This window comes from Streptomyces albipurpureus (genome assembly GCF_023701525.1).
Lineage (GTDB): Bacteria > Actinomycetota > Actinomycetes > Streptomycetales > Streptomycetaceae > Streptomyces > Streptomyces albipurpureus.
In genome coordinates this window covers 178,558-219,852 of the sequence record NZ_JAMQAW010000024.1, presented here as the reverse complement: position 1 = coordinate 219,852, position 41,295 = coordinate 178,558, and the positions used below count along the sequence as shown (strand labels likewise).

Below are 41,295 nucleotides of genomic sequence, written 5' to 3'. Positions count from 1 at the left end.
CGTTGCGCGGATGGGGCAGCGGATGGGGGCAGTGGCTGGCGGGGCCGAGCGTCGGGGTTGACGGGTGCGTGGGGTGTGCCGTCCGTCCGACCGACCGACCGGGAACCCCGTGTCGGGCGGAGGGAAGCGGGCTGGCGCCGTGGGGTCGGGGACCGTGACGTCCGGGGCCGGGCACCAGCGCAGGCAGGCGCTCAGTAGGCGCCTGCGGCCTGGGCGACGGCGGCCGCCGCCAGGCCGCGGACAAGGGGGTGCGGGCGGGTGCCATCGCCGGCGAGTTCCGGCTGGAAGAGGGTGGCGAGGAAGAACGGGTGCTCGGGCAGTTCGGCGATCCGCACCTCGCCGTCGGTGTCGGTGCCGGTGAAGCGCAGCCCGTGGCCGCGCAGCAGTTCAACATGGTGGGGGTTGGCGCCGAAGTCGCACTGGTAGCGCTCGGTGGACCGCTCGGCGCCGATGAGGGCTTCGGCGAGGGAGCCCGCGGTCAGCTCGATCGTGCCCTGGTGACCGACCAGGGAGCATGCGAGCGGCACCACCACGGCGTCGGCCGCCAACGTGCCGGGCGCGTTCTCCGCGTGACCGGCCGCTGCCAGCCCAGCCACGTTGCGGGCGTATTCGAGCAGGACATGTTGGAAGCCGGCGCAGGTGCCGAGCAGGGGGATGCGGTCCTCGCGGGCGGTGCGGATGGCCGCGAGCGCGCCGGCCTCGCTGCGGTAGGGACTGCCGGGCAGCACCCAGATCGCGTCGAACCCCACCAGGGTGGTGCGGTCCGCGACATCCTGGGTGGGGATCCAGTAGGCGTCCAGGTCCAGGCCGTCACGCTCACGCAGCCCGTCGAGTAGACCCGGGATGCGGGCGTGGGAGCGAACCTGGGGCGAGCGGTCGCCGACCAGGGCGACGCGGGCGGTGTGTGTCATGCGGCCATCCTGAGCCGCCCACCTGTATCACGTCCAACGATGATTCACGCATCCAGCATCAGAGATACTGATACCCATGGATCCGCAGCAGTTGCGTACGTTCGTCACCGTGGTCGACCACCGCTCCTTCTCCGCCGCCGCCCAGGCCCTCGGATACACCCAGTCCGCGATCTCACAGCACATCGCCGCGCTCGAAGCCGATCTGGCGGCGCCGCTGCTCTTCCGCCGCCCGGTAGCGCCGACCGAGGCCGGTGAGCGACTGCTGGAGCACGCCCGGCCGCTGCTTCTGCGCCTGGACGCGGCGCGGGCCGACATCGCGCGCCTGCGGCAAGAGCGCCCGGGGCGACTCGCGTTGGCCTGCACGCCGGGCGCGCTGACGCCCGCCACCGCGCTCGCGCTGGTACGCGCCCGCACCGCGACCCCGCGACTCGTGGCCTCAGTGCGGATGTGCGGCCGCGCCGAGGCCGTCCAGGCGGTACTGACCGGCACGGCGGACCTGGCTCTGGTCGACGGCGCGGTGGCACCCAGCGATCCGCTGCCGCTGCCCGACGCCGCCCCGCTGCCCGCCTTTCCCGTCAGCGAGGAACCTCTCGCGGTACTGCTGCCCGCCACCCATCCGCTCGCCGGCCGTCCGGCGCTGCGACTCGCCGACCTCGCCGCCGCCCGCTGGATCGACGCACCCGACGCCGCCGTGCCCCTGGCCCAACTCCGCGCCGCCGCCCAGTCCGACGGCTTCGGCCATCAACTCACCTACACCGGAACCGACATCCGCGGACTGTCCGTCCTGGTGGCCGCCGGAGCCGGCCTCACCACTGCCGCCCTGCCCGCGGCCAAAGACCTCCCCGGCATCGCGGCCATACCCATCACCGAGCCCCGCATCGTGCACCGCACCGAGCTCCTCCACCCCCGCACACCCACCTCCCCCACCGCCGAACTCCTCGACGCCCTGCGCCCAAAGCAGTCTCACTGAAGCCGGCACTCACCGGGTGCGACCTGCCCGTACAGAAGACCGCGGGCGAGGAGTCACACAGCTGAGCTGGGCATCGTGGCTGGTGAGCGAGTTGATCGCCGCTTGGCGACGCTCTCTGTGGATGTCGTTCCAGAGCGGGTGCATAGGATCGCCGGTATGACACTGCGACCGGTCCAGGTGAACATCAAGGCACTTGACGCCTCGGCGGTCGGCCGGTTCTGGGCGGCGGCGCTCGGCTGGAGTGTTTCCAGCGAGGGGCCGGTGACCACCTACGTCGCACCCGTCGGCGACTTCGTCTGGCCGGACCCGGTCGCCGTCTGCATCGATGTCGTGACCGTCCCGGAACCCAAGACAACAACAAAGAACCGAGTGCACCTCGATCTCGCCACCACCTCTGCGGCCCATCAGGCGGAGTTGGTCGCGCGCCTGAGGGCCCTCGGCGCGACGCCCGCCGACGTGGGCCAGGGCGATGTGCCGTGGACCGTACTGGCCGACCCGGAGGGCAACGAGTTCTGCGTGCTGGAGCCTCGGGATGTCTACCGGGACACCGGGCCGATCGCCCGGGTGGTGGTCGACTGTACGGATCCGCGGGCCATGGCCCGGTTCTGGGGTGAGGCGATGGACTGGACCCTGCACGAGGTGGCAGACGGCCATGCGGTGTTGCGCTCCGCCAAGGGTGTCGGCCAGTATTTCGAGTTCCTCCGCACGCCCGGCGTGAAGACCGTGCCAGACCGCGTCCATCTCGATCTGCTGCCGTATCCAGGTGACGACAGAGCAGCGGAGGTGGCCCGGCTGCGGGCCCTCGGCGCCGCCGACCTCGACCTCGGCCAGGGCGACGTCCCGTGGACGTGCCTGGTCGACCCGGAGGGGCATGAGTTCTGTGTCCTCGCCCTGTCCTGACGCCCTGTCCTGACGCTCGGCCTTGCCGTCACCCCCGTACGGGTACGCCCTGTCTGCCCACACACCGTGCTCCCCGGGCGAGTGGGACTCGCGGCGTCCCGGTCGATTCGGGCGACGAGAGCCCGCGTGCGGGGGGCGCGATCGGCTCGCCCGCCCATCACCACCCCCGACTCGCCAACTCACACGCCCAGTCACCCGGCTGTGACCGGGCTTCATCCGGCGGGTGAGGCTCACGGTGGCGGGGCCGAGTGCCACGGTCCCGGCGGACCTCGCCCCTGGACGCCGGCCATGGGTGTTTCACGCGCTCTGTCGGGAGATCCATGAGGTACGGCCGTCGACTCCCGTAGAGCTCCGCCCCCGTGGCGGTGACCGCGCACCGGGGAGCAGCCGGCCTGAGACGATCAGCTTGGCCGAATGAACGAACGTGGGGAAGTGGGGAACATGCTGGTTCCGGTCTTGCTCGGCGTCTTGGCGCTCGTTGCCGGCGGGTGCGTTTGTGTGGTGTGGGCTGAGCGTGGCGGGCCCCGCTGGGTCCGTGCCGTGGCGACCGTGACGCTCGCCGCGAGCGAGGTGCTGGGCCTTTCCGGGAGGAGTCGGCGTCGGGGTCTGAACGGGGACTCCAACAACGACTAGGACGTACGACGCGCACAGAACACGGCACCGGAGCACGATCCAGCGGCCCCGACGTCGGCCCCGCCGCTCCCAGCGCTGACTCGCCGGTTGAAGCGCCCAGTCACTGCCGGGCGAGAGCCCTGCACAGAAGCGTCAGCCTCGGCAGGCGTCCCGCTTTCAGGGGCAGCGGCAGAGCCCTGGTCGACCTGCCGTTTCAAACGGCGGCCGGGCGCCTCTGGGGGCCGAGATCGAGGAGGGGCGCAAGTGGACAGCAGTGGTCAGGCGACTGACCATCGAGGTCGGTGCGTCAAAGCCGGCGGCCTCGTCCAGGAGCTGCCAGTGGTGCACGCCGAGGTGTTGGACGTCCTGATCGCGGGCGCCGGCCCGTGCGGGCTCACGGCGGCCGTGGAGCCGCGGCGACGTGGGGTGTCCTGCCGGATCCTCGACAGGCTTCCGGCCCGAGCGCCGTTCGCGAAAACCGTGGGCAGCCAACCCCCGACGCTGGAGATACGGGACCGGATGGGCCTGGTCGGTGCCGTGCTGGACGCGGCCGTTCCGCTGCGCGGGCAGGCTGTATGCCAACGGCAAGCAGCAGGCCAGGATCGGTCTGGCGCTGCCGCCCGAGGTGCCATGCGGGTTCGCAGCCCTTCCGCAGTACGAGACCGAGCGCGTCATCGACAGACGTCGAACCGCGGGGCTGGGAGGGGTCAGGAACGCGGCCCGTCGGACTGATCGGCTCGCTCGGCGTTCTTCTCCTTGATGCGAACCGCTTCCTTGCGGACCTCGGCCTGGGTGGCGCGTTCCTTCCGCAGCCAGTCGGGGCTGTCCGTCTTCAGCGCTTCGATCTGGTCCGTGGTGAGGGCGTCGGTGACTCCACCCCGGGCGAGGCCCGCGATGGAGATGCCCAACTTCGCCGCGACCACGGGCCGGGGGTGCGGGCCGTTGCGTCGCAGTTCCAGCAGCCACTCGGGCGGATCGGTCTGGAGTGCGCTCAGCTCGGTGCGCGAGACAACACCCTCTTGGAACTCGGCGGGGGTGGCCTGGAGGTACACACCCAGTTTCTTTGCCGCGGTTGCGGGCTTCATCGTCTGGGTGTTCTGGTGCGACGTCATGGTGTCAAGAGTATCGAGCGTGTGCGCTACCGCTGACCACGACCGGTAACCTGGCGGAGTGACAGGCTCGGAAACACCCCCTTCGTTCCGGCTCGCCTATGTCCCAGGCGTGACGCCGACCAAGTGGGTGCGGATCTGGAACGAGCGACTGCCCGGAGTCCCGCTGACGCTCATCGCGGTCTCCCCTGGCGACGCGGCGGACGCTTTGCGCGACGGCGACGCCGACGCGGGCTTCGTACGGCTGCCGATCGACCGGAGTGACCTCAGCGCGATCCCCCTCTACACCGAGACGACGGTGGTCGTGGTCCCGAAGGACCACCTGGTGGCGGCGGTCGACGAGGTGTCGGCCGAGGATCTCGCCGATGACATCGTGCTGCACCCCCTTGACGACACCCTGACCTGGGAGCAGCTACCGGGACAGCCGGCCAAGGAGCGTCCCGAGACGACGGCGGACGCCGTGGAACTGGTTGCGGCCGGGGTGGGACTGCTCATCGTCCCGCAGTCACTCGCCCGCCTGCACCACCGCAAGGACCTCACCTATCGGCCCGTGTCCAACGCACCGGAGTCGCGGGTGGCGCTGTCGTGGCCGGAGGAGAAGACCACCGAGCTGGTGGAGCAGTTCATCGGCATCGTCCGCGGCCGGACCGTGAACAGCTCCCGTGGCCGCCCCACCCCGCCCGAGCCGAAGGGGAAGCGCCCCGACAAGGGGGGCGCGGCGCGAAAGCCCCCGGCGGGCAAGTCGGCGGGCAAGAATCCACGGACCGGTGCCGGCGGCCCCAAGGGCGCCAAGCGCGGCAAGCCTCGCCGTCGGCCGTAGCACCGGCGGCCGAGGGACGACGTTCCTGGACCGGAACCACGGATCGGCTGCTTCCACGGTGCGGTAGGGGGTCGGGTCGCCCGGTAGGCACGACATCCACCTCGTACCGACGGGCTCACCGCTGGGTCGTCAAGCGCCGCGGGCCGAGCGGATGGGGTCAGCGCCGATGTCCGCGCAGCAGGTTCCAGACGTCCTGGTGGACGGGGCCCACCCGGCGTCGAAACGCCGAGGTGTGGATCCGGCGCTGTTCGGCCGCCTGGATATGACTCGTACGGCCCTTTCGGTCGTCCACGCTCCCCGGCGGGAGGGTGATCACATGCCGAGCCGCCGGATGGAGCTTGCTGGTGATCTTGGCGACCACGGCGACATCCCCTCGGACGGAGAGCACCAGGCACGGCCGGTCCTTGGCCCCGGAGCCGTCCGCGAAGGGGACCATGGCCCACCAGATCTCGCCCGGCCACGGCAGAGTGGGCGCCAGTCCCGGCGGGCGGGTCGGAACGGCGTCGGCGGTGTCGCGCCGTCCGGGGCTGAGTCCTGGCTGGGGAGCGGTTCCCCCGCCCCCGTCCCGCCACTGACGCCACATCTTGCGGGCCGTGTACCACCCGGCCGCGAACACCAGGATCACCGCGATCCCCGAGGTGTACATCCCTATGTCGGTCATCGGCTTGGCCCCCGCCCCGGTAGTACCGAGGGCCGACCGTACCGGTATGAGACACCCGCACCGGCCGATTCATCCGAAGTCGCCGGTCAAAGCGTCAGCGGGTCCAAACGTCGGTGGGGTGTCACTGGCGCTGCCGGGCCACCGCGGTGGGCGTCTGAGGCGCTGGCGGCCTGGTGAGGACCACCGAGCAGCCCTCAGACCAGCTCTTTTGCCTCGTCGAGCGACAAAACGGCGCCCACGGTGAATTCATGGAGATCGCCGAAGACCTCGATCCGGATGGACTGGTCGATGCCACCCACCTTGAGGGGGTCAAAGCCCGCCGCCTGGATCAGGTCCGCCACCGCCTGGCCTGCCGCGTCGTCGTCGGTGGCGTAGAACGCGACCCCGCGGTGGGGGGTGCGTCGGGCCGCCGAGCTGAGGGAATCGGCGGAGAGGGTGCCGAAGGCCTTGACCAGTCGGGCGCCGGAGGGCGCTTGTGCGGCCAGTGTCCGGCCGGCCGACTCGGTTTCCGGGAGGGTTTTGGAGAATCCGCCCTGCCCGTCGGGGGCGATGGGGTTGGACGGATCGACGATGATCTTCCCATTGAGCCGGTCACCGTACTTCGCCAGCAGTTCCTTGATGGTGTCGAACCAGACGGCGAGCACCAGGACGTCCGCCGCGTCCACGGCCTCGTCCACCGTCACCGCGGTGGCCCGGTCGCCCAGCCGGTCCGCCAGTTCACGGGCGCTGTCGACACTGCGGCTGGCGACCAGGATGCTCTGGTCGCCAGCCACCAGGTTGGCGGCGAGCCGTGAACCGATGTTGCCCGTGCCCACAATCGCTGTCGTCATGGGTCTGCTCCTCCTCAGGGGTACGTGCTACGCCTGGGCAAGTAGAACGCCACCGGACCGGGAGGGCGCGGCGGAGCTGGCATCCAGGTGACCCCCACGGCCGGAACAGCGGAAATGGGGGTGTGCACCGTGGTGCGCACCCCCATTTCGCTAGCCGGTTCAGCCGAGCGTGGCCAGCGCCTGGTTGAGCGTCTTCGAGGGACGCATCACGGCGGTCGCCTTGGTCGCATCGGGCCGGTAGTAGCCACCGATGTCCACGGGCGAGCCCTGGACGGCGATCAGCTCATCGACGATGGTCTGCTCCTGCTCGGCCAGCGTCTTGGCGAGCGCGCTGAACGCCTGCGCGAGCTCGACGTCGTCCGTCTGCTTGGCCAGCTCCTGGGCCCAGTAGAGCGCCAGGTAGAAGTGGCTGCCACGGTTGTCGATGCCACCGAGGCGACGGCTGGGCGACTTGTCCTCGTTGAGGAAGGTGCCCGTGGCCCGGTCCAGGGTGTCGGCGAGCACCTGGGCGCGCGCGTTGTCCGTGGTCTGGGCGAGGTGCTCGAAGCTGACGGCGAGGGCGAGGAACTCACCCAGGCTGTCCCAGCGGAGGTAGTTCTCCTTGACGAGCTGCTGGACGTGCTTGGGCGCGGAGCCGCCGGCGCCGGTCTCGAACAGTCCGCCGCCGTTCATCAGCGGGACCACGGAGAGCATCTTGGCGCTGGTGCCCAGCTCCAGGATCGGGAACAGGTCGGTGAGGTAGTCACGCAGCACATTGCCGGTGACGGAGATCGTGTCCTCACCGCGGCGGATGCGCTCCAGCGAGAACGCGATCGCCTCGACCGGCGCCAGGATCTGGATGTCCAGGCCGTCGGTGTCGTGGTCGGGGAGGTACGCCTTGACCTTGGCGATCAGGTTGGCGTCATGGGCACGGCCCTCGTCCAGCCAGAACACCGCCGGGTTACCGGTCGCGCGGGCGCGGGTGACGGCGAGCTTGACCCAGTCCTGGATCGGGAGGTCCTTGGTCTGGCACATGCGCCAGATGTCGCCGGCGCTGACCGCGTGCTCCAGCACCACCGCGCCGGAAGCGTCCACCACCCGGACCGTGCCCGTGGTGGGGATCTCAAAGGTCTTGTCGTGGCTGCCGTACTCCTCGGCCTTCTGCGCCATCAGGCCGACGTTCGGCACCGAGCCCATGGTCGAGGGGTCGTAGGCGCCGTTCGCGCGACAGTCGTCGACGACGACCTGGTAGATGCCCGCGTAGCTGCTGTCGGGGATGACGGCGAGGGTGTCGGCTTCCTGGCCGTCGGGGCCCCACATATGTCCTGAGGTACGGATCATGGCGGGCATGGAGGCGTCGACGATGACATCACTGGGCACATGGAGATTGGTGATGCCGCGATCGGAGTCGACCATCGCCAGTGCGGGTCCGTCGGCCAGCTCGGCCTCGAAGGACGCCTTGATCGCGGCGCCGTCGGCGAGCGCGTCCAGGCCGTTGAAGATGCCGCCCAGTCCGTCGTTCGGGCTCAGGCCCGCCGCGGCGAACGCCTCACCGTACTCGGCGAACGTCTTCGGGAAGAAGGCCCGCACCACATGGCCGAAGATGATCGGGTCGGAGACCTTCATCATCGTGGCCTTGAGGTGTACCGAGAACAGCACGCCCTCGGCCTTGGCCCGCGCGAGCTGGGCGATGAGGAACTCACGCAGGACCGCGACCCGCAGGACCGAGGCGTCCACGACCTCGTCCGCGAGAACCGGTACCGACTCACGCAGCACGGTGGTGGTGCCGTCGTCGCCGACCAGCTCGATACGGAGCGTGTCGTCCGCGGGGATGACCGCGGACTTCTCAGTGGAGCGGAAGTCGTCGGCGGTCATATGCGCGACATTGGTCTTGGACTCGGCCGACCAGGCGCCCATCCGGTGGGGGTGCGCCTTGGCGTAGTTCTTGACCGAGGCGGGGGCACGGCGGTCGGAGTTGCCCTCGCGGAGCACCGGGTTGACGGCACTGCCCTTGACCTTGTCGTACCGGGCGCGGACGTCGCGGTCCTCGTCGGTCTTGGGGTCGTCCGGGTAGTCCGGGAGGTTGTATCCCTGCTGCTGGAGCTCCGCGACCGCGGCCTTCAGCTGGGGGATCGAGGCCGAGATGTTCGGCAGCTTGATGATGTTGGCCCCGGGGGTCTTGGCCAGCTCACCCAGCTCAGCGAGTGCGTCGTCGATGCGCTGGCTCTCCTCAAGCCGCTCCGGGAAGCTGGCGATGATCCGCCCTGCGAGGGAGATGTCACGGCTCTCGACCCTGACCCCGGCCGTGGAGGCGTATGCCTCGACCACGGGCAGGAACGAATGCGTGGCCAGGGCTGGGGCCTCGTCGGTGTGCGTATAGATGATGGTCGAGTCAGTCACCGGGTGCTCCGCTCCACGTCTGCAACATTGCTCGACATCAAGATATCTCGTGTTCGACCCGGCTTCGAAAGGGCCCTGCCTCCTGGTGGCCTGACTCTTGCCACCTGCGATGACTTCACCGCCGATTCCCCCGGGTGCGGCGCGGGCGTCGAACCCCCGTCACCGGCTCTGGCCATCGGGCACTTCACCGGGACCTCAAAGGCCCCACAGCCCACCCGGTCGGTCGCCCCCGCCCTATGCCTCCACCGTGACCGAGACCGGTGCCCGCTCCGTGCTGAAGTGGACCGCGGGCCAGTAGCCGTCCAGGAAGAGATCCTCGCTCACCTCTTCGTAGTGGACCGCGAACTCTCCCGAACCCAGCACCACCAGCGTGGTGGGCCGCATGTCCCGGAGGAAACCCAACCTCTCGTCCTCGGATCCATCGCCCTCGGCACCCCAGTTCCAGAGGAACGCGGTGGCATCGGCACGGATCCGGTCGAAGGTCGACAGCAGCTCTCCGGCCTGGGGCAGCAGCGCGGTGATCACCGCCGCTTCGCGGGTGTCAAAGCTCACCGAGATGTGTTGGTCCGCGGCCCGAACGGTGACGTATCCCCGGTCGAGGAGCTCGTCGTACGCCGACTCATCCATCGTGTCGTGCGTCGTGTGGTGCATCGCGTTGTCCCCGCCGCTCATCTTGTCCCCGCCGATCATCGGTGTCATCACGACCCTGCCGGGCCTGATCTGCCGGGCGTCGAAGATCTCTCCGCTCGCCCGGTCACATTCTTCCGCTGCCATCCGTCAGTGAGGTGCCAGCGGATGGCGACCGTCCATCCGCTGAGGTCAGCCACCGAGATGGAGAAGATGATGACGCAGGCACGTATGAAGAACCCGGCCCAGGTCCTCCCCGATGCCCTGACCGGCATCCTTCAGGTGATCGGGGCGGCCAAGGAGGGTGGTGTCCCGGGTACCACGCTCGATCTCGTCCATCAGCGCGCCAGTCAGATCAACGGGTGCAGTTACTGCGTGGTCGGCGGAGTGGCCAGTGCCAGGAAGAACGGTGAGACCGATGAGCGGCTCCACGCGGTGGCCGCCTGGCGCGAGGCGCCCTACTTCACCGATGCCGAGCGGGCGGCGCTCGCCCTGGCCGAGTCGATGACCCGGCTGAGCGACCAGTCGGACCCGGTGCCCGACCGTGTCTGGGACGCAGCCGCCGATCACTTCGGGGAGAAGCAGCTCGCCGCCATCGTTCTGGTGATCAGCCTGACGAACTTCTTCAATCGGATCAATGTCACCACCCGGCAGCCGGCCGGTCCCACCTGGTAGCGACCGGAGGTTCAGGCACGGGCGGCAGCGGCTAGGCCCCGGTCGCTGCGTGCCCGCGCGCCCTGTGCCGCGCGGTATCCGCCTCACCGCCGTCCGTACGCGGCCAAGCCGCGGCGCAGAGTGCGGCCACCAGCTGCACGGCGGCGGCGGTGAGCAGCGCGCCGGTCAGGGACCACCGCGCGGCCAATGGTCCGGCCGCCCCCGCGCCGACGGCGAAGCCGGTCAGTTTGAGGCTCGCTCCGGTGGTGAAGATCTGGCCCCGCAGCCGCTCGGGGGACTCCCGGTGCCGTATCGCGAACAACGCGGTGAGCTGCGGGCCTTCAGCGGTTCCGACCAACGCGACCGCCGCGATCAGCAGGAGGGGCAGCTCGGTCGCCGCCAGCGAGAGCGCCACGGCGAGGATGAGCGGGCTCCAACCGATGAGGGTGTCAGGGCGCCATCGGTGCGGGCGGCGCGCGAGGAGTGCATTGGCGGCGAGGGCCGCCGCGGCGATCCCGGAGAGCAGCAGGGCCCCCTGGCCCGCGCCGCCGAACACCCGCTCACCCAGCAGCGGGGCGCAGGCCACGAGCATTCCCTCTCCCGCGCAGGAGACCACCGTGACCACGGTCGCCCGGGCCAGTGATCGGCTGCGGACGATCACCCGAAGGCCCGCGATCAGTTCGGTGCGGACCGAAGTGATCACCCGCTCCGGGCCGCGGGCCTGCGGCTGATCAAGGCGGTGGGGCTCGGCGGGCGGTAGTCGCAGGGCCGCGGGCAGTGCCAGGCAGATCAGTACGGCCGCGAGGACGACTCCGGTACCGGCCCCGGCCAGTTGGGCCACCGTCCCGGCGAGGGCGGGCCCGATCAGTCCTGCCGCGTTGAACGTCATCGCGTCCAGGGCGTTCGCCCGGGGGAGCTCGCCGGGCGGAACGATCCGGGGCAACTGGGAGGTCCAGCCGCCGGCGAGGACCGGCCCCAGCAGTCCCGCGCCGACCGCCAGCAGGACGGTGACCGGGAGCGGCAGCCGATCGAGCCCCGCCAGGATGGTGAGCAGGGCGAGGGAGTAGCCGCCGAGCGCGGCTGCCAGCAGCCTGCCGGGCCGGGCAGACCGATCGAGCAGTACGCCGAGAATCGGCCCGCCCACCGCCGCCGACACGGTGATGCCCGCGAGCAGCGCGGAGGCGGAGGCGGCCGACCCGGTGACGGCGAGTCCGGCGAGCAGCAGGGCCGGGCCGGACATCTCATCACCGGCGCGGGCGACCGCCGCCCCCGCGAGCCGACCCCACAGTTCACCAGGCTTCTTCATTCACCGCACGCTACTGAGGTAACTCAAATGTTCGCCAGATGCGTTACATTGCGGCGATGGAGTCCAGAAACAGCGAATGGTCCGCCCGGCACTCCGTGGCTACCGTCGCTCGCCGGACCGCGGCCCTGGTCAATGCGCTGACCAGCGGGGACAGCAGGGACTCGACCATCGATCGAGCAGCGGTGATCGCCGTACTGCGCGGTTACGGCGAGTACGGCGGCGATGGGGAAGACGAGAACGTCGTGCCGGAGGGAGCGGAAGGACCGGAAGCGGGCGCTGGCCGGGGGAAGGCCAGCCTCCCTCGCGCGGACCCACCGGCCACAGCGGCCACATCTTCCGCGCCCTCCGTACCGAGCGCGCCCTCGGCGGAGGACATCGCCCAGATGCGCACCGCGGCCGTCCAACTGCGCGCCGTTTTCGCGGCCGAGCAGGTGGATCAGGCCGCGGAGTGCCTCAATCGACTGCTCGCTGGGACCACCGGCCCGCTACGGCTCACCTCCCACCGCGGCGCTTCCCCCTGGCATCCGCATCTGGACCGCGATGACGACGGACCCTGGGGTGAGTGGCTTCTCGCCTCCTCGGCTCTGGCGCTCACGGTTCTCGTCTGGGATCGTCAGCGGCCACCCGGTGGCATCTGCGCCTCCCCCACCTGCCGCGATGTCTTTCTGGCACAGGGCAGTGGCCCCGTGCGCCGGTACTGCTCGCGCCGCTGTGCGACCCGGGAGCGGGTGGCAGCACATCGACGTATGAAGAAGGAGCCCCCGCCATCTCGGTGAACCGGCCAAGCCGACTCGGCTGACCCGATGGATCCCTTCGACCGGATCCATCGAGTCGGCCGAGGTCAGCGGCGCTCAGGCAGCGGTCTGGAGGCACAACTTCCAGTAGCCTGCGCTGCCGGTGAGGACCAGGGTGGACAGCGGGCGCACATCCACGTTCCAGTACGAGGACGGCGGCGCGTTGAGCACGTACACCAGCGCCGCCCGGACCACCGATGACTCGGCGACGGCCACCACGGAACCGCCGTCCTGAGCCGGGCGGGTGTCGAGCCAGGTGCCTATCCTCCCGATGAAAGCCAGCAACGACTCACCGCCGTGCGGAGCCGAACGCGGGTCCGCGAGCCAGATGTCCACCGCATCCGGCTCCACCGCGGTCACCTCACCGAGAGTGAGACCGCGCCAACGCCCCATGTCACACCCGCGCAGCGCCGGTTGGGCCATGGGAGCAAAGCCAAGAGCCTGGGCAGTGGCCCGGCTGCACAGCGTCGGAGCGCAGTACCGCAGCTCGGCGGCGTTGAGCGGTACGAGCACCGGCGCGGCGGTTTGCACCTCGTACCAGCCGGTCTGGTCGGGTGAGCGGTCATCGTCGAAACGCTCGGTAAGCATCGAGGAGCTGCGCGCGGCAGCCACGAGCGTGATCCGGACACTCATGGCGTGATGGTGAGCGGCACAAGCGGAACCGGTCAAGTGACCGGAGTCACTCACTCCGCTGACCTGGGAAGTCGACCGCGAGTCAGGGGATTCGCCCACGGCCGAGGCCGGGTAGAGCGCAGAATGACTTCAGCGGGGAAGGTGTCCAAGAACCCGCGGCTCCGGTGTGTGAGCAGGTTCAGTGAGTGAGCAGGTCGGTCTCGTCCCATGCCGCGCGTAGCCGTCGCACGCCCTCCACCACTTCCGCGCCACCCGCCACCGCGGCGAAACTGACGCGGATGTACGCCCCCGGGGGCTCGGCGCAGAAGTAGGGGCGTCCCGGTGCGAAGGCGACCCCTTCGCGTAGGGCGGTGGCCAGTAGCGCTGTCTCGTCGGTGCCGTCGGGCAGCCGTAGCCAGAAGTGGTAGCCGCCGACCGGAACCGTCGCGAGGAGCAGCTGGGGCAGCTGCCCGGCAAGCGCTGCCGCCATGGCGTCCCGGCGCTCCCTCAACTCGGCCCCCACCGCACGGAGGTGGCGGTTCCAGGCGGGGGCTCCGACCAGTTCCAGGGCGGCTTCCTGGAGCGGGCGGGACACAAAGAAGTTGTCCACGACCTGGATGGCGCGCAGTCGGTCCAGCACCGGCCCACGGGCGGCGAGCACCCCGACCCGCAGACTGGGTGAGGTCACCTTGGTCAGCGAACCCACATGGACGACGACACCATCGGGGTCGGCCGCCGCAAGTGGCTCCGGGAGCGGTCCCGCTCCTGAGTGGACCAGCCGCCGGGCGAAGTCGTCCTCCACGATGAACGCTCCGGCCTCGCGCGCTGTGCGCAGCACCTCGGGGCGACGCTCCGGCGCGAGGACCGCGCCCGTGGGGTTCTGGAAGAGCGGCTGGCAGACGAAGACCCGTGCGCCGGTGGCCTGGAAGGCCGCGGAGAGCAGTTCCGTACGGACGCCTCGGGCGTCCACCGGCACGGGTACGGGCCGCAGTCCGGCCGCACGGGCGATGGCGAGCATGCCCGGATAGGTGGGTGACTCGACCAGTACCGGCGCGCCCGGGGGTGCCAGCGCGCGCAGGGCGGTGGTGAGGGCTGCCTGGCCGCCGGCGGTGATCAGTACGTCGGCGGCTCCGACATCCGAGCCGATGCCGCGGGCGAACCACTCGCGCAGTTCGAGCAGGCCTTCGACGGGCGGTCTTGACCATGCTCCGGGCCGGCGCGCGGCTCGGGCGAGTGCGGCGGCCATCGCGCGCTCGGGTTGGAGCGAGGGGTGCAGATAGCCGCCGTTGAACTCGATGACCCCTGGTGGGGGCGCGGCAAGTGTGGCGAGCACCCCGGAGGCATCGACCGAGCGGGGCACATGGTCGGCCGCTGTCTCGGCGCTGAGGGCGACCTCCTGCCATGAGGTGTCCCCCGGGGCGGCGGCCTTGGCCCGAGGGCGGGCCAGAAAGGCACCGGCGCCGGGCCGGGTGATGACGAGGCCCTCGGCGGCGAGTTGTGCCAGCGCGCGGGAGACCGTGACGGGGGAGACCCGATAGCGCTCTACCAGGGCCCGGCTGGATGGCAGCTTCCCACCTGGAGAGTAGCGGTCAAGCTCCTTCTTCAGTTCAGCCGCGAGCTCTTCCCCACTGCTACGCTGATTCATGACAGCACAGGATAGCGCTACTCCCTCCGGGTCGATAGCGGTGAGCACCCCACCGGTTGCGGACGTCGGCGGGGAGGTCCGCGCGGCGACCACCGAACCGGCGGCCTCGGGCACGCTGCTCGCCGTACTCGGAGTGATGGCCTTCTCGCTCACCTTTCCCTCCACGGTCTGGGGCCTGGATTCCTTCGGCCCGTGGTCGCTGGTCTGCGTGCGGTCGGTCCTTGCGGCACTGGTGGCGGGCGGCTTTCTGCTGGCGCTACGGGTGCCACTGCCCGAACGCCGCCACTGGGGCCCCCTCGCGGTCGTCGGCGGGGGTGTGGTGGTGGGCTTCCCGCTGCTGACCTCTCTCGCACTGCAGACCTCCACCAGTTCCCACGCGGCCGTGGTGGTGGGCCTGCTGCCGTTGACGACCGCCGTGTTCGCCGCCGTACGCACCGGTCGTCGCCCCTCAGCGGCGTTCTGGCTGGCGGCGGGTGCTGGTGCGGCCGTGGTGATCGCCTTCACGGTGTCCCAGAGCGGCGGCTCGCTCCAGAGCGGAGATCTCTATCTCTTCGGCGCGCTGCTGGTCTGTGCGGCGGGCTACACCGAGGGCGGCGGGTTGGCCCGGGAGATGCCGGGCTGGCAGGTGATCGGCTGGGCGTTGATGCTGTGTCTGCCGTTCGCGGCGGTGGGCTCGGCCGTGGCGCTGGCATTCGAACCCGTGCGGCTGTCGCCCCAGGGTGTGGTGGGAGTGGTCTGGGTCGCTGTCGTCTCCACCTTCTTCGGGCTCTATGTCTGGTACCGCGGCATGGCTGCCATCGGCATCGCCAGGGCCAGTCAGCTCCAGCTCGGTCAGCCGCTGCTCACCTTGGTCTGGTCGGTGATCCTGCTGGGCGAACGGCTCCCTCCGGCCGCCCCGGTGGCCGCGGTCGCGGTGCTGGTGTGCATCGCCGTCACCCAGCGGGTACGCAGCTGATCCTCGCGGGCCCGGTCGCCGGCATCGCCGAGAGCGGCTGACGTCCCACCCGGCGATCGGATCATGGCCCGGCGGGATGGCCGCCTCGGGTCGCGCGATCAGCCGATGGTGCGCCGCTCGCTGCCGGTCGTAGACTCAAAGACACGACACTGCCTGCAAGGAGGTCACCCTCGATGCATGCGAATGTGAGCGACAGGCTGGTGGTGCACGGTCGGATCGTGGGCCAGCACGACCGGATCGCCGAGGTCGTCGAAGTACTCGGCGAGAATGGCGATCCGCCGTACCGGGTGCGCTTCGAGGACGGGCACGAGACGGTGCTCTCGCCTGGTCCCGACACCATTGTCCAGCCGCACGAACCGGCTTGATCCACTCGCCTACTTGATCCACTCCTCGTCGGCCCCTGGCGCACCGGCATCGTCCGCCGTCGGCACCGGGGCGCTGGCACGACAGCGGATTCCGCAGGGCCGGCCCCGGGGACACCAGCGACAGCTCCCCCGGACCGGCTCCTACCCGCGACCTCGGTCCGGCCCGTTTCGTCACGGGTCGGGCCGTTGCCGCAACGGCCCGTCACCGCGATGGGCGAGTCGGGTCGGCTCCGGCGATGATCGCGGCCCCTGGGCTAGCGGCGCTCGCCTCCGCGCAGGACCGCTGGCCCTCCGTAGTGGTCGGCCACCACTCTGGCCATCGCCCCGTTCCGGTCCTTCGCCACTTCCCGGGCGGAGAAGAAGCAGTGCCCCTCCACCCGGTCGTAGCTCCGCGCCAACGTCAGATGCCGGGAGAGCTCGGCCGGGTCCTGCCAGGCCGCCGGCTGGGCCGGGTCACCCGCCTTGTAGAGCGCCTCACCGATGTAGAGGCTCACATCGGTGCCCTGGACCAGGTCGTTCCACCATGGGAGCACCTTGGCGTAGTCGGCGGCCGCGAACCCGATGTGCCAGTAGACCTGGGGAACGACATAGTCGATCCACCCCTGCTGGACCCATCGACGGGTGTCCGCGTGCAGATCGTCATAGGTCTCGATGCCCGCCCTGGTGTCGGAGCCGAGCGGATCGGTGGTCGCGTTGCGCCAGACCGCGAAGGGACTGATGCCAAAACGGACACCCGCCCTGGTCTCCTTGATCCGCTCGGACATCTCCCGGATCAACAGATCGATGTTGTCGCGCCGCCAGGCCGCCCGGTCAGCGAACTCACCCCCGTACCGGGCGAAGGCCTGATCGTCGTCGAAGCTCCGTCCGGTCACCGGATACGGGTAGAAGTAGTCGTCGAAGTGCACGGCATCGATGTCATAGCGGCGTACGGCATCGAGCATCGCGTCCTGGACGAAGGCACGAACCTCGGGCAGACCGGGGTTGTAGTAGAGCTTTCCGCCGTACGGGAGCACCCAGTCCGGGTGCTGGCGCGCGGGGTGATCGGCGGACAACCGGGTGGGATCCTCGTGCACCGCGACCCGATAGGGGTTGAACCAGGCGTGCAGTTCCAGCCCGCGGCGGTGCGCTTCGTCGACGGCGGTGCCGAGCGGGTCCCAGCCGGGGTTCTTGCCCTGGGTCCCCGTCAGCCAGTGGGACCACGGCTCGTGAGGGGATGGCCACAGAGCGTCCGCCGCAGGTCTGACCTGGAAGGCGACCGCGTTGAGACCGCGCTCGACGGCGGTGTCGAGATGGGCGAGCAGTTCGCCGCGCTGCTGGGTGGCGCTCAGACCGGATACGGACGGCCAGTCGCGGTTACTGACGGTCGCCAGCCACATACCGCGAAACTCCCGCACCTGTCCGCGTACCGTCCGCTCGCGCTGACCACCGGCTTCGGCGGCGGCGTCACCGGCGACCGTGACCCCGGCCAGCACTCCCGCGGCGGTGGCCATCAACCCCCTCCTACTGACAGACTCAACCAATCGTCCGATATGCCCCATATGACGTCCGTGCCTCTCGCTCTGCCGTGACCGCCGATCGCCTTATCGCATGGCTTCCCCGCCCCTGGCCGCTCTGTACACCGGTGTCCGCAGTAACGTCGGAGGGTCGAGGCCGGCACCGAAACCATACGGAGGCCGCGCCACCCCAGATCAGCGAAAGGCACGAGGTGACGGACACAATGGCCGACATTGCACGCGTCGGAGTGGTGGGCTGTGGCCAGATGGGCGCGGGCATCGCAGAGGTGTGCGCCCGCAGCGGCCTGGAGGTGAAGGTTGCCGAAACCACGGGAGAGGCCCTGGAGATCGGCCGTACCCGCCTGATCAACTCCCTCTCGAAAGCCGCCGAGCGCGGCAAGATCACTGAGGCCGAGCGGGACGAGACCCTGACGCGGCTGAGCTTCACCACCGACCTCGGAGAGTTCGCCGACCGCGATCTCGTCATCGAGGCCGTGGTGGAGAACGAGCAGGTGAAGACCGAGATCTTCCAGGTGCTCGACCAGGTGGTGACCCGGCAGGACGCCATCCTCGCCTCCAACACCTCCTCCATTCCCCTGGTGAAACTGGCGGTCGCCACCTCACGGCCGGACCAGGTCATCGGTATCCACTTCTTCAACCCGGCGCCGGTCCAACAGCTCGTTGAGCTGATCCCGGCGCTCACCACATCCGAGGAGACCATCAAGCGCTCGGAGGCCGTCGTCCAGCAACTGCTGAACAAGCACGCCATCCGCGCTCAGGACCGCTCGGGCTTTGTGGTGAACGCGCTGCTCATGCCCTATCTGCTCTCCGCGATCCGGATGTTCGAGTCCGGCATCGCCAGCCGGGAGGACATCGACAACGGCATGGAGCTGGGTTGCGCCCATCCCATGGGCCCGCTCAAGCTGGCCGATCTGATCGGCCTGGACACCGTGGCGTCAGTGGCGGACTCCATGTACGCCGAGTACAAGGAGCCGCTGTACGCCGCGCCCCCGCTGCTCCAGCGGATGGTGGACGCGGGGCGTCTCGGCCGTAAGACGGGCTCGGGCTTCTACTCGTACTCCTGACCCGTCGCCCTTCCCCGTGCGAGACGCCCCGGGCCCTCTCGGTCGCCCTCAGCCCAGGCGCAGTTGATGCAGCATCAACAGCCCGGCCGCCATGTTGGCGGCCGGGACCTCGCCGCGCGCGATCATGTCGGGCACCAGTTTCAGGGGCACCCACTCACGCCGTGAGGACTCGAAGTCGTCCTCGGGATGCCCGATGTAGGTGGCGCTGTCCGCCCAGTAGAGATGGTGTCGGGAGTCGGTGAGCCCGTTCGACGGCTCCACGGTCATCAGCGGTTTGAGCGGACCCGGGCGCCAACCCGTCTCCTCCTCCATCTCGCGAGCCGCCGCGCTCGCGATGTCCTCGCCGTCCTCGACGACCCCCGCGGCCAGCTCCCAACCCCAACTATCGGTGATGAAGCGGTGTCGCCAGAGCATCAGTACCTCGTTCGCCGAGTTGATCGCCGTTGCGATGGCGACGGGCCGCATCCTGATGAGGAAGTGGTCCAGATGCCGGCCGTCGGGGAGTTCGACGTCCGCGAGGTTGACGGTGAACCAGCGATTCTCATACACAGTTTGTTCATTAAGGTTCATCCACTGCACTGTTTCTGCCACCTTTCGACCAGTCGGTGGCAACATCGGAGCAGGCAGCGGGCCGGAGGGGAATCGGGCGGCGCCCAGGACCGGGCTGGATGGAACTGTTCCGGACACCCCGAGGCATACGGTCCCGCCAGACCGCTCGCTCCCCGTCCGCTGACGGTGGCACGGGCGCCACCACCGGGGTCATTCCCCGCGTGGCAACCGCAACGCCCGGATCACAGGGGCATGCGCAACGCGCCGTCGATCAGTTCGGCCGCTTCCTTGGCCTGCGTGGAATCGCTCACCACCAGTTGCTCCCGCACCGCTCGCAGCCGGTCCCGCAACCGCTGTGACTCCATCCCCCGCGCTTGCTCCGCCATCTCCGCCGCCGTCAGCGCGGCCCGATCGGCCTCTCCCCTGCGCAACTCGACCTGACAGAGCATCGCCAGCCGATGGACCCGGCCCCGGTCGTGCGCCGGTGCGCCCACGGCCGTCGCCGCATGGTCATGGGCGGCGTTCAGATCCCCGAGACTGAGCAGCGCCTCGGCGGCCTGCACATTGATCAGCCCCGGCTGGACGTAGCCGGTCTCATCCGGCTCACTGCGCGGCTGGATGCGCGCCGCCTCCTGCTCGGCGCGCTGGATGCAGCGCAGCGCCGCCGCGTGATCACCGAGCCGGGCGTACGCCTTGGCCTGCATCACCTGGAGATCGGACGCCAGAGCAGGAGTGATCTCACCGCCGGCGGCCCGTAGCGCCGCCTCCGCGAACGCCACCGCCTGCCGGTACTCGCCGAGGAACAGCGCCTGATTGACCAGCAGGGCGATCACATACGCGCCGAGCCCCCGGTCGTTACTGGCCTTGGCCAGCCGTAGCGCCTGGTGGAAGTAGCGTTGGGCGAGCCCATGCGCATCGGAGTCATAGGCGCAGATCCCGGCGACCGCGACCAACCCTCCGGCAGCCCGGTGGAGTTGACGGCCGAGCGCGTCGTTGTAGGAGCCGCGCAGCAGTGGTGCCGTCTCGACGTTGAGGAATCCGACGATCCGCGCCCGGGTCGCCATGCCGCCCGCCTTGCGATACATCAACTCATAGTGCGCCCGCGCGGCCCGCAGCGTGATGATGTCGGCCGGTGAGACACGGGTCTGCCCCGATCGCGACACATCCGCGTCCTCGGGCGGGTTCTCCCACTCCCATACGGGCATGACGGCGGGGGTACCGGTGACCGCGGGTGCCTCGATGATGTGCCGGCGCTGCTGCTCGTCCGAGCGCCAGAGGGCGGTGGCGCGTTCCACGAACCCGGTGAGCGGTGAGCCCGCCTCGATCGCCGCGCCCCCGTCCACACCAAGGCCGATGTCGCCCAGGGTGAGGGCGCGGCGCAAGCGCTCGGCGAGCACCTCGCAGATCAGATCCGGTACCTGGCCCCGCGGGCGCTGTCCCTTGAGCCACCGGGCCACCGCCGTGTGTTCGTACCGCAGGGACAGGCCCCTGGCGCGACCGGCCTGGTTGACCCGTGCGGCCAGGCCCGCGTGGGAGAAGCCAGCCTCGTCCAGCAAGGCGTCGAGCAGGGTGTTGGGCTGCATGGACCCCTCCGGAGGCTGAGTGCGCTCAGGGTAGTGGACGGGCGATTCACACGGGGTGTGAACGGAATGCCCCGACCGGTGGTGCGTGCACTCTGCCGGACCGCCCGGTGCGGTTGTTGACTGAGTTGCCTCTCCTGGAGGCGGCCGGACCACCGGGCTCCCCCTCGTACAGTGCGGTGGTTCTCGTTGGCGTCGTCTGCCCTGCCGGTCTGCCCGACACTCCGCGGCAGGGCGGACGACGCCGGCCGTACCGGTAGTCGACGATCAGTGCCCTGGGGGCGTCGGCTAGTGGTTGGAGGGCTCTCTACGGGGGCGGCGCGGTTCTTCCCCATACTGCGCCGACACCCGTGGGCGATCACTGCGCAGGACCAGCAGCGCCACATCGTCGGCGATCCGTCCACCGGTGTGCCGCAGCAGCTCCCCATGGACGGATGCGACCACGGCGGCGGGCGCGAGCGGCCCGTCGAGGTTCATCCGGGTCAAGAACGCCTCCAGCGCGAAGAAGTCCCCATCGGCGTTCCGCGCCTCGGCCGCACCGTCCGTGTGGAGGAACAACGCTTCGCCGGGCAGCAGCCGCTCTGCCCGGTACAGCGGCAACTCGGCGGGGAGCGGAAAGAGCCCCAGCGGAGGCAGCGGCTCGTCATACGCCAGTTGCCGCACCCCCTCGCCTAGTCGATAGGGCCATGGATGACCGCAGTTGAGCGTCGACAGACTGCCGTCCGTGCCGATCTCCAACAGCAGTACGGTGACGAACTCCTCCGCCGACTGTGCGTCCGGCTCCCCCGCGAAGGCGCCGTCCCGGGCGCGTTCTCTCAGGTAGCGCTGTACGGATCGATCCAACCGCCGTAGTACGCCGGCGAGTTCGGGTTCGTCGTGCGCGGCTTCCCGGAAGCTGCCCAGCACCACGGCGACCGCGTCGATCGCGGGAAGTCCATGACCACGGACATCGCCCATGACGATCCGTACGCCGTACGGCGTCGCCACCGCCTCATAGAGATCGCCGCCAATGGCCGCGTCACGGGTGGCGGAGAGCTGTCCCGCGGCGATCATCAGCCCATCGAGGCGGGCGGGCAGTGGGCGCAGCAGAACGCGCTGCGCCGCATGGGCGACCGCCCGCACCCGCCCCAGCTCATGGCCCAGTTCACAACGGACCCCGAGCACGAGCCCCGCACCCACGGTGGCCAGAAGGGACCCTTCGACGAAGCGTTCACTCAGACTCTCGGGGTGGCTCGGCGGCACCACCCGCCAGAGCAGCGCGGCGGCGCCACAGGCGATGGGGACTCCCAGCGGGAGCATGCGCCGCATCCGTACGCGTCGGGCCTGGACGCGTCCACCGGCCCGGGTGGTCCCCCTCCCCGCGGCAGAGCCCCGGCGGGGAGCCCAACCGCGGTTGCCCCTCGGTGTCGGCGTTTGATCAGAGCCGTGGGGCACCAGCGGTGGGGCCTGCCGGACCCGGAGCACGCTTCCCCGTCCGCCCCGGGCCCACCGCTTCGGGGTGAGCCATCGCAGGCCGGTGAGTCTCCTCGCCGGCCGGCCGGCGCTGGGCCGTGCACCGGTGGCGATCTCGACCGTTGGGGGACGTAAACCGCCCGAAGGCTGACCGGAGTCCATCGGTTTCCCTCTGGTCGACCACCAGAACCGTCGGCGCACGGCCGGTTCGGCGGTCGTGGCCGCGCTCCCCCGGCGCACGGCCGGAAGAAGAGGCAGAGACCTGCTGCGGATCATGTCGATGGTCCCCTCGGAAGGACCGGTTCGGCGCACTCGCCGCACGAACGGCCGGGACGATCCCACCGGCCGTCTGACTGACCGGTGATTCCGTCGATCGTCGCGGAACGGCGGGAACGCGGAGAACCGCGCCCTTCGTTCTCACCCAAATGAGTGAGGCCAGGGTGTTTCACATCGACAGGAGCGAGGGGCGCACCCGGTTGGCCGGATGCGCCCCTCGTCGGGTGATACAGCGGTCAGGCCCCCCGGAGCACCGCTCCGGTGTGCTCGGCGGCGCTCGCCACCGCGGTGTCGCGCGCGGCCGACGCCTCATCGACCGTCAGGGTGCGATCCGGCGCGCGGAACCGCAGCGCGTACGCCAGCGACTTCTTGCCCGCGTCGATCTGGTCGCCGGTGTAGACGTCGAAGAGCCGGATGGACTCCAGCAGTTCGCCAGCGCCAAGGGTGAGGAAGTGCTCCACGGCCGCGGCCGGGACGCCCTGGTCGACGACGAGTGCGACGTCCTGGGTGGCCACCGGGAAGGTGGAGATCCGAGGTGCGGTGAGCACCCCTTCGCCAGCCCGCTCCAGCAGGTCCAGATCGAGCTCCATGGCGCAGGTACGGGCGGGCAGCCCCAACGCCTTGACCACCCGGGGGTGAAGCTCGCCCGCGTGGCCGATGGAGGTCTTCACCCCGTCGATGGAGACGGACAGCTGGGCGCACCGGCCCGGGTGCCAGGGCCCGTACTGCGCCTGCTCGGCCACCAGTTCGGTGCCCGCCTCCTGGGCGAGCAGCCGGGCGGCCTGTACGGCGTCCGCCCAGTGGGCCGGATGTCCCTTGCCCCACCAGCCGGCCTGCTCGCGGGCGCCGGCCAGCACCACGGCTGCGTGCCGCGGCTGCAGGGGCAGTGCGGCGTCCAGTGCGGCGATCTCCGCATCGGTGGGCCTGCGGTCCACGGGCAGCGCACCGGCCGTCCGCGGCTCGGGCGTGGGGTGGAAGACCAGACCCGTCTCGAACAGGGCCAGATCGTGGCTACCGCGGCCGTCGTTGCGACGGAGCGCGCCGAGCAGTCCGGGCAGCAGTGTGGTGCGCAGCGCGGGCTCTTCGTCGGAGAGCGGGTTGACCAGCCTCACCAACCGGCGCGCCGGGTCGTCGGCGGGGAGGTCGAGCTGGTCGAGGACCGCCGCCCCGATGAACGGGTAGTTCAGCGCCTCCACATAGCCGGCTCCGGCGAGCACCCGGCCGATGCGGCGGTGCAGCCGCTGACGGTCGGTGAGCCCACGGCCGGATGTCGGCCTCGGGAGGGTGGAGGGCAGGTTCTCGTACCCCTGGAGCCGGATGACCTCTTCGGCGAGGTCGTTGGGCGCGGCGAGGTCGGGACGCCAGGAGGGGATGGTGACGACCAGTTCGTCCTGGCCGTAGACATCGCAGCCGACCTCCTGCAGCCGGCGTACGACGATCTCGCGCCCGTACTCCATGCCCGCCACCCGGTCGGGGTGGTCGGCGCGCATGGAGACCGTGCGTGGCGCCGAGGGGGAGATGACCTGGGTGACGCCGGCTTCGGCGGTGCCGGCGGCCAGCAGCACCAGCAGATCGACGGTGCGCTGTGCGGCGGCGGCTCCGGCCTGTGGGTCCACTCCGCGTTCGAAGCGCCGCGAGGCCTCGGATGAGAGCTTGTGGCGGCGGGCGGTGCGGGCGATGGCGACCGGGTCGAAGTGCGCCGCCTCGATCACGACGTCGGTGGTGTGCCGGGTGTCGCCGCCCAGCGTTTCGTCCACGGTCTCGGCGTGGTCGGCGATCTCGGTGTTGGCGCCGCCCATGACTCCCGCGAGGCCGATCGGCCCGCGGTCATCGACGATCACGAGGTCATCGGCGTCCAGGACGCGATGGACTCCATCGAGGGTGGTGAGCTTCTCGCCGGCCTCGGCGCGGCGGACTCCGATGGTCCCCTCGACCAGGGAGCGATCGTAGGCGTGCAGCGGCTGCCCCAGCTCCAACATCACGTAGTTGGTGATGTCGACGGCGAGCGAGATCGGACGCATCCCCGCCTTCTGCAGGCGACGCTTCAGCCAGATCGGTGAGCGTGCGTCGGGGTTGAGTCCGGTGACGGTACGCGCGGTGAAGCGGTCACAGCCGACCGGGTCGGCGACCTTGACCGGGTAGCCGTACGAGTTGGGTCCCGGCACATCGAGCAGTGCCGGGTCACGCAGCGCCAGCCCGTAGCCGATGGCGGCTTCGCGAGCGACGCCCCGCATGGAGAGGCAGTAGCCGCGGTCGGGGGTGACGGCGATGTCGAGGACCTCGTCGTACAGCTCCAGCAGTTCGACGGCGTCGATGCCGGGCTCGTACTCGGGCGGCAGGACGATGATGCCGTTCGTACCGTCGTCGCCCATGCCGAGTTCGTCGCCGGAGCAGATCATGCCGCGGGACATCCGGCCGTACGTCTTGCGCTCGGCGATCTGGAAGTCGCCGGGCAGCACGGCACCGGGGAGGGCGACGACGACCTTGTCGCCGACCGCGAAGTTGCGGGCACCGCAGATGATCTCCTGCAGTTCGCCCGTCGTGTTGGCCTGGCCCACATCCACCAGGCAGTGGCGGATGGGCTTCTTGAACTCGGTCAGTTCCTCGATGGCACGGACCTGGCCGACCACCAGCGGACCGGTGAGGCCGGCGCCGAGCTGTTCGACGGACTCGACCTCCAGGCCGGCCGCGACGAGCTTCGACTGAACGTCCCGGCCGGTCGCCGTCGCCGGCAGGTCGACGTACTCCCGCAACCAGGAAAGCGGGACCCGCATCAGATCTCCATCCCGAACGGCCGAGTGAACCGGACGTCACCCTCGACCATGTCTCGCATGTCCTCGACGTTGTGGCGGAACATCAGCATCCGTTCGATGCCGAACCCGAAGGCGAATCCGCTGTACTTCTCCGGGTCGACACCGCAGGCGACCAGCACCTTCGGATTGACCATCCCGCATCCGCCCAGCTCGATCCAGCCCTCGCTCGAGCAGGTGCGGCAGGGGCGGTCCGGGTTGCCGACCGACTCGCCACGGCAGACGTAGCACACCATGTCCATCTCGGCGGAAGGCTCGGTGAAGGGGAAGAAGTTCGGCCGCAGCCGGGTCTTCATGCCCTCGCCGCCGAAGAGCTCCTGGACCATGTGGTCCAAGGTGCCCTTGAGGTCGGCCATGGTCAGGCCCTCGTCAATGGCGAGCAGCTCGACCTGGTGGAAGACGGGGGTGTGGGTCGCGTCGAGCTCATCGGTGCGGTACACCCGGCCCGGGCAGATCACATAGACGGGGGGTTCGCGATCGAGCAGCGAACGGATCTGGACGGGTGAGGTGTGGGTGCGCAGCACCACGCCGGAGCCGGTGCTCCCGCCGGCCCGTGGTGAGTGCGCGCCCTCGACGAAGAAGGTGTCCGCCTCACCGCGCGCGGGGTGATCGGGGCCGATGTTCAGGGCGTCGAAGTTGAACCACTCCGCCTCGGCCTCGGGCCCCTCGGCGACCTCGTAGCCCATGGCCACGAAGACGTCCTCGATGCGCTCGGACAAGGTGGTCAGCGGATGCCGCGCACCGGCCGGGACCCGGTCGTAGGGCAGGGTGACATCGACCGCCTCCTCGACCAGTACCCGGGCGTCACGCTCGATCTCCAGCTCGACCTGGCGGGCGGCGAGCGCCTTGCTGACCGCACCGCGGGCCTGGCCCACGCGCTTTCCCGCCTCGGCCTTCGCCTGCGGCGGCAGTGCGCCGATCTCACGGTTGGCGAGCGCGAGCGGCGAGGTGCCGCCGGTGTGCGCGACCTTCGCGTGGGCGAGTGCGTCGAGGTCGCCGGCGGTGGCGAAGGCGGCGAGCGCCTCGTCCCGCATGCGCTCGATGACTTCCGGTTTCAGTGCCTCGACCTCGACAGGGTCATAGGACTTGTTGGGTGCCGACATCTCTTCCCGTGTTTCCGATTGGCTGGTGGCCGCGGCCCCCACTCGACGACTGGGACGTAAACGTGCCAAGGGTCGAGTCTAAAGGTCGCGGACGCTTGCTGTTCCGGGGGACCGCTCCAGGGCTCGTGTGACCGAAGCCGGAGACCGGGTGCCCGGTCACTCTCGATAGGCCCGTGGGCGGCTCAGGTCAGATAGGCCGGGGCGCCGACGGGCAGGATAAATCGGAACTCGGCGCCACCGCCCGGCCCCCGGCCGACGGTGATCGTGCCGCCGTGAGCCTCGACGATGCCCTTGACGATGTAGAGCCCAAGGCCCGTACCGCCGCGCTTGCTCCCCCGCCAGAAGCGGGTGAAGACACGGCCCATCGACTCCTCGGGGATGCCGGGGCCTTCGTCGCTCACGGTGACGGCCGTACCCTTCTCGTCGTCCTTCGCCGATGCCGGCGCCACCTCAATGGTGACGGTTCCCGCGCCGTGGCGCACCGCGTTTTCCAGCAGGTTGCCGAGCACCTGGTCGATCTTGTCGGGGTCGGCCCAGAGATCGGGCAGTTCATGGCCGATCCGGACGAAGAAGCGGTTGGGGCTCTGGCCGCTGGCTATGTGGGCCTGGACATGGCGTTCGACGGCGGCCGCCGCATCGACCGGCTGACGGCGCACCTCCAGCCGTCCGGAGTCGATACGGGAGATGTCGAGCAGTTCGGCGATCAGCCGGGTCACCCGGTTGGCGTCGGCGTCGACCGTTTCCAGCATCAGCCGCTTCTGGTCGTCGGTGAACCGTTCCCACTTGGCCAGCAGGGTCGCGGTGAACCCCTTGACGGAGGTCAGCGGGGAGCGCAGCTCATGGGCGACCGTGGCGATCAACTCGGCATGGCTGCGTTCGGTACGACGGCGGGCCTCGGTGCCCCGCAGGCTGATCACCAGCCGGTTGACGGGCCCGGTGGGAAAGGCACGTACATAACGGGCGGAGACAAGGACCTCACGGCCGCCGGGCAGCAGCAGATTGCGCTCCGGCTGGCCCACCCGGGTGGCGAGACCGCCGTAGGGGTTGGTCAGCGTCCACCAGCGGCGGCCCTTGAGGTCCTCCAGCGGTAGCGCGATGTCCAGGGAATGCCCCAGGGCGTCGGCCTGGGCGACGGCGGTGATCCGCACGGCGGCCTTGTTGAAGCAGATCACCCGGCCGCTCTCGTCGGCGACGACCAGGCCGTCGGGCAGGTCGTCGGGGTCGATGCCGAAGACCTCGGGATCGTCCGAAGGGCGCACCAATGGTGCGTGTGTCTTCGCGGACCCGCTCGTCCCGACAGTCATCCCCGTACCCCACCTCTCCGCCAACACAGTGGGCCCCCGAGCCCGTCACCCTACTAGCTGGACGTGACCGTGCGGAGCCCCTGAGCGGCACTCCCCCGGAGGTGAGTACCGCAGGTCATTGAGCGCCCCCGGCGCGCTGGGCGCGCGCGGAGGCATAGAGGCATACGGCTGCGGCGGTCGCCAGGTTCAGACTTTCTGCTTTTCCATGGATCGGGACGCGTACGACCGCGTCCGCGAGGTCCCTGATCTCGACCGGGAGCCCCCACGCCTCATTGCCGAAGATCCAGGCAGTGGGGCCGCTCATGGCACCCGCGTCGAGTTGGTCGTCGAGATCGTCGGCGCCCGCGCCATCGGCGGCCAGCACCCGGGCACCGGCGTCCTTGAGCCCTTGGACGGCCGTCTCGACGGGGACGCCGACCGCCACCGGCAGATGGAAGTGGGAGCCGACGGAGGCACGCACCGCTTTGGGGTTGTACAGGTCGACTGAGGCGTCGGTGAAGACGACGGCGTCGGCCCCCGCCGCGTCGGCGCAGCGGAGCACGGTGCCGGCGTTGCCGGGGTCGCGCACCTGCGCCAGAACGGCGATCAGCCGGGGTCGGGTCCGCACGATCTCCTCGAACGGGGAGTCCACGAAACGGCAGACCCCCACCATGCCCTGGGGGGTGACGGTGGTCGAGATGTCGGTGATCACTTCTTCGCCGGCGAGATGCACCCGGGCACCGGCGTCATACGCCGCGCTGATGATGTCCGCGTACCGCTCGGCTGCTTCCGGCGTGGTGAACAGCTCGCTGAGCGTGGCCAGGCCGCCGGCCCGGTGCCGGGCCGCTTCCCGTACGGACTGCGGCCCCTCGGCCAGGAACAGCCGGTCCTTGCCACGGAAGTTCCGCTTCGCGAGCCGTCGCGCGGCGGCGACCCGGGTGGAGCGAGGGGAGATCAACTCGGGGGCGGGCATGAACTCGCTTTCGGGTACGGGGTCGGGCGCGATGCCGGCACCGGGTGTCAGCACCGAGTGTCAGCACCGGGTGTCGGCGGCAGACCAGGGCCACAACGCACTCGGACCCGTAGGCCACAAGGGCCTACGGGTCCGGGACATCAGTCCGGACGCACCGCTCAGGCGGCGGCCTTCGGCGCGTTGACGTCGGCCGGGAGGGCCTTCTGCGCCACCTCAACGAGCGCCGCGAATGCGTTGGCGTCGTTGACGGCGAGCTCGGCGAGGATCTTACGGTCCACCTCAATGTTGGCGGCCTTCAGACCCTGGATGAGGCGGTTGTAGGTCATGCCGTTCTGGCGGGCAGCGGCGTTGATCCGCTGGATCCACAGCTGACGGAAGTCGCCCTTGCGCTTCTTGCGGTCGTTGTAGTTGTAGACCAGGGAGTGGGTGACCTGCTCCTTGGCCTTGCGGTAGAGGCGCGAACGCTGACCGCGGTAGCCGCTGGCCTGCTCCAGGATTGCCCGGCGCTTCTTGTGGGCGTTGACTGCCCGCTTGACGCGTGCCACTTGTTAACTCCTTGTAGCGGGGCCGTGGTTGTCGTCACACGACCCGAATTCGATTGGGTCCCGGTCCTGACGTTCCTTCGAGCTCCGTCACCGGAGCCGGAACGTCACTTGCCGAGAAGCTTCTTGATCTTCTTGGCGTCGCCCGGAGCCATCTCCGCGTTGCCGGAGAGGCGACGCGTCAGCGTGGACGGCTTGTGCTCAAGCAGGTGGCGCTTGCCGGCGCGCTCACGGAGCACCTTGCCAGTGCCGGTGATCTTGAAGCGCTTCTTGGAACCGCTGTGCGTCTTGTTCTTCGGCATCGCGCCGTATCTCCTCGTCAGTGGCGCTCCCCCGGTGCACGGGGGCACCGGCACACGGGAGCGTCAGATCTTGGTTATGGGTTCCGGGCGGGACCCGGGGTGCCGACGAGCGGCGACCCCTTCGGTCACGATTCGGAGGGCGTCTCGGCAGGCGCGTCGGCAGGCTCTTCCTCAGCCTGGACCCTCACGCCGGTTCGGTCTGCCTTGCGTGCGGCCTGGGCCTCACGCGCCTCGGCCATGGCCTCGGTCTTCTTCTTGTGCGGGCCAAGAACCATGATCATGTTCCGGCCGTCCTGCTTCGGGTTCGACTCGATGAATCCGAGGTCCTCGACATCGGAAGCGAGCCGCTGAAGCAGGCGGAAGCCAAGCTCGGGGCGGGACTGCTCACGACCACGGAACATGATCGTGATCTTGACCTTGTCGCCCTGCTTGAGGAACCGGACGACGTGACCCTTCTTGGTGTCATAGTCGTGCGGGTCGATCTTCGGCCGGAGCTTCATCTCCTTGATGACCGTGTGCGCCTGGTTCTTGCGCGCCTCACGGGCCTTCATGGCCGACTCGTACTTGAACTTCCCGTAGTCCATGAGCTTGCACACGGGCGGCCGGGCGGTCGCCGCGACCTCGACCAGGTCGAGGTCGTACTCCTGAGCCAGCTCAAGGGCCTTGGCGAGCGGGACAATGCCCACCTGCTCACCACTCGGACCGACAAGCCGTACTTCGGGAACGCGAATCCGGTCGTTGATGCGGGGCTCGGCGCTGATGGATCCTCCTCGGTAGCACCACGCGACTGTCTGGCAGATAGCCGCGTAACGTCTGCTTAATAACCAACCGAGCCGGAACATGAAAAATGCCCCGGGACGGGACACAGGCGGTAGCTCCGTGAATACCGGAACACCGCCGCGGTCTACCGCGGGGCGCACATCGGGCGACTTCCATCGTCCGTACGGAACGATGGGCACCGCCTGACCGGTGACCCGCTGCTCCAGGAGCAGCCAGGTGGGAGAATCGGAGCCTCCACTTGTGGGCTGGACACACACGTATCCAGCCGGTCGTCACACAAGGTTAGCAGCTCCACGGGGCAGGAGCTAACCGGCGGCCAGGGTCGGCCGCGGCGTGGCGGGGCATATCGTATGCGTCATGAGTGACGCGACACCCCTCCCCGAGCACGCCGAGCATCCGCAGACTGCCGACCAGGCTCCCGACTTCGACGCCCTGACCCGTGACATCGCGGAGGTTCCGGCCGTCGAGGTGATCGTCACGGTCGCGGTGAACCTGATGAGTGCCGCCGCCGTGAAGCTGGGCCTGGCCGCGGACGACACCGATGCCGGTGCCGGGTACAAGGACCTCGACGAGGCACGGAAGCTGGTGCATGCGCTGGCGGGGCTGCTGGACGCCAGCACCACCGAGATCAGCTCCTTCCACGCCGCTCCCCTGCGGGACGGTCTGAAGTCGCTCCAGCTCGCCTTCCGCGAGGAGTCGCTCGTGCCGGACGAGCCGGGCAAGGGCCCCGGGGAGAAGTACACCGGCCCGGTCTACGGCTGAGGGCTGTCCCCTGGTGCCTGCCGGGCGCGCGAGGACGGCTACGGCAGCTCCCCTGGGCCCCGCCCGCGCCGCGTTGTCTGAAGGACCGAATGCGCCCAGGATCAGGACACCGCTCGCCTGGTGATCCACCGCATCCGGCGCCGCACGCTGATCCGCCCCGGATCGCGGGAAAGGCCCTGCCCGGCAGCGCCTGAACTCACTTCCCGCTCACTTCCTGACGAACAAGGGCTCGCCCGAAGTGGTGGCCCCGACCGGCAACAGCGCCAGGTCGAGGCCCCGCACCAGGCGGGCCCTCAGCACGTCATGGCCCGCGAGCGCCTCGGCGACCCGGCGGACGGCTTCCGTCTGCGACGCGTTCGCCGCCAGCACCAGGGCCAGGGTCCCGTCGCTGTCCGCGCCGCCGCGCACCAGTTGGGCGCGGACCACCGCGGGCTCCGCGGCCACCGTCTGGCGCACCGCCTCCGTGACCGCGGGGTCATCGAGCGGATCGGTGCTGGTCCGCCCCTCGGCCAGCGCGCGCAGCGCGGCCCCGCTCAGCTGGAAGGGGACCGGCCCGGCCAGATCGAGGACCAGGGTGTCGGCCTTCTCGTGCCCGGCCGCTCGCAGCGCCTGGTGCAGGGGGACGGCCACCGGCCGGGCCGCCGCGTCCCAGCGGGCCAGTGATTCCAGCGAGGTGAAGGCGGGGAGCGCACGGCGATCACCGGCAGTGAGGGTGGGGACGGCCATATCGCTGGTCTTCTCGCGGCGCAGCCCGGACTCATCGACCTCGACCTCGCCCAGGACGGCCACGATGGGGACCAGGAGCCGCGCGCTTTGGAGGGCTTCCAGCACCGGGGTCACCGCCGTACGGTCCTGGGACCAGGCGGCGAGCGCCGCGGCGAGCCGGGGGTCGGCAGTGCCGTCGTCGTCGGAGAAACCGGGGTCGGGAATGTTCTTGAGCGCCACGCGCCGAGCCTAGTTCCTCCCCCGAGGCCCCCGCGCTCCGGGTGGTGGCTCCCGGTCGCCTGCCCCGGGCCGGGAACGGCGCTAGACCAGATCGTCCTGGTCGGCGCGCCACAGGACCACCGCACCCACCAGGACCAGGGCGCCGACGCCGCCCGCGAGGGGGGCGAGCCAACCGACCGACGCGTGCTCGGGCTCGGGTACCTGCGGGCCGGGGCCGAAGTACTTCTTGGTGTAGCCCTCGGTCACCCGCCTGGGGTCACGGGGCCGTAGCGCCTTGGCCGCGTCGATCGCCGCCGCCGGGTCCACCATCCCGTTCCCCCGCGCGTCGTCGCGGCCGCCCTGGGGACGGTCTCGGGCAGTGTCCGCGAGCAGCTTCTTCACCTGGGCCGGGCTCAGATCGGGATGGGCCGCACGCACCAGGGCGACTGCTCCGGAGACGAACGCGGCGGCGGCGCTGGTCCCCCAGCCCTCGTAGTACTTGCGGTCCGGGTCGGGGATCACGATGTCGACTCCGGGCGCGCTGACCGTGGCGTACCAGCGCTGGGTGGAGAAGGAGGCGTGGGTGCCGAAGCGGTCGACCGCCGTCACGGCGATCACTCCGGGGTAGGCGGCGGGGTAGGAGATGCGGTCGCCCTTCTCGCCGCCGTTGCCGGCGGAGGCCACGACCACGGAGCCTTTGCCGAGCGCGTACTGCACGGCCGCGTCCTCGGTGGCCTCGGGGTGTGCCGACTCGCTGTCGTCGCCGAGGGAGAGGTTGATGACATCGGCGCCCTGGTCGGCGGCCCAGCGGATGCCTTGGGCCAGTGCGGTCCCCCGCGAGCTGCGGGCCTTCTCCCGCGCCGGGTCGGTGCCTTCGAGTATGACCCGCACCGGAAGGACCCTGGCCTTGGGCGCGATGCCCATGACACCGTCGCGGTCGCCGGGGCCACGGCCGTGCGCCGCGATGATGCCCGCCATGGCCGTGCCGTGCCGGGCCCAGGAGCGGTCGCCACGCCCCGCGCCGAAGCCTATGAAGTCCTTGCCCGGAAGGACATTGCCCTCAAGGTCGGGGTGTTGGTCGTCCACACCCGTATCCAGCACGGCCACGGTGACGCCCTCGCCCTGGGTGGTCCGCCACGCGTGATCGGTGTTGAGCGCTTCGAGGCCCCACTGCTGGGGCCTTATCCCATCGGCGTGGACCGGAGCCGCTGGCAGGAGGACAAGGGCAGCGGCTCCCACCAGAGCGGCGAGGCGGTGGCGTGTTCTGCTCATTGCGGTGGCTCCGCTGTAGTGCTGAGGGCCCGAAGGAGCGCGCGTTCGACACCGTCCGCTATGCCGTCGGCCTCGTGCCCCAGACCGGCTTGTGCGGGTGCGGTGGTCCCGCGAGCGGACTGGGCGACCGTCGCGGGCTGGGGGTCATCGACCTTGCGGCCGTCGGCGAAGCCGGACACCGCGTAGACGACGACCGGCACATCGGTGCGGATGGTGATGGTCCAACTGGCGCGCTGGCGGTCACCGAAGCGGGAGGCGACCGTTCCCGGCACGGCGAAGGTGCGGGGCAGCAGATCGGTTCGCTTGGCGAGTCCCTCGTTGCCGAACCGGGTCTTCAGGGTCTTCATGGTGGCCATGTCGCCCTCGGTGAAGACCAGACCGACGGTGGTGACATAGCTGGAGGTGGCGTCGGTGTAGGTCGCCCGCAACACCCGGACACAGCCGACCGGCTGGAGGGTGGTGACCAGAAGGGGGTCGAGGGTTGCGGCGCAGTTGCTGTCGGCGGCGACGGCCAGCCGTGACCAGAGCCGATCCGCCTTGCCCGGCCCCGCGCCCTTGCCGTGGATCGAGCGGGGGAAGAGCGTGTCCACGGGAACGCTGTGCCACAACGTCCGTGCCTCGGTGAACCCGTTGTCGGCCGCGGTATCGGCGCTGGAGTCCTCGGTGAGCCAACTGCCGGTGACCGCTCCACCGATCAGTCCGAGCCCCAACACCACACAGGCGAGGGCGCCGATGGTGCGCAGCGGGCGGCGGGGCCTCACCAGCCGCAGCAGGGGGGCGTTGTCGGTGGAACTCTCCGGCGGCGGCCAAGCCGGGCTCGGTGGGTAGGCGGCGAACCCGGCGGGCTGCGGTTCCACGGTCGCCCACTCGCTCGGCAACGGGGAATCGCGCACCGGGCGGAGCCGAGCGGTGCTCTCGGTGGAGCTCTCCGGTGGCAGGGCTCCCGCGGATCGCAGTGCCGGGCGCTCCGCGAGGGTACCGAAGGCCTTGTCGGCGGTGGCGGCTCCGGGGGGCTGGGACCCGGCGGTATCCGGCGTGGTGGCGGTCCGCGAGGACGGATCGGAGATCCGCCGCTGGGAGGAGTCCTGTCGGACTGGGTTTTCTCGCGCCGCGCTCTGCTGGGCTGGGCTCCGGTGTGCTGTGTTCTGCCGCGGTGCGCTCTGTCGCGCTCCGCGGAGGTGGTCCGTGGGGTCGGGCGACCGGTTGGGGGCCGGTCGGACGGTCGGACGCGGTGGGGCAGCGGGCTGCGGTGGTATGGCGCCGGACTCGGCGAGGAGTACGGGAGTCGTCCGCTGCGGGGGATGGTCACCGGGCGCGGGCGGTGCGCCGGCTGGTGGCGTGGGGGACCCGTCCGGATCTTCCCCACTGCCCGGTGTCACCGTGGGGCGGTCCCGCAGCGCGCCGCGCGCTTGTCGGGGCGTGGCCGCCCCCAGCTCGCGGCGCAGGAGGCGGGTGTCGGCGTCCACACCGTTCGATGGCCCGTCGTCCGGCCTCCTCGACGTCCTGGCGGGCCGGGCCGAGCGGGGGTCGCCGGTGGGTGTGGGTGGCTTCGGTGGGGGTGGCGGCGGAGCGTCGCCCGAGGGCGGCGGGGAGCCGGTGGGCGCGGTTGCCGAATCGACCCTGCCGCCCCTTTGCCCGGTCTCGATCCGCTGCCCGGTGGCACAGAAGCACCCGGGCTCGCCGGCCGGGCAGTAGGGGTTGGGCGTCGCTGGAGCGCCGAGGGGGAGTGTCTGGCCGTTGGAGCGCGGGCCGCCGGTGGAACAGGTGCAGCCCGGGACACCGCAGGGCGACGCGTCATAGCCGAAGGCGGCCGGTGCCGGGTCGGAACCGTAGGCATCGCCCACCCCGCAGTCTGGGCAGGTACACGCCAACTCGGTGCCTGGCGTCACCGCACGGGCCTCACCTTCCCCCCGGCAGCCGGCGCATGAGCACACGCCGGCGGGCCCGGAACCCGTCGAGGAACCACCGGCGGGCGGTTGTGCGCCCCTCCCGGACGGGCCCTCGCCCCGGCTCAACTGGCGGGTCTCCACATCGGATTGCCCCGGGAGCAACGGGATGGCGAAGGGGCGCGCGGAGTCCGGGGCGGCTGCCCGGCGAGACGGGGAGGCATCCGCAGAACCGTCTTCTCCCGACTGGTCGGAAGGCATCCCGTCAGCCTGCCCGTCGGGCGGCAGCAGATCGGTGATTCCGGAGGCGCGCAGCGCCCGGGAGGACTGCTCCTGGGGGACCAGCGCATCGGTGATGCGGGATGGGGCCTGGGGTTCGGACGAGTCTTCGGGGACGGGCGGGGGCTGCGCCTCCGTACTCATCGAGCCCCCCGATTCTCAGCTACGTACCACCGACGGGCACGCTGCTGCAGGCAGGCGCGTCGGTCACCACTTCGTCGTCACTCTACGGGTTGAAAGCCACCGCACGGCACCGTCCCACCGGCTCCGTGGGGATCTGCCCAGAACATCCCCTCTACCGATCGGTAGCCTCCTCTGGCAGGCTCGGGCCATGATCCCCCGTGCCGCTGACCGGGCCCGCTTCAACCGGGCCACCGCCGGTCTCGATGCTCCACTCGCCGTCGTCGATCTCGATGCCTTTGACGCCAATGCCGATGACCTGGTGCGTAGATCGGGCGGCAAACCGCTGCGGATCGCGAGCAAGTCCGTGCGCTGTCGTGCGCTGTTGGAGCGGGCGCTCGCACGGGATGGTTTCGCCGGTGTCATGTCCTTCACCCTGGCCGAGTCGCTGTGGCTGGCCCGCGCGGGTTTCGACGATGTGCTCCTCGCCTATCCGTCCGCGGACCGGTCCTGCTACGCCGAGTTGGCCGCCGATCCGCAGCTGGCGGCGGCCGTGACCGTGATGGTCGACGACACGGCGCAGCTGGACCTGATCGATGGGGCGCGCGCCGGTGGCGGGGAGGAGATCCGGGTCTGTCTGGAGCTGGACACGGCACTGCGGCTGTTCGGTGGCCGAGTGCGGATCGGGGCCCGCCGCTCACCGCTGAGTGAGCCGGCCCAGCTGGCGGATCTGGCGCGTTCGGTGGTGCGCCGCCCGGGGTTTCGCCTGGTGGGGGTGATGGCGTACGAGAGTCATATCGCTGGCGTCGGTGACTCCTACGCGGGGCACCCGGTGCTCTCGCACACGATCCGGGTGATGCAGCGGGTCTCCCGCGCCGAGCTGGCGGTACGCCGGGCGGAGGCGGTGCGGGCCGTCCGGGCGGTGGCGCCGGACCTGGAGTTCGTCAACGGCGGTGGCACCGGCAGCGTGCAGCACACGGCGGGCGAGGACGCGGTGACCGAGGTCGCGGCCGGTTCGGGGCTCTATCTGCCGCGGCTCTTCGATGACTACAGCTCGTTCTCCGGCCGTCCGGCGGCGCTCTTCGCACTGCCCGTGGTCCGTCGCCCCGGAGTGGGTGCGGTGACGGTACTGGGCGGCGGCTACCCGGCGTCGGGGGCGGCGGGAAAGGACCGGCTGCCCGTGCCCTATCTACCGCAGGGGCTGCGCTTCGACGGGCGTGAGGGCGCGGGCGAGGTCCAGACTCCGCTGCTCGGGTCGGCCGCCGACGATCTCCTGATCGGCGACAAGGTGTGGTTCCGCCACGCGAAGGCAGGCGAGCTGTGTGAGCGTTTCCCGGTACTGCACCTCATCGAGGGTGACCGGGTGACGGGGACGGTCGCGACCTACCGCGGCGAGGGCCGCACCTTCCTTTGAGACCTTCGGGAAAGCGCCCGCCCGGGGCAGTGGTCGTCCCAGCGCGCCGGGCGGGCACCGCAGCTCAGAGCGGGGTGACGTACGCCCCGGAGATCCCGCCGTCCACCAGGAAGTCGGTCGCGTTGACGAAGGAGGAGTCGTCGCTGGCGAGGAAGGCGACGGCAGCGGCGATCTCATGGGCCTCGGCGAACCGCCCGACGGGGATGTGCACCAGTCGTCTGGCGGCCCGCTCCTGGTCCTTGGCGAACAGCTCCTGGAGCAGGGGGGTGTTGACCGGCCCGGGGCAGAGCGCGTTGACCCGGATGCCCTCGCGGGCGAACTGGACGCCGAGTTCACGGGACATCGCGAGCACACCGCCCTTGGAAGCGGTGTAGGAGATCTGGGAGGTCGCGGCACCCATGATCGCCACGAAGGAGGCCGTGTTGATGATGGAACCGCGGCCCTGGCGCTGCATATAGGGGATGGCGGCCTTGCAACAGAGATAGACCGAGGTGAGGTTGACGTCCTGGACCCGCCGCCACGCCTCGATGCCGGTGGTGAGGATCGAGTCGTCCTCGGGGGGTGAGATACCCGCGTTGTTGAAGGCGACGTCCACCGAGCCGTAGGTGTCGTGCGCCGCCTTGAACAGCGCCTCGACCTGCTCGGCGTCCGTGACGTCGACGCGTACGAAGGTGCCGCCGACGTCGTCGGCCGCCGCCTTGCCCGCTGTCTCGTCGATGTCGCCGCAGACGACGTTCGCACCTTCGGAAGAGAGTCGGCGGGCCGTGGCGAGGCCGATGCCGCTGCCGGCGCCGGTGATGACCGCGGTACGGCCGACCAGGCGGCGGCACACAGGGGTTTCGGTCATGGGTGGTCAGACCTCCTGAACTCGTGGCGTGCTGCTGAAGAAGACGTTTTTTGTCTCGGTGAACGCGGTGAGGGCGTCGGGGCCGAGTTCACGGCCGAAGCCGGACTGTTTGTAGCCGCCGAAGGGGGTCCAGTAGCGGACGCTGCTGTGGGAGTTGACGGAGAGATTGCCGGCGGCGACCGCACGGGAGACCCGAATGGCGCGGCCCAGGTCCCGGGTCCAGAGGGAGCCGGAGAGTCCGTACTCGGTGGCGTTGGCGAGCCGGATCGCGTCGGACTCGTCATCGAAGGGCAGTACGGCGGCGACCGGTCCGAACACCTCCTCAACGGCGGCCGGTGCATCGGCGGCGATATCGGTGAGGACGGTCGGGGGGAACCAGAAGCCCGGCCCCTCGGGGGCCGTACCGCGAATGCCGGGCAGTTCGTCGGGGACGTAGGAGCGCACCCGGTTGAGCTGGGCCTGGGAGATCAGCGGGCCCATCTGCGTCTTCTCATCGGCCGGATCTCCCACGGCGATGGACTCGATGGCCGGAGCGAGCAGTTCCAGGAAGCGGTCGTAGACCGGACGCTGCACCAGGATGCGGGTGCGGGCGCAGCAGTCCTGTCCGCTGTTGTCGAGAAAGGACATGGGGGTGGCGGCGACGGCGGCTTCGAGATCGGCATCGGAGAAGATGATGTTGGGGCTCTTGCCGCCGAGTTCCAGGGTCACCCGCTTCACCCGCTCCGCGCATCTGGCCATGATGGCCTTGCCGACCCGGGTGGAACCGGTGAAAACGATCTTCGCGACTCCGGGGTGCTCGACGAGCGCGCCGCCCGCGACGTCGCCGGCGCCCGGCAGGACCTGGAAGAGGTGCTCCGGAAGGCCGGCTTCGAGGGCGATCTCCGCCAGCCGCAGCGCGGTCAGCGGGGTCGTCTCGGCGGGTTTGAGGAGTACGGCATTGCCGGCGGCGAGAGCCGGAGCCATGCCCCAGGCGGCAATCGGCATGGGGAAGTTCCAGGGCGCGATGACCCCGATGACCCCGAGCGGTTCCAGGATCGTGATGTCCAGACCGCCGGGGACCGGGATCTGTCGGCCGCTGAGCCGTTCCACTCCCCCGGCGGCGAAGTCGAGCAGATCGCGTACGTTGCCGGCCTCCCAGCGGGCGTTGCCGATGGTGTGTCCGGCTTGAAGCACCTCCAGCCGGGCGAGTTCCTCGATCCGCTCATCGACGGCGATGGCGAAGCGGCGGAGCAGCCGGGCTCGGTCGGCTGGCGCGAGGGCCGCCCAGCGCTGTTGGGCGCCGGCGGCGAGGAACACCGCCGCGTCGACCTCATCGGGCGTGGTCGCCGGGACGCTACGGACGAGTTGGCCGGTGGCGGGGTTGAGGACTTCATGGTGTGACGCGTACGGCAAGACATTCCTCACGTGGTCTCAGGCTGTCCGAAGGGGCCCGCTCATGGGCGAAGCGCCATCGGGGGCGGGATGGCGGATACGGGGTTCCGATGGATCGGTTGCCCCTTCCGGACCCGGGGGCGGTGGCCGGGTCACCGTCGGCTCGTCGAATCCGCACTCGTTGAATCCACGCTCGTCGAATCCACGCTCGTTGAACGCGAACTCGTTGAATCCACGCTCGTTGCGGTTGAATCCGTGCTCGCTGCCGGACAGCGCCGTCTCCCGTGTGGTGCGTGAGCGGGACGGATGGGGTGCGGAGTGGGGAGACCGCCGGTTCACCGCCGTCGATGGTGACCGGTGGTGAACGGTGGCGCGTGGTGACATCCGGTGTTCTCCATGCGATGCGGTTATGGGTTGGGTGCCGGTTGACGCGTCTGCGGGTGGTGGCGGGGCTTTCGTGTTCCCGCGTCTCATATGTTGTTCAGTGCCGTTCAAAGGAGCGGCGCAGTTCCCAGTCGGTCACGGCGGCATCGAAGGCGGCGAGTTCAACGCGGGCCATATTGCGGTAGTGGGCGACGACCTCGGCGCCAAAGGCTTCCTTGGCGATGGGACTGTTCTCCCAGAGCTCGGCCGCTTCCCGCAAGGTGGCCGGGACCTCGGCGTAGCCCGCCGTGTAGGCGTTTCCAGCGCATTCATCGGGCAGTTCGAGATTCTTTTCGATGCCGTGGATGCCGGCCGCGATCAGTCCCGCGACGGCGAGATGCGGATTGACATCGCCACCGGGCAGCCGATTCTCACAGCGCATCGAACGCCCGTGCCCCACGACCCTGAGCGCACAGGTGCGATTGTCATATCCCCAGGCGACGGCGGTGGGCGCGAAGCTGCCGGGTTGAAATCGCTTGTATGAGTTCACATTGGGCGCGTAGAGCAGGGTGAAGTCCCTGAGCGCGGCGAGCTGACCGGCGAGGAAGTGCCGCATCACGGGCGACATCGCGCCGCGCTCGTCCCCCGCCATGACATTGCGGCCGTCCGCGTCCGCGAGCGAGACATGGATATGGCAGGAGTTTCCCTCGCGCTCGTTGTACTTGGCCATAAAGGTGAGCGAGACGCCTTCTTGGTCAGCGATCTCCTTCGCCCCGGTCTTGTAAAGGGCGTGCTGATCACAGGTGACCAGGGCATCGTCATAGCGGAACACGATCTCATGCTGGCCCGGATTGCATTCGCCCTTCGCGGATTCAACGGTCAGTCCGGCCGTCGCCATTTCCTTTCGGATACGCCGTAGCAGTGGCTCGACGCGGCCGGTGCCCAGGATCGAGTAGTCGACGTTGTACTGATTGACCGGGGTGAGTCCGCGATAGTCGCGGTCCCAGGCCTGCTCGTAGCTGTCCTTGAAGACGATGAACTCCAGCTCGGTACCGACCTTGGCGGTGAAGCCGTGCTCGGCGAGGCGCTCCAGCTGACGGCGGAGGATCTGGCGGGGTGCCGCAACCACGGGAGAACCGTCGTTCCAGGTGAGATCGGCGATCAGCAGGGCCGTGCCGTCATTCCACGGAATGCGCCGCAAGGTAGCGGTGTCCGGGCGCATCGCGAAGTCGCCGTAGCCGCGGTCCCATGAGGACATCTCATAGCCGTCGACGGTGTTCATCTCGGTGTCGACGGCGAGGAGGTAGTTGCAGCCCTCCGTGCCGTGCTCAAGGACCTCGTCGAGGAAGAAGTTCGCGGCGAACCGCTTGCCCTGGAGCCGTCCCTGCATATCGGGAAAGGCGAGCACCACGGTGTCGATCTCTCCACTCGCCACGAGGGCGGTGAGCTCATCGACCCCGAGTGGAGGTGTGCGGTCTGCCACGAGATTGCGCCTCCTTGGGTAAACCGGAAGCCCTAAGGTATTGCTGAAGACCATTGATTGGGAAGAGGAAACGACGACGTGGCGAAGAACGACGCGGCAACTGACCGACTGACTCCCGTACTGCGGCCGGTGCGCGCGGGCAACGGCTTCGAAGAGGCGCTGGAGCAAATCCTGCAGTTGCTGCGCCTTGGCCTGG

The 41,295-nt window shown here is 70.0% G+C and carries 38 protein-coding genes and 1 pseudogene (1 of these 39 only partly in view); 13 read left to right on the top strand and 26 right to left on the bottom strand.

Going from position 1 to position 41,295, the window contains the following annotated elements; all coding sequences use genetic code 11:
- Nucleotides 1–191 precede the first annotated feature (191 nt).
- Entirely contained in the window at nt 192–911 is a 720-nt protein-coding gene (locus NBG84_RS19425) for a CTP synthase C-terminal region-related (seleno)protein (protein WP_250920764.1), read from the bottom strand.
- Between the two features lie 76 nt (nt 912–987).
- Here NBG84_RS19425 and NBG84_RS19420 point away from each other — a divergent pair, with 76 nt between their 5' ends.
- The 4 genes and pseudogenes from NBG84_RS19420 to NBG84_RS19405 all read left to right on the top strand — a co-directional run.
- Nucleotides 988–1,881, top strand: a complete 894-nt coding sequence (locus NBG84_RS19420; RefSeq protein ID WP_250920763.1) for a LysR family transcriptional regulator — start codon at nt 988–990, stop codon at nt 1,879–1,881.
- Nucleotides 1,882–2,037: 156 nt separating this feature from the next.
- A complete protein-coding gene (locus NBG84_RS19415; RefSeq protein ID WP_250920762.1) occupies nt 2,038–2,781 on the top strand; it encodes a VOC family protein in 744 nt (247 codons plus the stop codon).
- 441 nt (nt 2,782–3,222) lie between these two features.
- Nucleotides 3,223–3,414 (top strand): hypothetical protein, encoded by a 192-nt coding sequence (locus NBG84_RS19410; protein ID WP_250920809.1) that lies wholly within the window; start codon nt 3,223–3,225, stop codon nt 3,412–3,414.
- Nucleotides 3,415–3,732: 318 nt separating this feature from the next.
- Nucleotides 3,733–4,072 (top strand): annotated as a pseudogene (locus NBG84_RS19405) (FAD-dependent monooxygenase); the annotation flags it as partial.
- Between the two features lie 28 nt (nt 4,073–4,100).
- On the opposite strand, the gene NBG84_RS19400 reads toward NBG84_RS19405, so the two are convergent.
- Entirely contained in the window at nt 4,101–4,505 is a 405-nt protein-coding gene (locus NBG84_RS19400; RefSeq protein WP_250920761.1) for a DUF5997 family protein, read from the bottom strand.
- Between the two features lie 58 nt (nt 4,506–4,563).
- Here NBG84_RS19400 and NBG84_RS19395 point away from each other — a divergent pair, with 58 nt between their 5' ends.
- Entirely contained in the window at nt 4,564–5,322 is a 759-nt protein-coding gene (locus NBG84_RS19395) for a LysR family substrate-binding domain-containing protein (RefSeq protein WP_250920760.1), read from the top strand.
- Nucleotides 5,323–5,479: 157 nt separating this feature from the next.
- Here NBG84_RS19395 and NBG84_RS19390 read toward each other — a convergent pair whose 3' ends face one another.
- The 4 genes from NBG84_RS19390 to NBG84_RS19375 form a co-directional block, all read right to left on the bottom strand.
- Entirely contained in the window at nt 5,480–5,983 is a 504-nt protein-coding gene (locus NBG84_RS19390) for a type II toxin-antitoxin system PemK/MazF family toxin (RefSeq protein WP_250920759.1), read from the bottom strand.
- 194 nt (nt 5,984–6,177) lie between these two features.
- Nucleotides 6,178–6,813 carry an NADPH-dependent F420 reductase gene (locus tag NBG84_RS19385; RefSeq protein ID WP_250920758.1) on the bottom strand — a complete coding sequence of 212 codons (636 nt, stop codon included), beginning with the start codon at nt 6,811–6,813 and terminating at the stop codon, nt 6,178–6,180.
- Nucleotides 6,814–6,972: 159 nt separating this feature from the next.
- The gene (locus tag NBG84_RS19380; protein ID WP_250920757.1) at nt 6,973–9,192 is read right to left on the bottom strand and encodes an NADP-dependent isocitrate dehydrogenase; all 2,220 of its coding nucleotides are present in this window, start codon (nt 9,190–9,192) and stop codon (nt 6,973–6,975) included.
- Between the two features lie 234 nt (nt 9,193–9,426).
- The gene (locus NBG84_RS19375; protein ID WP_250920756.1) at nt 9,427–9,966 is read right to left on the bottom strand and encodes a hypothetical protein; all 540 of its coding nucleotides are present in this window, start codon (nt 9,964–9,966) and stop codon (nt 9,427–9,429) included.
- Between the two features lie 21 nt (nt 9,967–9,987).
- Here NBG84_RS19375 and NBG84_RS19370 point away from each other — a divergent pair, with 21 nt between their 5' ends.
- Nucleotides 9,988–10,494 carry a carboxymuconolactone decarboxylase family protein gene (locus tag NBG84_RS19370; protein ID WP_425608660.1) on the top strand — a complete coding sequence of 169 codons (507 nt, stop codon included), beginning with the start codon at nt 9,988–9,990 and terminating at the stop codon, nt 10,492–10,494.
- Between the two features lie 31 nt (nt 10,495–10,525).
- On the opposite strand, the gene NBG84_RS19365 is transcribed toward NBG84_RS19370, so the two are convergent.
- Nucleotides 10,526–11,779, bottom strand: a complete 1,254-nt coding sequence (locus tag NBG84_RS19365; protein ID WP_250920755.1) for an MFS transporter — start codon at nt 11,777–11,779, stop codon at nt 10,526–10,528.
- 56 nt (nt 11,780–11,835) lie between these two features.
- Between NBG84_RS19365 and NBG84_RS19360 the strand changes: the two genes are divergently transcribed.
- Nucleotides 11,836–12,555, top strand: a complete 720-nt coding sequence (locus NBG84_RS19360) for a CGNR zinc finger domain-containing protein (RefSeq protein WP_250920754.1) — start codon at nt 11,836–11,838, stop codon at nt 12,553–12,555.
- Nucleotides 12,556–12,630: 75 nt separating this feature from the next.
- On the opposite strand, the gene NBG84_RS19355 is transcribed toward NBG84_RS19360, so the two are convergent.
- Both NBG84_RS19355 and NBG84_RS19350 read right to left on the bottom strand, forming a co-directional pair.
- The gene (locus NBG84_RS19355; protein ID WP_250920753.1) at nt 12,631–13,206 is read right to left on the bottom strand and encodes a histidine phosphatase family protein; all 576 of its coding nucleotides are present in this window, start codon (nt 13,204–13,206) and stop codon (nt 12,631–12,633) included.
- 178 nt (nt 13,207–13,384) lie between these two features.
- Nucleotides 13,385–14,923: an aminotransferase-like domain-containing protein gene (locus NBG84_RS19350; RefSeq protein WP_425608662.1), complete on the bottom strand. Its 1,539-nt coding sequence runs from the start codon at nt 14,921–14,923 to the stop codon at nt 13,385–13,387.
- Here NBG84_RS19350 and NBG84_RS19345 point away from each other — a divergent pair.
- Together NBG84_RS19345 and NBG84_RS19340 are read left to right on the top strand one after the other, a co-directional pair.
- A complete protein-coding gene (locus NBG84_RS19345) occupies nt 14,829–15,785 on the top strand; it encodes a DMT family transporter (RefSeq protein ID WP_250920751.1) in 957 nt (318 codons plus the stop codon). The two genes, NBG84_RS19350 and NBG84_RS19345, sit on opposite strands and share 95 nt — an antisense overlap.
- 173 nt (nt 15,786–15,958) lie before the next feature.
- Nucleotides 15,959–16,150, top strand: a complete 192-nt coding sequence (locus NBG84_RS19340) for a DUF1918 domain-containing protein (protein WP_250920750.1) — start codon at nt 15,959–15,961, stop codon at nt 16,148–16,150.
- 254 nt (nt 16,151–16,404) lie between these two features.
- On the opposite strand, the gene NBG84_RS19335 is transcribed toward NBG84_RS19340, so the two are convergent.
- Nucleotides 16,405–17,688, bottom strand: coding sequence for a glycoside hydrolase family 10-like protein (locus NBG84_RS19335; RefSeq protein WP_486679380.1), 1,284 nt, complete (start codon nt 17,686–17,688; stop codon nt 16,405–16,407).
- Nucleotides 17,689–17,867: 179 nt separating this feature from the next.
- Here NBG84_RS19335 and NBG84_RS19330 point away from each other — a divergent pair, with 179 nt between their 5' ends.
- A complete protein-coding gene (locus tag NBG84_RS19330) occupies nt 17,868–18,728 on the top strand; it encodes a 3-hydroxybutyryl-CoA dehydrogenase (protein ID WP_250920748.1) in 861 nt (286 codons plus the stop codon).
- A gap of 48 nt (nt 18,729–18,776) precedes the next feature.
- Here the strand turns inward: NBG84_RS19330 and NBG84_RS19325 are convergent, their stop codons facing one another.
- From NBG84_RS19325 to infC, 10 genes are all read right to left on the bottom strand, one after another.
- The gene (locus tag NBG84_RS19325) at nt 18,777–19,307 is read right to left on the bottom strand and encodes an NUDIX hydrolase (protein WP_250920747.1); all 531 of its coding nucleotides are present in this window, start codon (nt 19,305–19,307) and stop codon (nt 18,777–18,779) included.
- A gap of 212 nt (nt 19,308–19,519) precedes the next feature.
- Nucleotides 19,520–20,860 (bottom strand): NsdA family TPR-like regulatory protein, encoded by a 1,341-nt coding sequence (locus NBG84_RS19320; RefSeq protein ID WP_250920746.1) that lies wholly within the window; start codon nt 20,858–20,860, stop codon nt 19,520–19,522.
- 285 nt (nt 20,861–21,145) lie between these two features.
- Nucleotides 21,146–22,156 (bottom strand): PP2C family protein-serine/threonine phosphatase, encoded by a 1,011-nt coding sequence (locus NBG84_RS19315; RefSeq protein WP_250920745.1) that lies wholly within the window; start codon nt 22,154–22,156, stop codon nt 21,146–21,148.
- 665 nt (nt 22,157–22,821) lie between these two features.
- The gene (gene pheT / locus NBG84_RS19310; RefSeq protein WP_250920744.1) at nt 22,822–25,359 is read right to left on the bottom strand and encodes a phenylalanine--tRNA ligase subunit beta; all 2,538 of its coding nucleotides are present in this window, start codon (nt 25,357–25,359) and stop codon (nt 22,822–22,824) included.
- The gene (gene pheS / locus NBG84_RS19305) at nt 25,359–26,498 is read right to left on the bottom strand and encodes a phenylalanine--tRNA ligase subunit alpha (RefSeq protein WP_250920743.1); all 1,140 of its coding nucleotides are present in this window, start codon (nt 26,496–26,498) and stop codon (nt 25,359–25,361) included. The genes pheT and pheS overlap by 1 nt, the downstream gene beginning before the upstream one ends.
- A gap of 182 nt (nt 26,499–26,680) precedes the next feature.
- Nucleotides 26,681–27,802, bottom strand: coding sequence for a sensor histidine kinase (locus tag NBG84_RS19300; protein WP_250920742.1), 1,122 nt, complete (start codon nt 27,800–27,802; stop codon nt 26,681–26,683).
- A 115-nt stretch (nt 27,803–27,917) separates the two neighbouring features.
- Nucleotides 27,918–28,754, bottom strand: coding sequence for a TrmH family RNA methyltransferase (locus NBG84_RS19295; protein WP_250920807.1), 837 nt, complete (start codon nt 28,752–28,754; stop codon nt 27,918–27,920).
- 158 nt (nt 28,755–28,912) lie between these two features.
- Complete coding sequence (gene rplT / locus NBG84_RS19290; RefSeq protein WP_006350245.1) at nt 28,913–29,299, bottom strand: 50S ribosomal protein L20; 387 nt, start codon at nt 29,297–29,299, stop codon at nt 28,913–28,915.
- A 104-nt stretch (nt 29,300–29,403) separates the two neighbouring features.
- The gene (rpmI, locus tag NBG84_RS19285) at nt 29,404–29,598 is read right to left on the bottom strand and encodes a 50S ribosomal protein L35 (RefSeq protein WP_250920741.1); all 195 of its coding nucleotides are present in this window, start codon (nt 29,596–29,598) and stop codon (nt 29,404–29,406) included.
- A gap of 125 nt (nt 29,599–29,723) precedes the next feature.
- Nucleotides 29,724–30,440, bottom strand: coding sequence for a translation initiation factor IF-3 (gene infC / locus NBG84_RS19280; protein ID WP_250920806.1), 717 nt, complete (start codon nt 30,438–30,440; stop codon nt 29,724–29,726).
- A 295-nt stretch (nt 30,441–30,735) separates the two neighbouring features.
- On the opposite strand from infC, the gene NBG84_RS19275 reads away from it, so the two are divergent.
- Entirely contained in the window at nt 30,736–31,140 is a 405-nt protein-coding gene (locus NBG84_RS19275) for a DUF1844 domain-containing protein (RefSeq protein ID WP_250920740.1), read from the top strand.
- Nucleotides 31,141–31,347: 207 nt separating this feature from the next.
- On the opposite strand, the gene NBG84_RS19270 is transcribed toward NBG84_RS19275, so the two are convergent.
- The 3 genes from NBG84_RS19270 to NBG84_RS41155 form a co-directional block, all read right to left on the bottom strand.
- Nucleotides 31,348–32,085 (bottom strand): SseB family protein, encoded by a 738-nt coding sequence (locus NBG84_RS19270; protein ID WP_250920739.1) that lies wholly within the window; start codon nt 32,083–32,085, stop codon nt 31,348–31,350.
- Between the two features lie 81 nt (nt 32,086–32,166).
- Nucleotides 32,167–33,336 (bottom strand): type VII secretion-associated serine protease mycosin, encoded by a 1,170-nt coding sequence (gene mycP / locus NBG84_RS19265; RefSeq protein ID WP_250920738.1) that lies wholly within the window; start codon nt 33,334–33,336, stop codon nt 32,167–32,169.
- Nucleotides 33,333–35,645 (bottom strand): hypothetical protein, encoded by a 2,313-nt coding sequence (locus NBG84_RS41155; protein WP_308312085.1) that lies wholly within the window; start codon nt 35,643–35,645, stop codon nt 33,333–33,335. Before NBG84_RS41155 ends, mycP begins: the two co-directional genes overlap by 4 nt.
- Before the next feature lie 187 nt (nt 35,646–35,832).
- Between NBG84_RS41155 and NBG84_RS19255 the strand changes: the two genes are divergently transcribed.
- Entirely contained in the window at nt 35,833–37,035 is a 1,203-nt protein-coding gene (locus NBG84_RS19255; RefSeq protein ID WP_250920737.1) for an amino acid deaminase/aldolase, read from the top strand.
- Nucleotides 37,036–37,099: 64 nt separating this feature from the next.
- Here NBG84_RS19255 and NBG84_RS19250 read toward each other — a convergent pair whose 3' ends face one another.
- From NBG84_RS19250 to NBG84_RS19240, 3 genes are all read right to left on the bottom strand, one after another.
- Nucleotides 37,100–37,882 carry a 3-oxoacyl-ACP reductase gene (locus NBG84_RS19250; protein WP_250920736.1) on the bottom strand — a complete coding sequence of 261 codons (783 nt, stop codon included), beginning with the start codon at nt 37,880–37,882 and terminating at the stop codon, nt 37,100–37,102.
- A 6-nt stretch (nt 37,883–37,888) separates the two neighbouring features.
- Nucleotides 37,889–39,286 carry an aldehyde dehydrogenase family protein gene (locus NBG84_RS19245; RefSeq protein ID WP_250920735.1) on the bottom strand — a complete coding sequence of 466 codons (1,398 nt, stop codon included), beginning with the start codon at nt 39,284–39,286 and terminating at the stop codon, nt 37,889–37,891.
- 448 nt (nt 39,287–39,734) lie between these two features.
- Nucleotides 39,735–41,099, bottom strand: a complete 1,365-nt coding sequence (locus tag NBG84_RS19240; protein WP_250920734.1) for a glutamine synthetase family protein — start codon at nt 41,097–41,099, stop codon at nt 39,735–39,737.
- Between the two features lie 78 nt (nt 41,100–41,177).
- On the opposite strand from NBG84_RS19240, the gene NBG84_RS19235 reads away from it, so the two are divergent.
- Nucleotides 41,178–41,295 carry the start of a FadR/GntR family transcriptional regulator gene (locus tag NBG84_RS19235; protein WP_250920733.1) on the top strand. The gene runs 611 nt beyond the window's last position, so only the first 118 of its 729 coding nucleotides appear in the window; the start codon lies at nt 41,178–41,180; its stop codon lies off the right edge, out of view.

Coding starts and splice junctions, on each gene's coding strand:
- NBG84_RS19360 (WP_250920754.1), top strand. CDS start 11,836: ATGGAGTCCAGAAACAGCGAATGGTCCGCCCGGCACTCCGTGGCTACC.
- NBG84_RS41155 (WP_308312085.1), bottom strand. CDS start 35,645: ATGAGTACGGAGGCGCAGCCCCCGCCCGTCCCCGAAGACTCGTCCGAA.
- pheS (WP_250920743.1), bottom strand. CDS start 26,498: ATGTCGGCACCCAACAAGTCCTATGACCCTGTCGAGGTCGAGGCACTG.
- infC (WP_250920806.1), bottom strand. CDS start 30,440: ATGTTCCGGCTCGGTTGGTTATTAAGCAGACGTTACGCGGCTATCTGC.
- NBG84_RS19415 (WP_250920762.1), top strand. CDS start 2,038: ATGACACTGCGACCGGTCCAGGTGAACATCAAGGCACTTGACGCCTCG.
- NBG84_RS19300 (WP_250920742.1), bottom strand. CDS start 27,802: ATGACTGTCGGGACGAGCGGGTCCGCGAAGACACACGCACCATTGGTG.
- rpmI (WP_250920741.1), bottom strand. CDS start 29,598: ATGCCGAAGAACAAGACGCACAGCGGTTCCAAGAAGCGCTTCAAGATC.
- NBG84_RS19390 (WP_250920759.1), bottom strand. CDS start 5,983: ATGACCGACATAGGGATGTACACCTCGGGGATCGCGGTGATCCTGGTG.
- NBG84_RS19355 (WP_250920753.1), bottom strand. CDS start 13,206: ATGAGTGTCCGGATCACGCTCGTGGCTGCCGCGCGCAGCTCCTCGATG.
- NBG84_RS19330 (WP_250920748.1), top strand. CDS start 17,868: ATGGCCGACATTGCACGCGTCGGAGTGGTGGGCTGTGGCCAGATGGGC.
- NBG84_RS19320 (WP_250920746.1), bottom strand. CDS start 20,860: ATGCAGCCCAACACCCTGCTCGACGCCTTGCTGGACGAGGCTGGCTTC.
- NBG84_RS19315 (WP_250920745.1), bottom strand. CDS start 22,156: ATGCTCCCGCTGGGAGTCCCCATCGCCTGTGGCGCCGCCGCGCTGCTC.
- NBG84_RS19340 (WP_250920750.1), top strand. CDS start 15,959: ATGCATGCGAATGTGAGCGACAGGCTGGTGGTGCACGGTCGGATCGTG.
- mycP (WP_250920738.1), bottom strand. CDS start 33,336: ATGAGCAGAACACGCCACCGCCTCGCCGCTCTGGTGGGAGCCGCTGCC.
- NBG84_RS19250 (WP_250920736.1), bottom strand. CDS start 37,882: ATGACCGAAACCCCTGTGTGCCGCCGCCTGGTCGGCCGTACCGCGGTC.
- NBG84_RS19420 (WP_250920763.1), top strand. CDS start 988: ATGGATCCGCAGCAGTTGCGTACGTTCGTCACCGTGGTCGACCACCGC.
- NBG84_RS19410 (WP_250920809.1), top strand. CDS start 3,223: ATGCTGGTTCCGGTCTTGCTCGGCGTCTTGGCGCTCGTTGCCGGCGGG.
- NBG84_RS19385 (WP_250920758.1), bottom strand. CDS start 6,813: ATGACGACAGCGATTGTGGGCACGGGCAACATCGGTTCACGGCTCGCC.
- NBG84_RS19370 (WP_425608660.1), top strand. CDS start 9,988: ATGGCGACCGTCCATCCGCTGAGGTCAGCCACCGAGATGGAGAAGATG.
- NBG84_RS19255 (WP_250920737.1), top strand. CDS start 35,833: ATGATCCCCCGTGCCGCTGACCGGGCCCGCTTCAACCGGGCCACCGCC.
- NBG84_RS19400 (WP_250920761.1), bottom strand. CDS start 4,505: ATGACGTCGCACCAGAACACCCAGACGATGAAGCCCGCAACCGCGGCA.
- NBG84_RS19275 (WP_250920740.1), top strand. CDS start 30,736: ATGAGTGACGCGACACCCCTCCCCGAGCACGCCGAGCATCCGCAGACT.
- NBG84_RS19425 (WP_250920764.1), bottom strand. CDS start 911: ATGACACACACCGCCCGCGTCGCCCTGGTCGGCGACCGCTCGCCCCAG.
- NBG84_RS19335 (WP_486679380.1), bottom strand. CDS start 17,688: ATGGGGCATATCGGACGATTGGTTGAGTCTGTCAGTAGGAGGGGGTTG.
- NBG84_RS19295 (WP_250920807.1), bottom strand. CDS start 28,754: ATGCCCGCCCCCGAGTTGATCTCCCCTCGCTCCACCCGGGTCGCCGCC.
- NBG84_RS19375 (WP_250920756.1), bottom strand. CDS start 9,966: ATGGCAGCGGAAGAATGTGACCGGGCGAGCGGAGAGATCTTCGACGCC.
- NBG84_RS19345 (WP_250920751.1), top strand. CDS start 14,829: ATGACAGCACAGGATAGCGCTACTCCCTCCGGGTCGATAGCGGTGAGC.
- NBG84_RS19365 (WP_250920755.1), bottom strand. CDS start 11,779: ATGAAGAAGCCTGGTGAACTGTGGGGTCGGCTCGCGGGGGCGGCGGTC.
- pheT (WP_250920744.1), bottom strand. CDS start 25,359: ATGCGGGTCCCGCTTTCCTGGTTGCGGGAGTACGTCGACCTGCCGGCG.